At 73.0% G+C, this 55232-nt stretch carries 60 protein-coding genes and 4 tRNA genes (2 of these 64 only partly in view); 44 read left to right on the forward strand and 20 right to left on the reverse strand.

Translation table 11 applies throughout. The annotated features are described in order from the left end of the window. A protein-coding gene (locus E5225_RS04150) for an RDD family protein (RefSeq protein ID WP_136225314.1) crosses the window boundary here: on the forward strand, positions 1-600 show its final stretch. The gene continues 1020 nt to the left of window position 1, outside the view; only the last 600 of its 1620 coding nucleotides appear in the window; the start codon falls outside the window, past its left edge; the stop codon is at positions 598-600. Positions 601-632: 32 nt separating this feature from the next. Here the strand turns inward: E5225_RS04150 and rarD are convergent, their stop codons facing one another. Then, on the reverse strand, positions 633-1670 hold the full coding sequence (gene rarD / locus E5225_RS04155; protein WP_135975047.1) for an EamA family transporter RarD: 1038 nt from the start codon (positions 1668-1670) through the stop codon (positions 633-635). Positions 1671-1904: 234 nt separating this feature from the next. On the opposite strand from rarD, the gene E5225_RS04160 reads away from it, so the two are divergent. Continuing rightward, the gene (locus E5225_RS04160) at positions 1905-3290 is read left to right on the forward strand and encodes an FAD-dependent oxidoreductase (RefSeq protein WP_135975045.1); all 1386 of its coding nucleotides are present in this window, start codon (positions 1905-1907) and stop codon (positions 3288-3290) included. A 96-nt stretch (positions 3291-3386) separates the two neighbouring features. Here the strand turns inward: E5225_RS04160 and E5225_RS04165 are convergent, their stop codons facing one another. From E5225_RS04165 to E5225_RS04175, 3 genes are read right to left on the reverse strand one after another with little or no spacing between them, the layout of a single operon-like run. Next, positions 3387-4139 (reverse strand): amino acid ABC transporter ATP-binding protein, encoded by a 753-nt coding sequence (locus E5225_RS04165; protein ID WP_135975043.1) that lies wholly within the window; start codon positions 4137-4139, stop codon positions 3387-3389. Further along, the gene (locus tag E5225_RS04170) at positions 4136-5032 is read right to left on the reverse strand and encodes an amino acid ABC transporter permease (RefSeq protein WP_208012618.1); all 897 of its coding nucleotides are present in this window, start codon (positions 5030-5032) and stop codon (positions 4136-4138) included. Before E5225_RS04170 ends, E5225_RS04165 begins: the two co-directional genes overlap by 4 nt. Next, a complete protein-coding gene (locus E5225_RS04175; RefSeq protein WP_135975041.1) occupies positions 5029-5871 on the reverse strand; it encodes an ABC transporter substrate-binding protein in 843 nt (280 codons plus the stop codon). Before E5225_RS04175 ends, E5225_RS04170 begins: the two co-directional genes overlap by 4 nt. A 148-nt stretch (positions 5872-6019) precedes the next feature. On the opposite strand from E5225_RS04175, the gene htpX reads away from it, so the two are divergent. After that, positions 6020-6901, forward strand: a complete 882-nt coding sequence (htpX, locus tag E5225_RS04180; RefSeq protein WP_135975039.1) for a zinc metalloprotease HtpX — start codon at positions 6020-6022, stop codon at positions 6899-6901. Positions 6902-6985: 84 nt separating this feature from the next. Here the strand turns inward: htpX and E5225_RS04185 are convergent, their stop codons facing one another. After that, positions 6986-7483 carry a YajQ family cyclic di-GMP-binding protein gene (locus tag E5225_RS04185; protein WP_135975037.1) on the reverse strand — a complete coding sequence of 166 codons (498 nt, stop codon included), beginning with the start codon at positions 7481-7483 and terminating at the stop codon, positions 6986-6988. 200 nt (positions 7484-7683) lie between these two features. Between E5225_RS04185 and E5225_RS04190 the strand changes: the two genes are divergently transcribed. Beyond that, positions 7684-7765 (forward strand) — tRNA-Tyr (locus E5225_RS04190). 51 nt (positions 7766-7816) lie between these two features. Here the strand turns inward: E5225_RS04190 and E5225_RS04195 are convergent. Beyond that, positions 7817-8278 (reverse strand): hypothetical protein, encoded by a 462-nt coding sequence (locus E5225_RS04195; protein ID WP_135975035.1) that lies wholly within the window; start codon positions 8276-8278, stop codon positions 7817-7819. A 148-nt stretch (positions 8279-8426) separates the two neighbouring features. Between E5225_RS04195 and E5225_RS04200 the strand changes: the two genes are divergently transcribed. From E5225_RS04200 to E5225_RS04220, 5 genes are all read left to right on the forward strand, one after another. Continuing rightward, positions 8427-8499: transfer RNA gene (locus E5225_RS04200), tRNA-Thr, on the forward strand. A 55-nt stretch (positions 8500-8554) separates the two neighbouring features. Next, positions 8555-8631 (forward strand) — tRNA-Met (locus E5225_RS04205). A 94-nt stretch (positions 8632-8725) separates the two neighbouring features. Further along, positions 8726-8896 carry a 50S ribosomal protein L33 gene (gene rpmG / locus E5225_RS04210; RefSeq protein WP_135975033.1) on the forward strand — a complete coding sequence of 57 codons (171 nt, stop codon included), beginning with the start codon at positions 8726-8728 and terminating at the stop codon, positions 8894-8896. Positions 8897-8929: 33 nt separating this feature from the next. Beyond that, on the forward strand, positions 8930-9385 hold the full coding sequence (locus tag E5225_RS04215) for an FAS1-like dehydratase domain-containing protein (RefSeq protein ID WP_135975031.1): 456 nt from the start codon (positions 8930-8932) through the stop codon (positions 9383-9385). Beyond that, entirely contained in the window at positions 9382-9810 is a 429-nt protein-coding gene (locus E5225_RS04220; protein WP_135975029.1) for a MaoC/PaaZ C-terminal domain-containing protein, read from the forward strand. Before E5225_RS04215 ends, E5225_RS04220 begins: the two co-directional genes overlap by 4 nt. 21 nt (positions 9811-9831) lie before the next feature. Here E5225_RS04220 and E5225_RS04225 read toward each other — a convergent pair whose 3' ends face one another. Further along, complete coding sequence (locus tag E5225_RS04225) at positions 9832-10893, reverse strand: LacI family DNA-binding transcriptional regulator (RefSeq protein WP_243738382.1); 1062 nt, start codon at positions 10891-10893, stop codon at positions 9832-9834. Positions 10894-11104: 211 nt separating this feature from the next. On the opposite strand from E5225_RS04225, the gene E5225_RS04230 reads away from it, so the two are divergent. Together E5225_RS04230 and E5225_RS04235 are read left to right on the forward strand one after the other, a co-directional pair. Next, positions 11105-12409 (forward strand): MFS transporter, encoded by a 1305-nt coding sequence (locus tag E5225_RS04230; RefSeq protein WP_136225316.1) that lies wholly within the window; start codon positions 11105-11107, stop codon positions 12407-12409. Positions 12410-12413: 4 nt separating this feature from the next. Then, positions 12414-13559, forward strand: coding sequence for a UDP-N-acetylmuramate dehydrogenase (locus E5225_RS04235; RefSeq protein ID WP_135974556.1), 1146 nt, complete (start codon positions 12414-12416; stop codon positions 13557-13559). A gap of 84 nt (positions 13560-13643) precedes the next feature. Here E5225_RS04235 and E5225_RS04240 read toward each other — a convergent pair whose 3' ends face one another. The 8 genes from E5225_RS04240 to E5225_RS04275 all read right to left on the reverse strand — a co-directional run bounded on the left by E5225_RS04240 (position 13644) and on the right by E5225_RS04275 (position 22378). Next, the gene (locus E5225_RS04240; protein ID WP_135974558.1) at positions 13644-14747 is read right to left on the reverse strand and encodes an adenosine deaminase; all 1104 of its coding nucleotides are present in this window, start codon (positions 14745-14747) and stop codon (positions 13644-13646) included. A gap of 34 nt (positions 14748-14781) precedes the next feature. Beyond that, positions 14782-15453 carry a response regulator transcription factor gene (locus E5225_RS04245; RefSeq protein WP_135974560.1) on the reverse strand — a complete coding sequence of 224 codons (672 nt, stop codon included), beginning with the start codon at positions 15451-15453 and terminating at the stop codon, positions 14782-14784. Then, entirely contained in the window at positions 15450-17012 is a 1563-nt protein-coding gene (locus tag E5225_RS04250) for a sensor histidine kinase (RefSeq protein WP_135974562.1), read from the reverse strand. The genes E5225_RS04245 and E5225_RS04250 overlap by 4 nt, the downstream gene beginning before the upstream one ends. A gap of 102 nt (positions 17013-17114) precedes the next feature. Beyond that, entirely contained in the window at positions 17115-17747 is a 633-nt protein-coding gene (locus E5225_RS04255; RefSeq protein WP_135974564.1) for a response regulator, read from the reverse strand. Continuing rightward, positions 17744-19075, reverse strand: a complete 1332-nt coding sequence (locus E5225_RS04260) for a sensor histidine kinase (RefSeq protein ID WP_135974566.1) — start codon at positions 19073-19075, stop codon at positions 17744-17746. The genes E5225_RS04255 and E5225_RS04260 overlap by 4 nt, the downstream gene beginning before the upstream one ends. A 90-nt stretch (positions 19076-19165) precedes the next feature. Next, positions 19166-20038: an ABC transporter permease gene (locus E5225_RS04265; protein ID WP_135974568.1), complete on the reverse strand. Its 873-nt coding sequence runs from the start codon at positions 20036-20038 to the stop codon at positions 19166-19168. Further along, a complete protein-coding gene (locus E5225_RS04270) occupies positions 20035-20961 on the reverse strand; it encodes an ABC transporter ATP-binding protein (protein ID WP_135974570.1) in 927 nt (308 codons plus the stop codon). Before E5225_RS04270 ends, E5225_RS04265 begins: the two co-directional genes overlap by 4 nt. Positions 20962-21142: 181 nt before the next feature. Then, entirely contained in the window at positions 21143-22378 is a 1236-nt protein-coding gene (locus E5225_RS04275) for a pyridoxal phosphate-dependent aminotransferase (RefSeq protein ID WP_166436021.1), read from the reverse strand. A 195-nt stretch (positions 22379-22573) separates the two neighbouring features. Here E5225_RS04275 and E5225_RS04280 point away from each other — a divergent pair. From E5225_RS04280 to rplA, 5 genes are all read left to right on the forward strand, one after another. Further along, positions 22574-22646, forward strand: a tRNA-Trp gene (locus tag E5225_RS04280). Positions 22647-22825: 179 nt separating this feature from the next. Continuing rightward, entirely contained in the window at positions 22826-23104 is a 279-nt protein-coding gene (secE, locus tag E5225_RS04285; RefSeq protein WP_166436022.1) for a preprotein translocase subunit SecE, read from the forward strand. Between the two features lie 97 nt (positions 23105-23201). After that, positions 23202-24104 carry a transcription termination/antitermination protein NusG gene (gene nusG, locus E5225_RS04290; protein ID WP_135974573.1) on the forward strand — a complete coding sequence of 301 codons (903 nt, stop codon included), beginning with the start codon at positions 23202-23204 and terminating at the stop codon, positions 24102-24104. 83 nt (positions 24105-24187) lie between these two features. Next, positions 24188-24619, forward strand: coding sequence for a 50S ribosomal protein L11 (gene rplK / locus E5225_RS04295; RefSeq protein ID WP_135974575.1), 432 nt, complete (start codon positions 24188-24190; stop codon positions 24617-24619). A gap of 115 nt (positions 24620-24734) precedes the next feature. Further along, on the forward strand, positions 24735-25454 hold the full coding sequence (rplA, locus tag E5225_RS04300) for a 50S ribosomal protein L1 (RefSeq protein ID WP_135974577.1): 720 nt from the start codon (positions 24735-24737) through the stop codon (positions 25452-25454). An 89-nt stretch (positions 25455-25543) separates the two neighbouring features. Here the strand turns inward: rplA and E5225_RS04305 are convergent, their stop codons facing one another. The 3 genes from E5225_RS04305 to E5225_RS04315 all read right to left on the reverse strand — a co-directional run bounded on the left by E5225_RS04305 (position 25544) and on the right by E5225_RS04315 (position 28220). Next, positions 25544-26065, reverse strand: a complete 522-nt coding sequence (locus tag E5225_RS04305) for a hypothetical protein (protein WP_135974579.1) — start codon at positions 26063-26065, stop codon at positions 25544-25546. Further along, entirely contained in the window at positions 26046-26687 is a 642-nt protein-coding gene (locus E5225_RS04310; protein ID WP_135974580.1) for an RNA polymerase sigma factor, read from the reverse strand. Before E5225_RS04310 ends, E5225_RS04305 begins: the two co-directional genes overlap by 20 nt. A 72-nt stretch (positions 26688-26759) precedes the next feature. After that, the gene (locus tag E5225_RS04315; protein ID WP_135974582.1) at positions 26760-28220 is read right to left on the reverse strand and encodes a S8 family peptidase; all 1461 of its coding nucleotides are present in this window, start codon (positions 28218-28220) and stop codon (positions 26760-26762) included. Positions 28221-28417: 197 nt separating this feature from the next. On the opposite strand from E5225_RS04315, the gene E5225_RS04320 reads away from it, so the two are divergent. From E5225_RS04320 to rplL, 3 genes are all read left to right on the forward strand, one after another. Further along, the gene (locus E5225_RS04320; protein ID WP_136225318.1) at positions 28418-31129 is read left to right on the forward strand and encodes a CHAT domain-containing protein; all 2712 of its coding nucleotides are present in this window, start codon (positions 28418-28420) and stop codon (positions 31127-31129) included. A 273-nt stretch (positions 31130-31402) separates the two neighbouring features. After that, a complete protein-coding gene (gene rplJ / locus E5225_RS04325; RefSeq protein WP_135973055.1) occupies positions 31403-31936 on the forward strand; it encodes a 50S ribosomal protein L10 in 534 nt (177 codons plus the stop codon). A gap of 93 nt (positions 31937-32029) precedes the next feature. After that, entirely contained in the window at positions 32030-32422 is a 393-nt protein-coding gene (gene rplL, locus E5225_RS04330; RefSeq protein ID WP_135973054.1) for a 50S ribosomal protein L7/L12, read from the forward strand. A gap of 129 nt (positions 32423-32551) precedes the next feature. On the opposite strand, the gene E5225_RS04335 is transcribed toward rplL, so the two are convergent. Both E5225_RS04335 and E5225_RS04340 read right to left on the reverse strand, forming a co-directional pair. Continuing rightward, positions 32552-33175 carry a hypothetical protein gene (locus E5225_RS04335; protein WP_135973053.1) on the reverse strand — a complete coding sequence of 208 codons (624 nt, stop codon included), beginning with the start codon at positions 33173-33175 and terminating at the stop codon, positions 32552-32554. Beyond that, positions 33172-33579 carry a DUF4383 domain-containing protein gene (locus E5225_RS04340; protein ID WP_135973052.1) on the reverse strand — a complete coding sequence of 136 codons (408 nt, stop codon included), beginning with the start codon at positions 33577-33579 and terminating at the stop codon, positions 33172-33174. The genes E5225_RS04335 and E5225_RS04340 overlap by 4 nt, the downstream gene beginning before the upstream one ends. 497 nt (positions 33580-34076) lie before the next feature. Between E5225_RS04340 and rpoB the strand changes: the two genes are divergently transcribed. The 25 genes from rpoB to rpsE all read left to right on the forward strand — a co-directional run. Beyond that, positions 34077-37583 (forward strand): DNA-directed RNA polymerase subunit beta, encoded by a 3507-nt coding sequence (gene rpoB / locus E5225_RS04345; protein WP_135973051.1) that lies wholly within the window; start codon positions 34077-34079, stop codon positions 37581-37583. A 127-nt stretch (positions 37584-37710) separates the two neighbouring features. Further along, positions 37711-41580, forward strand: a complete 3870-nt coding sequence (locus tag E5225_RS04350) for a DNA-directed RNA polymerase subunit beta' (protein WP_135973050.1) — start codon at positions 37711-37713, stop codon at positions 41578-41580. 409 nt (positions 41581-41989) lie between these two features. Beyond that, on the forward strand, positions 41990-42358 hold the full coding sequence (gene rpsL / locus E5225_RS04355; RefSeq protein WP_013117883.1) for a 30S ribosomal protein S12: 369 nt from the start codon (positions 41990-41992) through the stop codon (positions 42356-42358). A gap of 5 nt (positions 42359-42363) precedes the next feature. Beyond that, positions 42364-42834 (forward strand): 30S ribosomal protein S7, encoded by a 471-nt coding sequence (gene rpsG / locus E5225_RS04360; RefSeq protein WP_135973049.1) that lies wholly within the window; start codon positions 42364-42366, stop codon positions 42832-42834. A gap of 92 nt (positions 42835-42926) precedes the next feature. Then, positions 42927-45029, forward strand: a complete 2103-nt coding sequence (gene fusA / locus E5225_RS04365) for an elongation factor G (RefSeq protein WP_135973048.1) — start codon at positions 42927-42929, stop codon at positions 45027-45029. A 122-nt stretch (positions 45030-45151) separates the two neighbouring features. After that, positions 45152-46345 (forward strand): elongation factor Tu, encoded by a 1194-nt coding sequence (gene tuf, locus E5225_RS04370; protein ID WP_135973047.1) that lies wholly within the window; start codon positions 45152-45154, stop codon positions 46343-46345. 390 nt (positions 46346-46735) lie between these two features. Beyond that, positions 46736-47044, forward strand: a complete 309-nt coding sequence (rpsJ, locus tag E5225_RS04375) for a 30S ribosomal protein S10 (RefSeq protein ID WP_129336914.1) — start codon at positions 46736-46738, stop codon at positions 47042-47044. Between the two features lie 23 nt (positions 47045-47067). Then, positions 47068-47727: a 50S ribosomal protein L3 gene (gene rplC / locus E5225_RS04380; RefSeq protein WP_135973046.1), complete on the forward strand. Its 660-nt coding sequence runs from the start codon at positions 47068-47070 to the stop codon at positions 47725-47727. 5 nt (positions 47728-47732) lie between these two features. Continuing rightward, positions 47733-48425, forward strand: a complete 693-nt coding sequence (rplD, locus tag E5225_RS04385) for a 50S ribosomal protein L4 (RefSeq protein WP_135973045.1) — start codon at positions 47733-47735, stop codon at positions 48423-48425. After that, entirely contained in the window at positions 48422-48724 is a 303-nt protein-coding gene (rplW, locus tag E5225_RS04390) for a 50S ribosomal protein L23 (protein ID WP_135973044.1), read from the forward strand. The genes rplD and rplW overlap by 4 nt, the downstream gene beginning before the upstream one ends. Positions 48725-48747: 23 nt before the next feature. Continuing rightward, positions 48748-49584, forward strand: coding sequence for a 50S ribosomal protein L2 (gene rplB, locus E5225_RS04395; protein WP_135973043.1), 837 nt, complete (start codon positions 48748-48750; stop codon positions 49582-49584). A 12-nt stretch (positions 49585-49596) separates the two neighbouring features. Next, positions 49597-49878, forward strand: a complete 282-nt coding sequence (gene rpsS, locus E5225_RS04400; protein ID WP_135973042.1) for a 30S ribosomal protein S19 — start codon at positions 49597-49599, stop codon at positions 49876-49878. Positions 49879-49931: 53 nt separating this feature from the next. Continuing rightward, positions 49932-50309, forward strand: a complete 378-nt coding sequence (rplV, locus tag E5225_RS04405; RefSeq protein ID WP_135973041.1) for a 50S ribosomal protein L22 — start codon at positions 49932-49934, stop codon at positions 50307-50309. Next, complete coding sequence (rpsC, locus tag E5225_RS04410) at positions 50309-51148, forward strand: 30S ribosomal protein S3 (RefSeq protein WP_135973040.1); 840 nt, start codon at positions 50309-50311, stop codon at positions 51146-51148. Before rplV ends, rpsC begins: the two co-directional genes overlap by 1 nt. A gap of 3 nt (positions 51149-51151) precedes the next feature. Next, a complete protein-coding gene (gene rplP, locus E5225_RS04415) occupies positions 51152-51568 on the forward strand; it encodes a 50S ribosomal protein L16 (RefSeq protein WP_135973039.1) in 417 nt (138 codons plus the stop codon). Then, on the forward strand, positions 51568-51804 hold the full coding sequence (gene rpmC / locus E5225_RS04420; protein ID WP_135973038.1) for a 50S ribosomal protein L29: 237 nt from the start codon (positions 51568-51570) through the stop codon (positions 51802-51804). The genes rplP and rpmC overlap by 1 nt, the downstream gene beginning before the upstream one ends. 7 nt (positions 51805-51811) lie before the next feature. Next, positions 51812-52099, forward strand: coding sequence for a 30S ribosomal protein S17 (gene rpsQ / locus E5225_RS04425; RefSeq protein WP_135973037.1), 288 nt, complete (start codon positions 51812-51814; stop codon positions 52097-52099). Positions 52100-52278: 179 nt separating this feature from the next. Continuing rightward, positions 52279-52647 (forward strand): 50S ribosomal protein L14, encoded by a 369-nt coding sequence (rplN, locus tag E5225_RS04430; protein ID WP_013770175.1) that lies wholly within the window; start codon positions 52279-52281, stop codon positions 52645-52647. Positions 52648-52649: 2 nt separating this feature from the next. Beyond that, positions 52650-52991: a 50S ribosomal protein L24 gene (gene rplX / locus E5225_RS04435; protein ID WP_135973036.1), complete on the forward strand. Its 342-nt coding sequence runs from the start codon at positions 52650-52652 to the stop codon at positions 52989-52991. Beyond that, complete coding sequence (gene rplE, locus E5225_RS04440; protein WP_135973035.1) at positions 52991-53563, forward strand: 50S ribosomal protein L5; 573 nt, start codon at positions 52991-52993, stop codon at positions 53561-53563. The genes rplX and rplE overlap by 1 nt, the downstream gene beginning before the upstream one ends. A 1-nt stretch (position 53564) precedes the next feature. Next, complete coding sequence (locus tag E5225_RS04445; RefSeq protein WP_135973034.1) at positions 53565-53750, forward strand: type Z 30S ribosomal protein S14; 186 nt, start codon at positions 53565-53567, stop codon at positions 53748-53750. 76 nt (positions 53751-53826) lie between these two features. Next, positions 53827-54225: a 30S ribosomal protein S8 gene (gene rpsH, locus E5225_RS04450; protein WP_135973033.1), complete on the forward strand. Its 399-nt coding sequence runs from the start codon at positions 53827-53829 to the stop codon at positions 54223-54225. Between the two features lie 24 nt (positions 54226-54249). After that, entirely contained in the window at positions 54250-54789 is a 540-nt protein-coding gene (rplF, locus tag E5225_RS04455) for a 50S ribosomal protein L6 (protein ID WP_135973032.1), read from the forward strand. A 3-nt stretch (positions 54790-54792) separates the two neighbouring features. Then, on the forward strand, positions 54793-55164 hold the full coding sequence (gene rplR / locus E5225_RS04460) for a 50S ribosomal protein L18 (protein WP_135973031.1): 372 nt from the start codon (positions 54793-54795) through the stop codon (positions 55162-55164). 34 nt (positions 55165-55198) lie between these two features. Beyond that, positions 55199-55232 carry the 5' portion of a 30S ribosomal protein S5 gene (gene rpsE, locus E5225_RS04465; RefSeq protein ID WP_135973030.1) on the forward strand. It continues 608 nt past the right edge of the window, so the window shows 34 of its 642 coding nt (coding positions 1-34); the start codon lies at positions 55199-55201; the stop codon falls past the right edge of the window.

Raw genomic sequence — 55232 nt, forward strand, 5'->3', positions numbered from 1 at the left:
GGGGCGGACACCCGCCCTGCCCCGGAGGACCCCCTCCCCGCCGAGCGCCCCGCCGTGCGGCGCGCCGACCTGCGGGGCGACGCCGGGCCGGTGCCACCGGTCGCCGCGCCGTCGTCCCCGGACGGGCTCGACGGCACCGACCCGGGTGCGGGGCGCTGGGCACCGCCGGCCGGGTCGGCGCTGCACGACGAGCTGGTCGAGCTGGAGCACACGCGCGTGCGCCACCCCGCCCAGCTGCGCCGCCGCGCCGTGACCCTCGCGCTGCAGTTCGACACCGGGCCCCGCGTGCGCGTCGTCGGCCGCGGCCTGGCCGGACGCGGCCCGCGTGCCGAGGACGGCGCGGACATCCTGCACGTCGTCGCCGTGGACGACCCGTCCCGCTCGGTCTCGCGCGTGCACCTCGAGTTCGGTCCGCTGCCCGCGACGGCACCCGACGAGGCCGTCCGGCTGTGGGTGCTCGACCGGGGGTCGACGAACGGCACGGTCGTCGTCGCGCCCGACGGCGAGGCCCGCGTGCTGCCACCGGGCACGCGCGGGGTCGTCGGCGCGGGGTGGACGCTGCGCCTGGGGGAGCGGGTCGTCCGCGTCGAGGACGACTGAGGCCCGGACGACTGAGGCCCGCGCGGCCGCACTCAGCGCGCGGGTGCGGCGCCGGGGTCGCTCACGTCTCCCGCCGCGAGGGCTCCGGCGTGCCCCGCGTCGAGCGCGGCCGGCTCGGCCGGGCCGCCGGGCGACGGCGCGGTGCGGCGGGTCCTGGCACGCGCGGCGAGGCGGGTCGCGCGGGCGTTGCGGAGCCCGTCGGCCGTGAGCACGAGCAGCGCGACCCACACCAGACCGAAGCCCCACCACCGTGCGGGCGGCATCTCCTCGCCGGCGACGAGCACGCCGATCGCGAGCTGCAGCACGGGGGCGAGGTACTGCAGCATGCCGACGACGGACAGCGGCAGGCGGCGTGCGGCGGAGTTGAACAGCAGCAGCGGTATCGCGGTCAGCACGCCGGACGCCGCGAGCCCCGCGGCGTGCCACGGGCCGTGCGCGCCCCACGTGCCCGTCCCGGTGGCCTGCAGCCAGGCGAGGTAGCCGACGGCGAGGGGCACGAGCACGGCCGTCTCGGCGGCGAGGCCCGGCAGGGCGGGGACGCGCGCGCCGACCGTGCTCTTGATGAGCCCGTACACCCCGAAGCTCGCGGCGAGCGTGAGGGCGATCCACGGCAGCCGTCCCAGGCCGGCGGTGATGACGACGACGGCCGCCGCCCCGAGGCCGAGCGCCACCCACTGCACGGCGCGCAGGCGCTCGCCGAGCACGAGCACCGCCAGCCCGACGGTCACGAGGGGGTTGATGAAGTACCCGAGGGCGGCGTCGACGACGTGCCCCGTCGTGACGCCGTGCACGAACACCAGCCAGTTCACGGCGAGCAGCACGGCGGCGAGCGTGAGGCGGGCGAGGAGGCGGCCGTCGCGCAGCACCGTCAGGAAGGTGCCCCACGTGCGCGTCGCGAGCAGCAGCAGGACGCAGAACAGCAGGGACCACACGACGCGGTGGGCGATGATCTCGACCGGGCCGGCCGGTGCCAGCAGCGGGAAGAACAGCGGCAGGCCGCCCCACATGACGTAGGCGGCGACACCGGCCGCGAGGCCGGCCCGGCGGTCGGGGGCGGGGTCCTCGGGCACAGGTCACTGTAGGCGCGGCTGCGCTGGCCTGCACGAACATCCGCCGTCCACATCGTGGTCTGTCCGTATCGTGGAGTGGACATGAGGGTGACCTCACCCGAGCGACTAGCATCGGACGAGCAGCGTCCTCGCCTGCGCCGCTCGCACGCCGCGGACGGGCACACCGCCCGCACCGCGGCCCCGTCGCGGCGGCCGGCAGGCGAGGGCTCCCCGACCGGAAGGCAGCAGCGACCCGTGAGCACCCCGACCCTGCGCGTCGCCATCGTCGGCGCCGGACCGGCCGGCATCTACGCGGCCGACATCCTGTCGAAGACCGACCTCGACGTCAGCATCGACCTGTTCGAGCGCCTGCCCGCGCCGTTCGGCCTGGTCCGCTACGGCGTCGCGCCGGACCACCCGCGGATCAAGCAGATCATCGTCGCGCTGCACAAGGTGCTCGAGCGCGGCGACATCCGGCTCATCGCGAACGTCGACTACGGCACGGACCTCAAGCTCGACGACCTGCGCCACTTCTACGACGCGGTCATCTTCTCCACCGGCTCGATCCGCGACGCCGCCCTCGCGATCCCCGGCATCGACCTCGAGGGCTCCTACGGCGCGGCGGACTTCGTCTCCTGGTACGACGGGCACCCCGACGTGCCGCGCACGTGGCCGCTCGAGGCGCAGCAGGTCGCCGTGCTGGGCGCCGGCAACGTCGCGCTCGACGTCGCCCGGATCCTCGCCAAGCACGCCGACGACCTGCTGCCCACCGAGGTGCCCGACAACGTCTACGACGTCCTCAAGGCGAACCCCGTCACGGACGTGCACGTCTTCGCCCGCCGCGGTCCCGCGCAGGCCAAGTTCTCGCCGCTCGAGCTGCGCGAGCTGGGCCACGTGCCCGACGTCGACGTCGTCGTCTACCCGGAGGACTTCGACTTCGACGAGGGCTCCGAGGCGGCGATCCGCTCGAGCAACCAGACCAAGCAGGTCGTCAAGACCCTCACGGACTGGACCCTGAAGGAGCCCGAGGACCTCACGGCCTCGCGCCGCATCCACCTGCACTTCCTGCACAAGCCGGTCGAGGTGCTGGGCGAGGACGGCCGGGTCGTCGCGCTGCGCACCGAGCGCACGCGGCTGCGGGGTGACGGCAACGTCGTCGGCACCGGCGAGACGTACGAGTGGCCCGTCCAGGCGGTCTACCGCGCGGTGGGCTACTTCGGCTCCCCGCTCGTCGACATCCCGTTCGACGACGTCGCGGGCGTCATCCCCAACCGCGAGGGCCGCGTGGTCGACGTGGACGGCGAGCCGCTGCCGGGCATCTACGCGACGGGCTGGATCAAGCGCGGTCCCGTCGGCCTCATCGGCCACACCAAGTCGGACGCCTCTGAGACGGTCCGCCACCTCGGCGAGGACGTCGCGGCCGCCGGCGCGGCGTTCTACACCGCCGCCGAGCGGGACCCGCAGGCCGTCCTCGAGTTCCTCACCGCCCGCGGGGCCGAGCCGATCGACTGGTCGGGCTGGGAGCTGCTCGACGCCTACGAGCGCTCGCTCGGCGAGCCGCACGGGCGCCAGCGCGTCAAGGTCGTCCCCCGCGAGCACATGGTCGCGGTCGCGCGCGGCCGCGGGCTGACCACCGACTGACCCCGACCCGACGAGGGCCCCGCACGCGCGACGTGCGGGGCCCTCGTCGTACCGGCGGCAGTGCGGCGTGCCCGGTGGTGCCGGCCGCCGGTCGCGTCAGCTCGTGAAGCGCTGCAGGAAGTCACGCGTGCGCGGGCGCTGCGGGTCGCCGAGCACCTGCGCCGCCGGGCCGTGCTCGTGCACCCGGCCCGCGTGCAGGAAGACGACCTCGTCGGCGACGTCCCGCGCGAACGCCATCTCGTGCGTGGCGAGCAGCATCGTCAGCCCCGACCCCTTGAGCTCGCCCAGGAGGTCGAGCACCTCGCCGACGAGCTCGGGGTCGAGCGCGCTCGTGACCTCGTCGAGCAGCAGGACGGCGGGCCGGGACACCAGCGCCCGGGCGATCGCGACGCGCTGCTGCTGCCCCCCGGACAGCTCGTCGGGGAACGACCGGGCCTTGCCGGCGAGGCCGACCCGCTCGAGCACGGCCATCGCCTGCTCGTCCGCGTCGCGCCGGCCGACCCCGTGCACGAGCCGCGGCGCGAGCGTCACGTTGTCGAGCACGCGCAGGTGCGGGAACAGGTTGTAGGCCTGGAACACCATGCCCATGCGCGCGCGGACCGCGTTGGCGTCCAGGCGCGGGTCGGTGATGTCCGTGCCCTCGAGCTCGATGACGCCGTCGTCGACGTCCTCCAGCAGGTCGACGCAGCGCAGCAGCGTCGACTTGCCCGACCCGGACGCCCCGATGAGGACGACGACCCGGTGCGCGTGCACGTCGAGCGAGAGGTCGTCGAGCACGACGTGCTCGCCGAACGCCTTGCGCAGGTGGCGCACGGACAGCAGCGGCGCGCCTGCGTCGTGCGCCGTCACCGCAGCGCCCCCGCGCCGGCGAGGCCGCCCTGGGCGCCGAGCCAGCCCGAGCGCCGGGCGAGCGCGTCGGTCAGGCGCGTCAGGGGGATCGTGAGCGCGACGAACAGCACGCCCGCGAGCACGTAGGGCGTGAAGTTCGCGTACGTCGCCGTCGAGATCTGCGCGGCGCGCACGGCGTCGACCGCGCCGAGGATCGAGATCAGGCCGGAGTCCTTGCTCAGCGACACGAGGTCGTTGAGCAGCGGCGGCACGACGCGGCGCACGGCCTGCGGCAGGACGACGTGGCGCATCGCCTGCCCGCGGCTCAGCCCGAGCGAACGTGCGGCGGCGACCTGCGACGGGTGCACGGACTCGATGCCCGCGCGGAACACCTCGGCGACGTACGCGGAGTACGTGAGCACGAGGGCGAGGCCGCCGAGCACGACGGCCGACGTCGGCACGCCCTGCAGCCGCAGGCCGGGCAGCCCGAACCCGACGAGCAGCAGCACGAGGATGAGCGGCAGGCCGCGGAAGACGTCGACGTACGCGGTGGCGAGCAGGCGCAGCGGCGCGAAGGCCGGGCCCTGCAGCGTGCGCGCGAGCGCGAGCAGGAGCGCCACCACGACGATCACGACGGCGCACACCGCCATGACCCGCACGTTGAGCCACAGCCCCTCGAGCACGGCGGGCAGCGCGCGGCGCGCGACGTCGGCGTCGAAGAACGACGCGCGCACGCGCGGCCAGCCGGGTGTGGCGCGCACCGCCAGCACGGCGACGACCGCGAGGCCGATCGTCGACGCGAACGCGACGGCGGTGGACCGCCGCGCCCGTGCGCGCCGGTACGCCTCGCGCTCGCGCTGCCGCGCCGACGCGGTCCAGACGGGCGCGGAGGCGTCCGGCGTGGTCGCGGTCACCCGAGGACGGGTGCGCCGGCGGCGTCGGTCAGCCAGCGCGCCTCGAGCTGCGCGAGGGTGCCGCCCGCCCGGAGCGCCTCGACGGCGTCGGTGACCGCGTCGGTCAGCGGGCTGCCCTTGTCGAGCACGAACCCGAAGGCGTCCCCGCCGGCGCTGTCGGGGAGCTGGCCGACCAGCACGCCGCCGTCGAGCTCCGCCGCGGTCATGTACAGCGCCGTGGGCAGGTCGACGACGATCGCGTCGACGAGCCCGGCGACCAGCGCCTGCTTGACCTGGTCGTTGTCGTTGTAGACGGCGATGTCGGCCGTCGGCGCGATGCTCTCCTGCGCGGCGGTGAGGCTCGTCGTGCCGACCATCGCACCGAGGCGCACGCCCTGCAGCTCCGCGAGCGTCGTGGCGGTGGCGGCCGGTGTCCCCTCGAGCGCGACGACCGTCTGCGACGTCTCGTAGTACGGCGCGGAGAAGTCGAGGCTGGCGCGTCGCTCGTCGCTGATCGACACCTGGTTGACCGCCACGTCGAACGCCTTGGCGCCCGGCGCGATGATCTGCTCGAACGTCGCGTCGACCCACACGACCTCGTCCGCGGCGTAGCCCAGCTCCTCGGCGACGGCGTACGCGACGGCGGCCTCGAACCCCTCGCCGCTCTCCGGCTCGCCGACGACCCACGGCTCGTACGCCGGCCTCGACGTGGCGACCGTGAGGACGCCCTCGGTGACCGTCGCGGGCGCGCCGTCGCCGGCGGGGCCCGTGGCGGCGTCGGACCCCTCGTCGACGGGCGCGCACGCCGCGAGCGCCAGGGCGGCGACGGCGGCCAGGGCGGTGAGTCGGGCGGTGCGCATGGGGTCTCCTCGGGCAGCGGGGCGGTGCGCACAGGATAGTGAGACGCGGCGGGCTGCCCGGCGCCACGGCCGGGGAACGAGACCGCCGGGCGGCGCGTTCACCCGGGAGAGGCACGCGGCCGCCCGACGCGGGCGGGGGAGGACGGACATGGGGCACCAGCACTTCAACGGCCTGAAGACGGCGGCGCTGTTCGGCGCGATGTGGGCCGTCCTGCTCGGCATCGGCTACCTGCTCGGTGGCGGACGGCCGGGCTGGCTCCTGCTCTTCGCGGGCATCGGGCTGGTGACGACCGCGTACAGCTACTGGAACTCGGACAAGATCGCGATCCGGGCCATGCGTGCACGGCCGGTCAGCGAGATCGAGCAGCCGGGGATGTACCGGATCGTGCGCGAGCTGTCGACGGCCGCGCGCCAGCCGATGCCGCGCCTGTACATCTCCCCGACGATGGCCCCGAACGCGTTCGCGACGGGCCGCAACCCGCAGAACGCCGCCGTGTGCTGCACCGAGGGCATCCTGCAGATGCTCGACGAGCGCGAGCTGCGCGGGGTCCTCGGGCACGAGCTGATGCACGTCTACAACCGCGACATCCTCACGTCGTCGGTGGCCGCGGCGATCGCGGGCGTCATCACCTCGCTCGCCCAGTTCGCGCTGTACTTCGGCGGCGGCGGCCGCCGCGAGGGCGGCAACCCGCTGGCGGGGCTCCTGCTCGCGCTGCTGGCCCCGGTCGCCGCGAGCCTCATCCAGCTCGCGATCAGCCGCACGCGGGAGTACGACGCCGACGAGGACGGCGCGGCCCTCACCGGGGACCCCCTCGCGCTCGCGTCGGCGCTGCGCAAGCTCGACGCGGGCACGCACGCCCGCCCGTTGCCGCAGGAGCGCGAGCTCGTCGACGTCTCGCACCTGATGATCGCGAACCCGTTCCGCGGCGGCGGCCTGGGCCGGATGTTCGCGACGCACCCGCCGATGGCCGAGCGCATCGCACGGCTCGAGGCCCTCGCCGGCAACCAGGGCGGGCTCACGCGCTACTGACGCGGCCCACCCGGCGGTCCGCGACGCCACGAGGGCGCCCCACGACGTGGTCGCGGGGCGCCCTCGTGCCGTCGGACCCGTGCCTCAGCGGTAGTTGGTGAACTGCAGGGCCGCGTCGACGTCGGCGCCCTTCAGGAGCGCGATCGCGGCCTGCAGGTCGTCGCGGCTCTTGGCCGAGACGCGCAGCTCGTCGCCCTGGATCTGCGTCTTGACGCCCTTCGGCCCCTCGTCGCGGACGAGCTTCGCGAGCTGCTTGGCGACCTCGGTGCTGAGGCCCTCCTTGATGCTCGCGGCCAGGCGGTACTCCTTGCCCGAGGGCTTCGGCTCGCCGTCGCCCGTGTCGAGCGACTTCAGCGAGATGCCCCGCTTGATGAGCTTGGACTGCAGGACGTCCAGCACCGCCAGGACGCGCTCCGAGGAGTTCGCGACCATGAGGATGCTCTCGCCGCTCCACGCGACGGACGCCCCCACGCCCTTGAAGTCGTACCGCTGGGCGATCTCCTTCGCGGCCTGGTTCAGGGCGTTGTCGACCTCCTGCCGGTCGACCTTGCTGACGACGTCGAACGAGGACTCGCTCGCCATGGTGCTCCCTCCCGGCGCCCGCGGGTGGGGGCGCCTCGTGCGGACCGTGCGCGGGGGCCGCCGGCGCCCGTCGCCGCCGCGTGCGGCCCGGACGTGGCGCGAGCGTCCTCGCGGAGTTGCTATCCTTCCATCCGCACGCCGCTCACGCGGACGGCGGACGGGCCCCGGCCCGGACGCCCGAGCACGGGTGGCGTCCCCTTGGCGGGTTACCCGAGTGGCCAAAGGGGGCTGACTGTAAATCAGCTGGCAACGCCTACGGGGGTTCGAATCCCTCACCCGCCACGGACGAAGGGCCTCCTCGCAGTGCGAGGAGGCCCTTCGCCGTCCCGGGCGTCAGGCGCAGGTGTACGCGCCGGTGGTCAGGGAGACGGTGGCGCCCTCGTAGCGGGTGTCGAAGACCCCGGCGTCCTCCTCGGACGCGAACGCGAGGCCGACGGCGACCGGTGCCTCGATGCCCGTGAGCCCGGCGATCTTCTCGCCGGCGCCCTCCTGGCACGCCGGGTCCCAGACCTCGGCGTCGTAGCCCAGCTCCGCGAGGCGGGCGACCTCCTCCTCCAGGGCGCCCTCGCCGCCGGCGTCCGCGACCCCCGTCCAGACCACCCAGAGATCGCCCTCGGCCTCGGCGGGCTCGACCGCCTCGGGCCACTCCGCGGTCGACGGGTCGACGCCGTCGTCGCCCGAGCACGCGCTCAGGCCGACGGCGAGGGCGCCGGCGGCGAGGAGCGCGGCGGCGCGACGGGACGCACCGGCGGACGTGCGGCGGGCGCGACGGGGGAGGGCAGGCATGGGGCGCATGCGGCGGATCGTGGCACGCGGCCCGCGCGCCGAGGCACGGGGGGAAACGTTTAGGTGGCGGGTGCGCGGAGCGGCCCGCCCGTGCCCGGCGGGGGCTGCGGGGCCGATTTCACCGGCACCCCCGGGCCCGTGTACTCTGGTCCGCGCTGCCCCGATAGCTCAGTCGGCAGAGCGTCTCCATGGTAAGGAGAAGGTCAAGGGTTCGATTCCCTTTCGGGGCTCTGTGGTGTGTCAGGGGCCGGTCACCCTCGGGTGGCCGGCCCGGACAGCCGCTGCGGCGGGATAGCTCAGGTGGTTAGAGCACACGGCTCATAATCGTGGTGTCGCGGGTTCGAATCCCGCTCCCGCTACCACGTCCGGCGAAGACCCTTAGCAGCAGCGCGTGTCGGCCGGCGCGCGCCAGGAGAAGAGCGCAGCCCCCCTCGGGGCGCGAGAGGTGACACAGACATGGCCAGCAAGAGCTCGGACGTCCGCCCGAAGATCACCCTTGCCTGCACGGAGTGCAAGGAGCGGAACTACATCACCAAGAAGAACCGTCGGAACAACCCCGACCGGCTCGAGATGAAGAAGTTCTGCCCGCGGGACAACAAGCACACGGTGCACCGCGAGACCCGCTGACGCGGGCACGCGCACTACCGAGCGACCGCTGACGTGCCGGTCGACACCACATTCGCCGGGCGGGTCTACCCGCCCGGCGACGTGTATGTGGTCTCCCGCGAGAAGATCCGCGAGTTCGCGGAGGCGACGGGTGCCACGCACCCCGCGCACGTCGACCCCGTCGCGGCGCGCGCCCTCGGGTACCCCGACGTCGTCGCGCCTCCGACGTTCGCGGTCGTGATCGCGCAGCGCACCGAGGCGCAGTACGTCGACGACCCCGGCGCGGGCATCGACTTCAGCCGCGTCGTGCACGCCGACGAGCGGTTCACGCACCACCGGCCGCTGCACGCGGGGGACCGCGTGGTCCCGACGCTGCACGTCGACGCCGTGACGGTGCGCGGCGGGCTCGCCATGGTGACCACGCGCTGCGAGCTCGCGGACGAGTCCGGGGCCCCGCTCGCGTCGGTCGTCTCCACGCTCGCCGTCCGGCCCGAGGAGGGGGACGCGTGAGCCCCCGCCCTGCGCTCGCGGACCTGGCGGTCGGCCAGGAGCTCGCGCGTCGCACGGTCGTGGTCGACCGCGCCCGCCTCGTGCGGTACGCCGGTGCGAGCGGCGACGCGAACCCCATCCACTGGAACGACCGCGTCGCGAGGTCCGTCGGGCTGCCGGGCGTCATCGCGCACGGCATGTGGACCATGGGCGCGGCCGCCGCGGTCGTCGCCGACTGGGCCGGGGACCCCGGTGCGGTGGTCGACTACCGGACCCGGTTCACGCGCCCCGTGCCCGTGCCGGACCCCGGCCACGCCGAGGTCGAGGTCGTCGCCACCGTGGGGGCGCTCGACGCGGACGCCGGGACGGTGCGCGTCGACCTCGCCGTGGCGGTCGAGGGTGCGCGCGTCCTGGGCAAGGCGCAGGCGGTCGTCCGCCTCTCCTGACGCGGTCGACCCGCGGCCCGGTCAGACGGGGACGGGGCCTGTGGTCGTGCCCTCGCGCAGCGCGACCGGCAGGACGCGCTCCTCGGCGTCGCGGCCCGCGAGCAGGTCCGCCACCGCGTCGCCGATGGCCGCGCCCTTGTCGGCGAGCGGCTGCGCGACGGACGTCAGCACGTCGGGGGCGAGCCACGGCAGGTCGAGACCGTCGAACCCGGCCACCGAGACGTCCTGCGGGACGCGCAGGCCGAGCTCGCGCGCGGCCAGCACCACGCCCGAGGCCAGCAGGTCGGACTGGCAGATGATGGCCGTGGGCCGGTCGGCCGCCTGCAGCAGCGCGCGCCCGGCGGCCGCGCCGTGCTCGACGAGCGACGCGGGGGTCTCCCACACCACGGTCGGCTCGACGCCCGCGTCGGTGACGCCGGCGAGGCGGCGGCGGGTGATCTCCCACGCGATGCCGGACAGTCGACCGGGGCCGGCGGGCCCCTCGACGCGGTCGCGGTCGAAGGGCAGCGTGACGGTCGCGATCCGGCGGTGCCCGAGGCCGACGACGTGCCGGGTGAGCTCGGCCATGCCCCCGCGGTCGTCGATGCCGACGACCGCGACGTCCGGCTGGGGGGTGCCCTCGACGAGCACCACGGGGATGCCGCGGTTGCGCAGCGTCTCGAGCACCGGGTCGTCGGTGGTGCCGCCCCACATCTGCACGGCGACGTCCATCGCCGCCGTGCTGAGCAGCGGGTCGACGGGCGGCTGCGTCGTGTCGTGCGGCCCGGGCACGAGGAGCACGCCGAGGCCGAGGGGCCCGAGGCGGGCGGTGAGGCCGTCGAGGACCTGCACCGTCACCGGGTCCCGGAACGCGCGCCGCAGCACGTCGCCCATGACGACGCCGACGATGCCGGAGCGGCCGCGGCGCAGCTGGCGGCCGAGCGGGTTCGGGCCGGCGTAGGCGAGGGTGCGGGCCGCCTCCAGCACGCGCTCGCGCGTGCGGTCGGCGATCGGGCCGGAGCCCGAGAACGCCAGGGAGGCGGTCGACACCGAGACCCCCGCGGCGGCGGCGACGTCGGCGAGGGTGGTGCGCTGGGCGGACAGTGTCGGCACCTTTCGTGGGCCGGCCACGTACCGGCGCAGGTCGCGAGGGTGTCGTCGGGCCGCGGCGCGGCGCCGTTTGACGACGCGAGCAGCGTACCCGCAGACTTGACGAAACCCCCTCGAATCGATCCGAGCTCGCGGCGTGCGCATCGGGTCGATTCGCGCCGCCGCACCGTCAGTCGGCCCCGAGCACCGGACGAGGAGGAGCCCGATGAGCGCGTCGCGCGACGTGACGAGCACCGGTGAGCACGCCGCCCCGCGCGAGGTCCGCGCCGCGTCGGCGGCCGTCTTCACCGTCTTCCTCCTGGCGGGGTGGAACTTCGCCAGCTGGGCGTCGCGGCTGCCGGCGGTCCGCGACGCGCTCGACCTCACGCCCGACCGGATGGGTCTGCTGCTCCTCGTCGGGTCCTTCGGGTCGCTGCTCGCGCTCCCGCTGTCCGGGCTGGTCGTCGAGCGGCTGGGGGCGCGTCGCACCGTGCTCGGCTTCGGCGTGCTCAACGCCGTCGGGTACGCGCTCGCGTGCGTCGGCGTGGCCACCGGCCAGGTCGTCGTCGTGGGGGTCGGCCTCGTCCTCGCCGGTGTCGGCACGGGGGTGTGGGACGCGTCGATGAACCTCGAGGGCGCGCTCGTCGAGCAGCGCCTGGGCCGGACGGTCATGCCGCGGTACCACGCCGGCTTCTCGTTCGGCACGATGGCGGCGGCCGGCGCCGCGGCCGTCCTCGCCGGGCTGGACGTACCCGTCGAGGTGCACCTGCCGGTCGCCGTGGCGCTGTCGAGCGTGGTGCTGGCCCTGGCCGTGCGCTCGTTCCTCGCCGACGCGGGCGCGCCGCCGGCCGCGGACGGGGCCCCGGCCGGGTCCACCGCCGGGGCGGACCCCGCGACCGCCGCCCCCGCGCCCCGCGGGACGCGCGCGGCCCTCGGCGCGTGGCTCGAGCCGCGCACGCTCCTCGTCGGCCTCGTCGTGCTCGCGGCGGCGCTCACCGAGGGGGCCGCGAACGACTGGGTGAGCCTCGCCGTCGTCGACGGCTTCGACACCGGCCACGCCGTCGGCGCGCTGGGCTTCGGGCTGTTCGTCACCGCCATGACCGCGATGCGCCTGCTCGGCACGCGGCTGCTCGACCGGTACGGCCGGGTCGCGGTGTTGCGCCTGTGCGCGGGGCTCGCGTTCGTCGGGCTGCTGGTGTTCGGGCTCGCGGGCAGCCTGTGGGTCGCGCTGCTGGGCGTCGTCGCGTGGGGTGCGGGCGCGGCCCTCGGCTTCCCGGTCGGGATGAGCGCGGCGTCGGACGACCCGCGCCGTGCGGCCCAGCGCGTCGCCGTCGTCTCGACGATCGGCTACTCGGCCTTCCTCGCCGGGCCGCCGCTGCTCGGCCTGCTCGCCGAGCGCGTCGGCTACCGGCCCGCGCTGCTCGCGATCCTCGTGCCGGTGGTGCTGGGGCTGCTCGTCACCAGCGCCGCCCGCCCGCTGGCGGAGCCCGGCGGCTCGGGGGCGCGCGGCGCACCGCGCGACGTAGCCTGACGGGGTGGAGCTCGACACCTGCGCCCTGCCCGGTCCCGCACCGGAGCCGGCCGACGCCCCCGTCCCGACGCACGACGGCGCCCCCGCGCTCGCGGACCTGACGACCCTGCGCGTCGGCGGGCCCGCGCGGCGGTACGTCGAGACGCGGACGGAGCAGGAGCTGATCGGCGTCGTCCGTGACGCGGACGACGCGGGCGAGCCGCTCCTCGTGCTCGGCGGCGGCTCCAACGTGCTCGTCGACGACGCCGGCTTCCCGGGGGTCGTCGTCCGCGACGTCCGCGGCGGCGTGGAGGTGCCGGACGCGTCGGCGTGCGCGGGCGTCACCCTGACGGTCCCCGCCGGGACGGTCTGGGACGACGTGGTCGCGTACGCCGTCGAGCACGAGCTCGTCGGCCTCGAGGCGCTGTCCGGCATCCCCGGGTCCACCGGCGCCACGCCGGTGCAGAACGTGGGCGCCTACGGCCAGGAGGTCGCGCAGACGATCTCGCAGGTCCGCGTCTGGGACCGCGGGCGTGCCCGGGTGCGCACCCTGCCGTGGGTGACGCTCGCGTTCGGGTACCGCACGTCGCTGCTGAAGCGGTCGATGCGCGCCTCGGCGGACGACCCGGCGGCGCCCTGGGGCCCCACGCCCCGGTACGTCGTGCTGGACGTGACGTTCCAGCTGCGGCCGGGTTCGCTCTCGGCCGCGATCGCGTACCCCGAGCTCGCGCGCACGCTGGGCGTCGCCGTGGGGGAGCGGGCGCCGCTGGCCGACGTCCGCGCGGCGGTGCTCGCGCTGCGCTCGCGCAAGGGCATGGTGCTCGACGCCGGCGACCACGACACGTGGAGCGCCGGCTCGTTCTTCACCAACCCGGTGCTGCCTGCCGCGGACGCCCAGGCGCTGCCCGCCGACGCCCCCCGCTGGCCGCTGGACGACGGCACGGTCAAGACCAGCGCCGCCTGGCTGATCGAGCACGCCGGCTACGGCCGCGGGTACGGCGCCCCGGGCCCGGCCGCGCTCTCCTCGAAGCACGCGCTGGCGCTGACGAACCGCGGTGACGCGCGCGCGGGCGACCTCGTCGCCCTGGCGCGGGAGCTGCGCGACGGCGTGCGGGACCGGTTCGGCGTCGTGCTCGAGCCCGAGCCGGTGCTGGTCGGCACCGCGCTCTGACCCCCGCCCCGGACCGCCGCCCGCCCGACCCTGGGGCCACGGTGCGGACGGCACGTCGGCCCGCGCGACCGGGGCCGCTGGCCGCTACCCGGTCGCGGCCGACCTGCTCGCGCCACGGCCGGCCGCAGCGATCGTGCCCGACGTGCTCCGGGACTCATCGTCGCCGGCCGCGTCGTCGGCGAGCCACGCGTCCACCCCGGCCAGCAGCCGGGCGCGCGTGGCCGCCGACGCCCGGCTCGCGCGGATCGACGCCCGCGCCAGGTCGGCCAGCTCGGCATCGGTGAACCCGTGCATCTCGCGGGCGACGCGGTACTGGTCGACCAGACGCGAGCGGAACAGCAACGGGTCGTCGGCGCCGAGCGCCACGGTGGCCCCGGCGTCGACGAGCGTGCGCAGCGGCACGTCCCGCGCCGTCGGGTACACGCCGAGCGAGACGTTGGACGCCGGGCACACCTCGAGCGCCACGCCCTCCTCGACGACCCGCGCGAGCACGCGCGGGTCCTCGCCGCTGCGCACGCCGTGGCCGAGCCGGTCGGGGTGCAGGTGGTCCAGGACGCTCTCGACGTGCGCGGGCCCCAGCAGCTCGCCACCGTGCGGGACGCTGGCCAGACCCGCCCGGCGGGCGATCGCGAACGCCTGCGCGAACTCGGCGGTGTCGCCGCGGCGCTCGTCGTTCGACAGGCCGAACCCGACGACCTCGCCCGGTCCGTCGCCCGCGTGCCTGGCGGCGAGCCGGGCCAGCACGCGCGCGTCGAGCGGGTGCCGCATGCGCGACGCGGCGACCACGACGCCGATCTCGACGCCCGTCGCGGCCGCCGCGCGGCGCGCCTCGTCGAGGACGATCTCGAGCGCCGGCGTGAGACCGCCGACGAAGGGCGCGTAGGACGTGGGGTCGACCTGGATCTCGAGGCGGCCGGACCCCTCGGCGGCGTCGTCCGCGGCGGCCTCGGCGACCACCCGGCGCATGTCGTCCTCGCCGCGCACGCACGCGCGCGCCGCGTCGTAGAGCCGCTGGAACCGGAACCACCCGCGCTCGTCGGCGGGGAGCACGAGGGGGTCGGCGTCGAGCAGCACCTGCGGGAGCCGGGTGCGGTGGCGCTCCGCCAGCTCGGCGAGCGTGGCCACGCGCAGGGACCCGGTGAAGTGCAGGTGCAGGTGCGCCTTGGGCAGCCGGGTGAGGTCGCGCATCACCTCCAGTGTGCCAGCCGTCGGCGCTCGTGCGTCACACGGAGGCGTCGACGAGGCGGTAACCGACGCCGCGGATCGTGTCGAAGTGCTCGGCGCCGATCTTGCGCCGCAGGTAGCGGACGTACACGTCGACGACGTTCGAGCCGGGGTCGAAGTCGTAGCCCCACACCTCGGAGAGCAGCCGCTCCCGGGTCAGCACGTCGCCGGGGTTGCGCATGAACGTCTCGGCGAGCGCGAACTCGCGCGCCGACAGGTCGACCTCGCTCTCGTCGACCCGCATGCGGCGGGTGCGCAGGTCGAGCTGCAGGCGCCCGTGCACGAGCACGTTGCCGCGCGCGCCGGACGTGGGCGAGCGCAGCCGCAGCCGCACGCGGGCCAGCAGCTCCTCGAACCGGAACGGCTTGGCCATGTAGTCGTCCGCGCCCTGCTCCAGGCCCGCCACGGTGTCGGTCACCGACGAGCGCGCCGTCAGCACGACGACGGGCAGCGCGTAGCCCTCGGCGCGCAGCAGGCGCAGCACCTCGAAGCCGTCCATGTCGCCCAGGCCGAGGTCGAGCACGAGCAGGTCGACGCCCCCGCGCTCGACGCGTTCGAGCGCCTGCTCGCCCGTGGCGACGGTCGTCGCCTCGAAGCCGTGGGCGCGCAGTCCCTTGGCGACGAAGGCGGCGATCCGCTCCTCGTCCTCGGCGATGAGGATGTGGGTCATCGGTGCTGCTCCACGAGCTCGAGGGACACGTCGGACGCGCCGGCGACGAGGCCGACGGCGGGCAGGTCGAGGACGAAGACGACCCCGGGGCCGGCTCCGGGCGGGGGGTGCTCGAGGAACACCCGACCGCCGTGCGCCGCGGCGATGGCGGCGACGATCGGCAGACCCAGGCCGGCGCCGTGCTGGACGCGGTCGGCCCTGCCCCGGTGGAAGCGCTCGAAGATGCGCGCCTCCTGCTCCGGCGGCACGCCCGGGCCCTCGTCGCGCACCCACAGCAGGAGCCGCCCGCCGGCGACCTCGCTGCCGAGCCGGACCGTGGACCCGGGGGCCGAGAAGCGCACCGCGTTGGCGAGGAGCTGCAGCCACGCCTGCGTGATGCGCTGCGCGTCGACCCGGGCCGTGACGTCCGCCCGGGAGACCACGACGAACCGGCGCTCGCCGAGCGCGCGGGCCTTCTCCAGGACGTCGTCGGTGAGGCGGCCGACGTCGACGGGGGCGGGGCGGACGAAGTCCGGCCGGTCGGCGATCGCGAGGGTCACGAGGTCGTCCACCAGGCGCTGCATCCGGTCCAGCTCGTCGAGCGCCAGGGCCTGCGTGGCGCGCACGTCGGCGGCGTCGGACGGGTCGAGCAGCTCGAGGTGCCCCCGCACGATCGTGAGCGGCGTGCGCAGCTCGTGCCCGACGTCGTCGAGCAGCTCGCGCTGCGACCCGAACGCGCGCTCGAGCCGGTCGAGCATCGCGTTCACCGAGCCGGCGAGGTCGGCCAGGTCGTCCTTGCCGAGGACGGCGATGCGCTCCGACAGGTCGGACTCGGTGACCCGGCGCACCGTGTCGCGCAGCATCCGGACGGGTCGCAGCATGCGCCCGACCACGAACCACGCCACGACCGAGACCGCGGCGAGCGCGAACAGCCCGACGGCCGAGTAGGTGAGGAAGATGCGCCGCACCCCGGCGGTCGCGGCCGAGCGGTCGAACGCGACGACGACCAGTCCCTCCGCGGCGGGCTGCGCGTCGACGCGCACCGGCACGGCCACCAGCCGGTACTCGGTGGTGCCGGTCGTCACCGTGCGCGGCCGGGGCGCGCCCGAGTCCGTGCCGTCGTCGCTGCCGACGTCGGCGAGCCACGCCATGAGCTCGCGGTCGGTGTCGAGCCGGATCGCGCCGGTCTCGTCGGCCGGGCGCCACTTCATCTCCCCGCCCAGGAAGGCGACGACGCCCTCGTGCTCGCCCGGGATCCGGCTCTCCACGGCCTTGCGCAGCAGCACGTCGAGCGACGTCCAGGGGACCCTCGCCTCGGGCTCCGTGGGCGCCGAGGGGTCCGCCTGCCCCTCGGCCTCGAGGACGCGCACGGCGGCCACCGCACGGGTGAGGGACTCGTCGATGCGGGCGTCCACGTCCCGCAGCTGCAGGGCCAGGCCCGTCGCCCCGGCCACCGTCAGGGCGGTCGCCGTGAGGGCCACGACCGCGGCCATGAGCCGCACCCGCACGGTGGCGCCGCCCGGCGACCGCGTCTCGGCGGGGTCGGCCGCACCGTGGCCGTCACCCGCCGCGCTCGACATGGCGCCCAGTATGGTCGGGTGTCCGACAGAGGGCGAAGGTCGTCCGCATTTGTCGCCCGTCTGCGCCGCGGGTCCCGCGTCGCCCCGCGCCGCCGACCGGTCTCAGGCGCCCGGCAGGATGCCCCGCTCGATCGCGACCGTGACCGCGCGCGTCCGGTCGTCGACGCCGAGCTTGGCGAACGCCCGCAGCAGGTGCGTCTTGACGGTCGCCTCGGTGATGAACAGGTCGCGGCCGATCGCCGCGTTCGACAGGCCGCGCGCCACCCCGGCGAGCACCTCGCGCTCGCGGGGGGTCAGGCGCTCGCCCGTGTCGCCGCGCACCTGCTGCACGAGCCGGCGCGCGACCGACGGCGACAGCGCCGACTCGCCGCGCGCGGCCGCGCGGACCCCGGCGACGAGCTGCTCGCGCGGCGTGTCCTTGAGCAGGTACCCCGTCGCACCCGCCTCGACCGCCCGCAGGATGTCGGTGTCCGTCTCGTACGTGGTCAGGACCAGCACGTGGACCCCGGGGAGCGTGGCGACGATGCGCGCGGTCGCGTCGGCGCCGTCCGTGCCCGGCATGCGCAGGTCCATCAGGACGAGGTCGGGGCGCAGCGACGTCGCCAGGGCGACCGCCTCCTCGCCGTCGGCCGCCTCGCCGACCACCTCGACGTCCGGCTCGAGAGCGAGCAGGCCGGTCAGGCCGGACCGGACGACGGGGTGGTCGTCGGCGACGAGGACACGGACGGTGCTCACGGGTGCTCCTGCGGGTCGTGCACGGCCGGTGCGTCGGGGGTCGACGGGTCGGGAGGTGGGGCGTCGAGGTCGTCGTCCGGCGGCACCGGCACGCGCAGGAGCACGCGGGTGCCACCACCGGGGGCCCCCGACACGTCGAGCGTGCCTCCTGCGGCGTCGACGCGGGCGCGCATGCCGCGCAGCCCTGCGCCCTCGGGCGCGCCGGTCGTCCCGCGGCCGTCGTCGGCCACCTCGAGGACGACGTCCCCGCCGGTGCGTGCCAGCCGCAGCGTCACCGTCGACGCCTGCGCGTGCTTGCGCACGTTCGCCAGCGACTCCTGCGCCGCGCGCAGCAGCACGACCTCCTGCTCGCGGCCGACCGCGCCGCCGGTGGTGTCCTCGACGAGCACACGGACGCCGGTCTCGTCCCGGAACCGGTGCGCCAGCCGCACGAGGGCCGCGCTGAGCCCGCCGTCGTCGAGGCCGGGCGGGGCGAACGCGGCCACGAGCGCGCGCGCCTCGGCGAGGTTGTCGCGCGCGACGTCCTCGATGTGACCGAGGCGGGTCCGCGCCTGCGCGACCCGGTCGCGCTCCAGCTCGGCCGACGCCGCCTGCGCGAGCATCACGACGGACGTGAACCCCTGGGCGAGGGTGTCGTGGATCTCGCCGGCGAGGCGGGCGCGCTCGGCGAGCACGCCCGCGGCGTGGTGGGACGCCCCGAGCTCGTCCTGCGCCGCCCGGAGCTCCTCGAGCAGGTGGGCCCGCTCCTCGCTCTGCTCGGCCACCTGCGTGATCCACAGGCCGAGCACGATCGCGAACAGGAGCGCGACGCCGAACTCGCCCGCGATGACGGCGACGCCGTCCGCGTCGGCCCCGACGCGCCACGCGGCCGCCACGGTGATGCCCACCGTGACGGCGGAGCTCCAGGCGATGCCGGCGACCCGGCGACGCGAGAAGAACCAGATGTGCGAGAACACGACGAACAGCAGTGCGGTGCCGAGGCCGCCCAGGGCGACCTGAGCCACCGCGACAGCCGTGAGCACGACGAGGTAGGCGTCGGTGAGCCGGGGGGCGCCGCGCAGCGCACCCTGCCGCCCGAGCAGCACGTAGGCGGCCGCGAGGAGGACGACCAGCAGGAGCGCCACCGTCTGCCGCGCCGGGGGCATGGAGTCCACGAGGACGGCGACCGTGTACACCCCGAGCATCGCGACGAACACCGCGTCCCACGTGCGCAGCGTCCGGACCCAGAACCCGTGCCGCTCGAGCTCGCGGCCGTGCGGTCCCGGAGCCGTCCCGGCCGTGCCGGGGACCGCGTCCGGCGCAGGGGCCGCCGGCGACTGCTCGCTCATGCCCGGACCCTCTCACGCACCGGCCGGCCGCCGGGTGCACCGGCGGCCGGTCGTGTCGGGGCGCGCGGCCCCGTCCTCGTGGTGCCCATGTCAGCCGTCGTCGCGACGGCGCCAGCGGAACGTGCGCACCCCGACCACGAGGCCCGCGACGAGCCAGGCGGCGAGCACCGCCGCCGTGAGCCCGTGCTGCCACGAGCCCGACGGCTCGAGCGCCGCGGCCTCGTCGGGGAGGAACACCGACCGCATGCCCTGGGCGAGCCACTTGAGGGGGAACACGCCTGCCACCTGCTGCATCCACGTCGGGAGCTGGTCGAACCGGAAGAAGACGCCGGAGATGAACTGCAGGACCAGCACCACCGGCGTCACGACGGCGCTCACGCTGCGCCCCGAGCGCGGCAGCGCCGAGAACGCGACGCCGCAGACCGCACCTGCCGCCGTGCCCAGCAGCGCCACCCACAGGAAGGTCCACCACCGGCCGGCGTCGTCGGGCATCGGGACGTCGAACACGAGGGCCGCCACGACGAGCAGCACGGCCGTCTGCAGCGCCGACGTGATGAGGACCTGACCGGTCTTGCCGAGGAAGTACGCCGCCGCGGGCAGGGGCGTCGCCCGGAGCCGCTTGAGCGTGCCGTCGTCGCGCTCCACGGCGACGGCGGTCGCGAGGGCCTGGAAGCTCGAGAGCATGACGCCGGTCGCCACCATGCCGGGCAGGAAGTACTGCGGGAACATCACGCCCGACCCGGCCAGCACCTCCTCGTCACTGCCGAAGACCGTCGCGAAGATCGCGAGCATGACGACCGGGTAGAGGAAGACGAAGACCACGGCGTCGCGCTCGCGGGCGAAGCCGCGCACCTCGTACGCGGTGCGCGCGGCGCCGAGGCGGACGAGCCCCGGCAGGCGGGCGGGGACGGACGCGGGCCGACGGTCGGCGCCGCGATCCCGGATCGGGGCGGTGGTGCTCATCGGGTCACCTCCAGCAGGTGGGTGGGGACGCCCGCGGGGGCGCCGGTGGGGGCGGTGGCGGCCGCATCGGCCCGTGCGCCGCCGATGAGGTCGAGGTAGACGTCCTCGAGGGTGGGGCGCAGGACCTGCAGCCCCGGGACCTCGCCGAGCTGTGCGGCGAGCCGCCCGACCACGGCCGTCGGTGCGTCCGTGACCTCCTCGTGCACCGTGCCGTCGGCCGTCCAGCGCACGCGGGCCTGGCGCGCGGCGCGTCCGCCGAGCCCGGCCGGCGTCCCCTCCGCCACGACGCGCCCGCTCGCGACCACCACGACGCGGTCCGCGAGCCGCTCGGCCTCGTCCAGGTAGTGGGTCGTCAGCAGGATGGTCGTGCCCTCGTCCCGAAGCCGCTCGACCAGGCCCCAGAACTCCAGCCGCGCCTCGGGGTCGAACCCGGTGGTCGGCTCGTCGAGGAACAGCAGCTGCGGGTCGCCGACCACGCCCAGCGCCACGTCGAGCCGGCGGCGCTGCCCGCCGGAGAGCTGCCGCGCACGCGCGCCCGCCTTCGCACCCAGACCCACGGCGTCGATCACCCCGTCGGGGTCGCGCGGCGCCGGGTAGAACGTCGCGAAGTGGTGCACGAGCTCGCGCACGGTCGCCTCGGCCAGGTCGTCGGTCGACTGCAGCACCACGCCGAGGCGCGAGCGCCACGCGCGGCCCGCGCTCGCGGGGTCCTCACCGAGGACGCGCACGTGCCCGGCGTCCGCGCGGCGGAACCCCTCGAGGATCTCCACGGTGGTGGTCTTGCCGGCGCCGTTGGGCCCCAGCACGGCCACGATCTCGCCGTGCTCGACCCGCAGGTCGAGCCCGTCGACGGCGCGCTTGTCGCCGTACCTCTTCTGCAGCCCTCGGACCTCTACGGCCGGGCCGTCCGTCGTCGTCGTCATGCGTCCAGCCTGCGGCGACGGGCACCGCGGCCGCGACGACCGCCCGGCTGGCCCCGCCGTCCACCGACCGGTGGACGGGCGCGTCAGTCCGGCGCGGGGTGCCGGACGGGCGGGACGACGGGGACGACGACGGGGCGCCGACCGCTGCGGTCGACGCCCCGTCCGGAGGGTGTGGCTGCTGTCAGCGGGCCTCGCCGAGCAGGGCCTGGATCCGGCCCACGCCCTCGACCAGGTCGTCGTCGCCGAGCGCGTACGACAGCCGCAGGTAGCCGCTCGGCCCGAACGCCTCGCCGGGGACCACCGCCACCTCGGCCTCGTCGAGGATCAGCTCCGCGAGCTCGGCGGACGTCCGCGGCGTGCGCCCGCGGATCGTGCGGCCCAGCACGCCCTCGACCGCGGGATAGGCGTAGAACGCACCCTGCGGGGCCGGGCACCGCACGCCGTCGATCTCGTTGAGCATCTCGACCATCGTCCGGCGCCGGCGGTCGAACGCCGCACGCATGTGCTCGACGGCCGACAGGTCGCCCGTGAGCGCCGCGACCGCCGCGCGCTGCGACACGTTCGCGACGTTCGAGGTCAGGTGCGACTGCAGGTTCGTGGCGGCCGTGATCACGTCGGCCGGCCCGATCATCCAGCCGACGCGCCAGCCGGTCATCGCGTACGTCTTCGCCACGCCGTTGAGGACGATCGTCGTGTCGGCGAGCTCCGGCACGACGCGCACGACCGGCGTGAAGACCGCGTCGTCGTACGTGAGGTGCTCGTAGATCTCGTCGGTGACGACCCAGATGCCGTGCGCGAGCGCCCAGCGGCCGATCGCGGCGGTCTGCTCGGGGGAGTAGACGGCGCCCGTGGGGTTGGACGGCGAGTTGAAGAGCAGGGCCTTCGTGCGCGGCGTGCGTGCGGCCTCGAGCTGCTCGACGGTCACGAGGTAGCCCTGGTCGACGCCCGCGAAGACCTCGACGGGCACCGCGCCGGCGAGGCGGATCGCCTCGGGGTACGTCGTCCAGTACGGCGCCGGCAGCAGGACCTCGTCGCCCGGGTCCAGCACGGCCGCGAACGCCTGGAACACCGCCTGCTTGCCGCCGTTCGTGACGAGCACGTCCGCCGGGCGGACCGCGTAGCCCGAGTCGCGCTCCGTCTTGGCGGCGATCGCCTCGCGCAGCACCGGCAGGCCGGCCGCGGGGGAGTAGCGGTGGTTGACCGGGTCCTGCGCCGCGGCGACCGCGGCCTCGACCACGTAGTCGGGCGTCGGGAAGTCGGGCTCGCCGGCGCCGAAGCCGATGACCGGGCGGCCGGCGGCCTTCAGGGCCTTGGCGCGCGCGTCGACCGCCAGCGTCGCGGACTCCGCGATGGCGGCGAGGCGCGCGGACACGCGCGCACGGGGGGACGTCGTCGTCGGTGTGCTCTGCTCGCTCACGCGGCCATCCTGGCAGAGGCGGGCGCGGGCGGCCGGTCCATTCCGCGGGAGGGGCCTGCGTCGGGCGGCGCGGCCGGCGTGGTTCGACCCAGCGCCGCCCGTCGCGTACAGTGAGGCCCCGGTGGTTGACGTCCGCCATGATGAGCCACGCCCACGCAAGGGCCGCGGCGCGTCGTGGCGAACAGCGGCCGCCGTAGGGCAGTGGCGCAATTGGTAGCGCAGCGGTCTCCAAAACCGCAGGTTGCAGGTTCGAGTCCTGTCTGCCCTGCGCACGCGGACCGGTCCGGGCCGTCGAGCTTCTCGAGGTCCGGTCCGGGTCGCGAGCAGGACCGCCGGACGGTCCGGCGCGTCGCGTCGGCCCGCTCGCGCGTCCACCGTCCCGGGTGCTGTGCACCCGGGCCGTCACGGGACACCGTCATCCGACGGTCACGAGACAAGGGGCCAGACGTGAGCGATACCGCTGCCGCTGCGGCGTCCGACGCCGAGGGTTCGGCCCCGCGCCGGGACGAGTCGCCGCGTCGCGAGGAGACCCGCCGCGGGCTGTTCGCCCGCATCGCGCTCTTCGTGCGCCAGGTCGTCGCCGAGCTGAAGAAGGTCGTCCGGCCCACGCGCCAGGAGCTCGTCACGTACACGACCGTCGTGCTCGTCTTCGTGGCGGTCGTGATGCTCTTCGTGACGCTCGTCGACCTCGGCGTCGGTCAGCTCGCGTTCCTCGTCTTCGGGTGAACCGGGCCGGCGGCGAGCCGGCCACTCCACCCTCTCGGCGCGGTCTCCCGCGCCCGGCCGCGTGCCGGACGAACCACCTCCAGAAAGCAGGTTGCACGTGTCGCAGGACTCGTACGAGCCCACCCCGGGCGCCGAGGCCGAGCTGGCCGACGCCCTGACGTCCGTCGAGGCCGTCGACGCCGGTCCGGGGCACGAGGTCGACGACGACGCGGCCGAGGACGCCACCGACGCCGCCACCGACGCTGCGGTCGAGGACGAGGCGACCGACGTCGCCGACGCCGACGAGGCGGACGACGACGCAGCAGCCGACCCCGCGGACGAGGCTCCCGACGCCGAGGGCGACGAGGACGCGGCCGCGACGGACGAGGACGCGCCCGAGGACGACGCGCCGGACCCCGACGAGGACCCCGTGGCCGCGTTCAAGGCCAAGCTCCGCACCCTGCCGGGCGACTGGTTCGTCATCCACTCGTACGCCGGTTACGAGAACCGCGTGAAGGCGAACCTCGAGTCGCGCACGCAGTCGCTCAACATGGAGGACTACATCCACCAGGTGGAGGTCCCCATGGAGGAGGTCGTGGAGATCAAGAACGCGCAGCGCAAGGTCGTCAAGCGCGTCCGGATCCCCGGCTACGTCCTCGTGCGGATGGACCTCACCGACGAGTCGTGGGGCGCGGTGCGGCACACGCCGGGCGTCACCGGGTTCGTCGGGCACACGCACCAGCCGGTGCCGCTGACGCTGGACGAGGTCTTCTCGATGCTCGCGCCGACGCTCGAGACCAAGGCCCCCACGCAGCAGGCCGCCAAGGCCGCCGCGAAGGCCGTCGAGGTCGACTTCACGGTCGGCGAGTCGGTGACCGTCACGGACGGCGGTCCCTTCGACACGCTGCCCGCGACGATCTCGGAGATCAACGTCGAGAGCCAGAAGCTCAAGGTCCTCGTCTCGCTCTTCGGCCGGGAGACCCCGGTCGAGCTGTCCTTCAGCCAGGTCTCGAAGATCTGACCTGCTGAGCAGCCCCGCGCTGCGGGGCACTGCAACCGGGTCATCGCCCACGGCGTCGGCCCACGACACGAACGGAAGGCACCATGCCCCCCAAGAAGAAGGTCACCGGCCTGATCAAGCTCCAGATCAAGGCCGGTGCCGCGACCCCCGCGCCGCCGATCGGTCCGGCGCTGGGTCAGCACGGCGTCAACATCATGGAGTTCTGCAAGGCGTACAACGCGGCCACCGAGGCGCAGCGCGGCAACGTCATCCCCGTCGAGATCACGGTGTACGAGGACCGCTCGTTCACCTTCATCACGAAGACGCCGCCGGCCGCCGAGCTCATCAAGAAGGCCGCGGGCGTCGCCAAGGGCTCCCCGACGCCGCACACGACCAAGGTCGCGTCGCTGACGAAGGACCAGGTCCGCGAGATCGCGAGCACCAAGCTCGAGGACCTCAACGCGAACGACCTCGCCGCCGCCGAGAAGATCATCGCCGGCACCGCCCGGTCCATGGGCATCACCGTCCAGGGCTGAGCACGACGACACCGAGCACTCGCCGCGGGGGCGGGCACCCGCCCGCTCCCGCACCCCCAGTGGCAGGGCCCTGTGCGGCCCGAGCGACCACGACTGCTAGAAGGAGAACAGGCAGATGGCTCAGCACAGCAAGGCGTACCGCTCCGCGCTCGAGAAGATCGAGCCCGGCCGCGTCTACGCCCCCCTCGAGGCCGTGCGCCTCGCCCAGGCGACGTCGACGACGTCGTACGACGCGACCGTCGAGGTCGCGTTCCGGCTCGGCGTCGACCCGCGCAAGGCGGACCAGATGGTCCGCGGCACGGTGAACCTCCCCCACGGCACGGGCAAGACCGCTCGCGTCATCGTCTTCGCCGTCGGCGAGCGGGCCGAGCAGGCGCGCGCCGCGGGCGCCGACGAGGTCGGTGGCGACGAGCTCATCGCCAAGGTCGCCGACGGCTGGACCGACTTCGACTCGGCCGTCGCGACGCCGGACCTCATGGGCAAGGTCGGCCGGCTCGGCAAGGTCCTCGGTCCGCGCGGCCTCATGCCGAACCCGAAGACCGGCACCGTGACGATGGACGTGGCCAAGGCCGTGTCCGACATCAAGGGCGGCAAGATCGAGTTCCGCGTCGACCGGCACGCGAACCTGCACTTCATCATCGGCAAGACGTCGTTCTCCGACGTCCAGCTGGTGGAGAACTACGGCGCGGCGCTCGAGGAGATCCTGCGTCTGAAGCCGTCCGCGTCGAAGGGTCGCTACATCGCGAAGGCGACCATGTCGACGACGAACGGCCCCGGCATCCTGCTCGACCAGAGCAAGACGCGGAACCTCACCAGCGAGGACGAGGCGGCCTGACGCCCCTCGCACCGACACGACGGCCCGGCACCCTCGAGGTGCCGGGCCGTCGCGCGTCCGGGCTCACCCGGCGGGCGTGCGGCGCCCGGTCACCACGAGAGCCACTCCGTCACGCAGGTCCCGACGCCGGTCGTGCACACCAGGCACACGGGTCCCTGCGGACGCGTGTCGATGCGGAAGTAGCCCACCTCGTCGGTGTCGACGTCCGCCACGTCGCCGTCGGGCCGACGCAGCGTGACGTGGCCGGCCCCGGCCGGGATGAGCTGCCCCTCGACGGAGCGGTCACCGACCTCGAGCTCCACCCCCACGCCGTCGCCCTGGAAGACGAGGGTGCGGGGCGGCTGCCCCGACCGGTCCCGCACGGCGGCGAGCCGGTCCTCGGTGCTGGAGTCGTGCACGAGCGTCAGGAGGAGCAGCTCGGTGTCGAGCTCCTCGCGCAGCGCGAGCAGGCCGCGGTGCACCGCGAAGGCGGTGTCGGCGGCCGCCGTCACGCGTCCCACGAGCGGCTGCTCGCCGAGCGCGGCGGCGAGGTCACGGGCCAACGCCTCGTCGTCCGGCCACGGGTCCCGCCGTGCGGCGCGGCCCCCCGTGTCATCCGAGTGCCAGGACATCGCGGCCTCCTTCGCCGAGTGCGGTTCCGCCGGGGGCCGCGAGGAAGTGCGTCAGGGCGGCCGTCCGGCGCAGGCGCGCGAGGCCTCGCTGCCGGGTCGGGCCGATGGAGCCGATCGGGATGCCGAGGCGCGCGGAGACCTCCTGGTAGCTCGGCGCCGGGTCGGTGGAGAGCAGGAGGAGCAGGTCGCGCTGGTGCGCGGGCAGCTCGTCCAGGGCCGCACGCAGGGCGGCGTGCTGCTCGCTGCGCAGGAGCTCCTGGTCCAGCTCGGCGTCGTCCTGCACGTCGAGGCGGCCGGTCATCGGGTCGACGGGCACCGCCCTGCGGCTGAGGTTCAGCACGCGGATGCACTCGTGCCGGGTCGCGGTGGAGAGCCAGCCGGGCAGCGCGGCGGGTTCGCGCAGGTCGGCGAGGTGCTCCAGCAGGTTCAGCCAGACGGTCTGCGCGACGTCCTCCGCCTGCTGCGGCGTCAGCCGGAACTGCCGCACGCGCGCCATGACGAGACCGGTGTGCCGCCGCACGATCTCGGACCACGACTGCTCGTCGCCGGCCCCGGCACCGGCGACGAGCTCGGTCGTCGTGCGTTCGGCGTAGGGCTGCCCCGCCCACCCGGAGGTGCTCACCGCGTGCCTCCTTCGCCTCGGGGATGCGTCCCTGACGCCATCATCGCGCTCCGCGAGGCACGTGCCCAGCACCTACGCCCCCGGCAGGATCTGCAGGGCGTGGCCGTAGCCGGCGACGGGCTTGCCCGCGGCCAGGAGCGCGTGCACGGCCTCCGGACCGCCGACCCGCAGCTCCGTCATGGTGCGGGCGATCGCGCCCGAGACCTGTGGGGCGGCGAAGGACGTGCCGACCCAGCGGGCGAACGCGTCGTCCCCGAACTCCTGGGCGGACGCGGCGAAGTCGGGGTTCTGGCGGCCCGGCACGTAGGTGGACAGGACGTCCTCGCCGACGGCGGAGACGTCCACCCACGAGCCGTGGCTGGACCAGGTGGTGGGACGCAGCTCCCGGGTGAGGCCGCCGACCGCCAGGACGCGACCGAACGCGGCCGGCCACGTGGGCGTGTCGTCGCCGTAGTTGCCGGCGGAGGCGACGAGCACGCTCTGCCACCCGCGCTCGTCCTCGATCTCGCGGACGACCTCCAGCGCGGCGGCGAGCGGGAGCGAGGGCTCGTCGAACAGCGTCTGCGTGCCCAGGGACAGGTTGACGACGTGCGCGCCGTCGCGCACCGCCCGGATCAGCGCGCAGGCGACGTCGAGCTCCGAGCCGGCGCCGCCGGGACCGACCGCCTTGAGCACCCGGATCTCGGCCCCCGGCGCGACCTGCTGCACGATCCCGGCGACGAACGTCCCGTGCCCCGCGTAGACGTCGAGGTAGCCGTCGTGCGGCTCGGCGTCGAGGGGGTCCACGTTCGAGGCGCCCCCGTGCGCGCCCGCCACGTCGCCGGTGCGCACCACGTCGCGCAGCCAGCCGTCGCTGCGCCGCTCTGCCGCGACGCCCGTGTCGACCACCGCGACGACGACGCCGCGCCCGTGGGCCTCGCCGCCGCCGACGTACTCGTCGAACGTGGCGACCTGGGGCCCGAAGACGCCCGAGTTCGGCTTCATGATCGGCCGGCCACCGAGCGGGGTGACGTACGACATCGACACCGCGTGGCCGCGTGAGCGCAGCGCCGAGACGAGCCCGTGCAGGCGGCGGGCGCGGCGCGCGTCCGCCGCACGCAGCAGCACCAGCCGTCCCTCGAGCTCCGGGTGCTCCAGCGGGACGCGGACCAGGCCCGCCGCCCGTGCCTCGTCCTGCACGTCCTCCCACGTGGCCGGCGCCATCAGCAGCTCGCCCACCACCGGGAAGACGTCCGCGCCGTGCCGGTTGCGCACCACGTCGAGCTCCTGACCGCCGCGGTGCGCCCAGCCGTCCTGCAGCCGCGAGAGGACCGCCTCGCGGCGACGCACGACCGCCTCGTCCGCGGCCCCGGGGGACAGGTCGGGCGCGAGCCCGCGCAGGTACGCGTCGTCGTCCGGCTCCGCGGCGCGCGCCGCACCGGTGAGGGCGGCGGCGACGCCGCGGGCGCGCCCCGCCGGGCGCGGGACCATGCGGCCCCGGGAGTAGTCGTCGCCGAAGGGGCGGCCCGGGTGGGCGGCGGGGAAGCGTGTCACGGGAGGGCTCTCCTCAGGACGCAGGGAGGTGCGGTCGTCCGTCAGAGGGCCGCGGGGCCCGCCCTGATACACACGAGCCCGCCCTCGTGCTCGCGCTCCGCTGGTGCTCGCGCTCCGCTGGTCCTCGCGCTCCGCTGGTGCAGGCGCTGCCCGGTGCGCGGGCGCCCCCGGCGCGGGCCGCGCCCTAGGATCCGAGGGTGCAGGTGGGAACATCGACCGGCGGCGTCGCCGAGGGTGCGCGGGCCGATCGAGCGGCGCTGGTCGTCGACGCCCGCGCGCTCGAGGCAGCGCTCGACGCCGACGCCGCGGACCTCCCGGCACGCGTCGCGGACGTGGTCGAGCGCGCCCGGCGCGCGGACGAGCCCGAGGCGCTCGCGTGGGGGCTGCGGGCGTGGGCGGTGCTCCGCCGTCGGGACAACGACCCGGCGGGGGCGGTCCGGCTCCTGCGCGAGGCACGCACGGTCGCGCAGCGCGACGGCCGGCCCGTCCTCGAGGCCTGGGTGCTCGCGAGCCGCTCCGTCGCGGAGCTGGAGCGGGGACGCACGACCCGCGCGCGGGCGGACGCCGAGGCAGCGCTCGCCCTCGCGGAGCGCGCGGCGCCGGATGACCGCGACGGCGCGCGGGCCGTGCACGCCCGCGTGCAGCTGCAGCTCGCGGTCATGGAGCACAACGCGGGACGACTGGTGGACGCCGAGGCGCGGTACCGGGCGTTCCTGCGCGAGGTCCCCGCCGACAGCCCGGACGCGGTCCGCGGCGCGAACAACCTCGCCGTCCTGCTCGTGGCACGGGCCGACTTCGACGAGGCGCTCGTCTGGGCGGAGCGCGCGGTCGCCGCGGCAGCAGGGCTGGCTCCGTCGCTGCGCTCGTGGCCGCACCTGACGCGTGCGCTCGTCCACGTCCAGGCGGGGCGGCTCGCGGCCGGGCTGCGCGACCTCGAGCGCGCGGCGGCCGCGTCCGAGGCCGCGGGGCAGTCCTCGGCGGAGTACTACGTGGAGTACGCCGACGCCATGCGTGAGATGCGCCTGCTGCCCGAGGCGGTGGCCGCGGGCGAGCGTGCCCTGACGGAGCTCGCCGCCGCCGGTGCGGGCCTCGTCGCGGTCGACGCCGAGATCTCGCTCGCGGAGACGCTGCTCATGACCGGCGACGCGGAGCGTGCGGTCCTGCACGCGGAGGGCGCCCGGGCGCGCGCCCGGGCGCAGCGCCGGCCCGGCACGCACGACCGTGCCGTGGTCGTCGCCGCCGAGGCGCGCCTGCACACGGCCGCGGCGAGCGTGGCCGATCTCGCGGCCGCGCGCCGCGCGGCGCGGCGGCTGCACGCCTCGGGGGACGTGGCGGCCGCGGCCGGGGCCGCCCTCGTGTCGGGGCGCGTCGCGGCGGCGCTCGGGCTGGACCGGCAGGCCGTCGCGGCGCTGCGGAGCGCCGCCGACCTCGGCCGGCGGGGGTCCCTGCCGGTGCGCATCCGCGCCCGCCTGGCGGCCGCGCTCGTGGCCCGGAGCGCCGGGGCGGACGCGGCCGTCCTGGCCGAGTGCCGGGCGGGACTGCGCGACCTCGCGCGCCATCGTGCGGCGCTCCCGACCATGGAGCTGCGCGCCCTCGCGTCGGGGCACGGGGCGGAGCTGGGCGAGCTGGGGCTCGACGTCGTGGTCCGGCAGGGATCGGCCGCACGCGTGCTCCGCTGGATGGAGCAGACGCGCGCCGCCGCGCTGCTCGCCCGGCTGCCCGTCGACGACCTGGATCCCACCCCGTCGCCGGACCGTGCCCGCCCGGTGACGCACGCCGCCGGCGGCCCCATCCCCGCCGGCGGCCCCGTCCCCGCCGGCGGGCCGGTCGCGCGGTCCGTGATCGTGGCGGACGAGCAGGGTGCGGCCGAGGCGCGGCGGTCGGCGTGGCTGCGGGAGGTGGGCCCCGCGGGCCCGGTGGCGCACCGGGTGCCGGGCATCGTCGACCTGCGCGCCGCCCTCGACGGCCGGGTGCTCGTCGAGTACGGGCGGCACGAGGGCCGGCTCGTCGCCGTCGTGGTCACGGCGCGCGGCGCCCGCGTGGTGGACGTGGGCCCGGCCGAGGCCGAGGTCGCGCAGCAGCTGCGGGCGCTGGTGTTCGCGCTGCGGCGACTGGTCGACCCGCGGGGGCCGGCGGCAGCCGCGGCGGCGCGCACGAGTGCCGACCTGCGGCTCGCCGTGCTGCGGCGCCTCCTCGTGGAGCCGCTGGCCGTCGACCCCGCGGACGAGCTGGTCGTCGTGCCGGTCGGGCTCCTGCACGGCGTGCCGTGGTCGGCGCTCCACGACGGGCCGGTCGGGCTGGCGCCCTCGGCCACGACGTGGGCGCGCAGCCGGGCGCGGACGGCGGACGGCAGCGGCGGCGTCGTCCTCGTCGCAGGCCCGGGCCTGCACGGGGCGCAGGAGGAGGTGGACGTGCTCCGGCGCCTGCACCCGGACGCCCTCGTGCTGGGAGCGGGGGAGAGCGTGGCGGACCGCGTCGTGCGTGCCGTGGCGACGGCCGACCTCGCGCACCTCGCCTGCCACGGGTCGCTGCGTGCGGACAACCCGATGTTCTCCGCGGTCGTCCTGGCGGACGGTCCCGTCACGGTGCAGGAGCTGCACCGTGCGGGCGTCGCGCCGCGCCGGCTCGTCCTCGCGTCCTGCCACTCGGGCGCCGACGTCGCGTACGCGGGCGACGAGGTGCTGGGGCTGGTCTCGGCGGTGCTGGCCCGGGGGACCGCGGGCGTCGTCGCGAGCATCGCGGCCGTCCCCGACGTCGAGGTCGTCGACCTCATGCGCGCGTTGCACGAGCGTCTTGCGGTCGGGGAGACGATGGCCCGGGCGCTGCACGGGGCGCGCGCCACCGTGGACCGCGACACGCCGGCCGGGTTCGTGAACTGGTGCACGTTCGGGGCGCACGGCGCGGCGTGACCGGTGGCCGGTGCGGCGTCGCTGCGATTTGGTCCACCTGACCGCGTGGCGTACGCTGGCCCCGCCCAAGACCGTCGGTCGTCGGTCCGCTCGTCGGACCGGCCGAAGCTCCGCGACAGCGGGGGCCTGCGCAGGCGAGACTCACCGGACACCTGTCCGTCCACGTGCTTCGTGCCGTGCGGCGGAGCCTGTCCTGCCGAGCCCCGCGCCTGCGCGGGGCTCTTCTGTTTGTCGGGGTGGCATGCCGGCGGCACCCTGATCGGAAGGAATGCCATGGCGAGGCCGGACAAGGCAGCCGCCGTCGCGGAGCTCACGGAGCGTTTCCGTGACTCCAACGCGGCCGTGCTGACCGAGTACCGCGGGCTCACCGTCGCGCAGCTCAAGACGCTGCGCAAGGCGCTCGGCGGGAACGCTCAGTACGCCGTGGTGAAGAACACGCTGACCGCGATCGCGGCCAAGGAAGCCGGCCTCGAGGGCCTCGACGACGGGCTCGCGGGCCCGTCGGCGATCGCCTTCGTCACCGGCGACCCGGTCGAGGCGGCCAAGGGTCTGCGTGACTTCGCCCGTGCGAACCCTGCGCTGGTCATCAAGGGGGGCGTGCTCGACGGGCGCCCGCTGACCGCGGAGGACATCACCAAGCTCGCGGACCTCGAGTCCCGCGAGGTGCTGCTGGCGAAGGCTGCCGGCGCGATGAAGGCCAAGCTCTACCAGGCCGCGTACCTGTTCACGGCTCCTGCCTCGCAGGCCGTGCGCACCGTCGAGGCCCTGCGCGCGAAGCGCGAGGAGTCGTCCGACGCCGCTGCCTGAGCCCGACGCTCAGCCTGCAGCTCTCGTAGCAACACACCAGAACCCCCGCCGCCGACCACCGGTCGACGGGTCAGAACGGAAGGAACCGCCACCATGGCGAAGCTCACCACCGACGAGCTCATCGACGCGTTCAAGGAGCTCACCCTCCTCGAGCTCTCCGAGTTCGTGAAGGCCTTCGAGGACGTCTTCGACGTCACCGCCGCCGCGCCGGCCGCCGTCGCGGTCGCCGCCCCCGCCGGCGGTGGCGCCGCCGACGCCCCGGCCGAGGAGGAGAAGGACTCCTTCGACGTCATCCTCGAGGCCGCCGGTGACAAGAAGATCCAGGTCATCAAGGAGGTGCGTGCCCTCACGAGCCTCGGCCTGAAGGAGGCCAAGGACCTCGTCGACGGCGCGCCGAAGGCGGTCATCGAGGGCGCGAACAAGGAGACGGCCGACAAGGCCAAGGCTGCCCTCGAGGGCGCCGGCGCCACGGTCACGCTCAAGTGATCCGGCCCGGCCGGGCCGCCTGACGCACGTCACGCCCGACCGGACCAGCCACGCACGACGAGGCCCGCACCCCCCTCGGGGAGTGCGGGCCTCGTCGCGCCCGCCTCGGTGCAGGCCCGGGGTCCGCACTCAGCCGTGGTGCCCGCCGCCGACGAGCCCGTGCAGCCCGTGCGGGACGGCGTGCGCGCCGGCCTCCGTCGCCGCGAGCCCGTTCACGGTGGCCGCCGACGCGAGCAGCGCGCCGGCGGCGAGGAGACCCAGCCTCGCCCACACGCCCGACCTCGCACCGGTCCGCGCGCCGAGGCGACCCGCGACCGCGAGCAGCACCCCGCCGACCACGCCCAGCCCGGCCGCGGTGAGCTCGGCCGTGCCGGCCTGCGCGGTCGCGAGGCCCACGAGCAGCGCCGCGGCACCCGACGCCGCCACGAGCGGGCCGCCGACCCGCAGGTGCCGTCCGTCCCCGCGCAGCGCGAGCACGGCGGCCACCAGGGCGGCGGCGCCCAGCGGGAGCAGCAGGAGTGCCGCGGGCACGTGGTGGTCGAGGTGACCGGCGCCGAGACCCACGAGCACGAGCCCGGTCCCGAGCGCCGCGTACCCGCCCCAGGTGCGTGCGGTGAAGACGCCCGTCGCCTCCTGCGGCCAGGGGTCGTGCGCGTCGGCCGCACCGCCCGCCGCGTCCGCGGGTGCGGACGCGGCGGGACGGCGGCGGGACGCGGTGCGCCGGGGGAGCGGACTCGCCCCGGCGGTGCTCACGCGGTGCGCGTGCGGTCGGTGGCCGCCCGGTCCGCGCCGAGGCCGACGCCGAGCAGGATGATCGCGGTGCCGAAGTGCAGCACGTTGTCGGCGCCGTTCAGAGCCAGGATGTTGGCCTCGGTGTCGATGATGAACAGGCCGAGGATGCCGACCAGCAGGTAGACGACACCGACCGTGATGTTCATCCGGCGGGCCGCCGCGACCGTGCGCGACGAGGCCAGCAGCGCGATCCCGATGACGAGGTGCACGATGTTGTGGAGCGGGTTCACCTCGAACCCGAGGAGCGGCTCGCCCTCCTGGCTCGCGAACGGCAGGCCGCCCGTGACGAGGAACCCGGCGAGGCCGATGAGCGTGTACACGACGCCGAAGATCGTGGCGACGAGGCGGTTCGGGGACTGCGACATGGTGACCTCTCTCCGGGGCGCCTGCCCCTGACGTCCGGTTGCGACCTGCCGGCACGGGGTCCGTGCCGGTGATTCGTCCTGCTTTCGGAGCGTATGGGCGTGCCGATCGGCCTGCACGGCGGGGCGGGAGCCGCCGGCGCCGGCTGCCGGTCGGCTTTCCGCATCGCGTGGCGTGTGCCACCATGTCCACCGCGACGACGGTGTCGCGGACCGACGGATCGCACTCCGCACCAGCACGAGCGCGGTGGGTGACGTCGGACGAGGACCTCGGGTCGACCGGGCGGCGACGGAGCCGCGCGCGTTCCGGTTCCCGGGGGTTTACTTGGCACGCCCGGGTGGGTATGCTATCGCTTTGCGCTGGCCTGTGCCGCGACCCCGTATAACCCGAGCCCCCTCCCGTCGTTCGTGCGCGACGCAAGGTGGGCTCGCTCGGCCGGGGGGTCGCGACCAGCCGGGCTACGCGCAGCGTGCACTCCATCCGCAGGGAAGGACCCCCCTTGGCTGCCTCGCGCACCCCTTCTGCTCCGTCCGCCGACGCGATCGCCAACCGCACCGCGTCGCGCCGCATCTCCTTCGCCAAGATCTCCGAGCCGCTCGAGGTCCCCGACCTGCTGGGTCTGCAGACCGAGAGCTTCGACTGGCTCCTGGGCAACGAGCGCTGGCAGGCCCGTGTGGCAGCCGCCCTCGAGGCGGGGCGCACCGACGTGCCGGAGACCGCCGGCCTGGAGGAGATCTTCGAGGAGATCTCCCCGATCGAGGACTTCGGCGGGACGATGTCCCTCTCCTTCCGCGAGCACCGGTTCGAGCCGCCGAAGTACACGGCCGAGGAGTGCAAGGAGAAGGACTTCACGTACGCCGCGCCGCTGTTCGTCACGGCCGAGTTCGTCAACTACACGACCGGTGAGATCAAGTCGCAGACGGTGTTCATGGGTGACTTCCCGCTCATGACCGAGCGCGGCACCTTCATCATCAACGGCACCGAGCGCGTGGTCGTCTCGCAGCTGGTCCGGTCGCCGGGCGTCTACTTCGAGCGCGTCGCCGACAAGACGTCGGACAAGGACGTGCTCACCGCGAAGATGATCCCGAGCCGCGGCGCGTGGCTCGAGTTCGAGATCGACAAGCGCGACAACGTCGGCGTGCGCGTCGACCGCAAGCGCAAGCAGAACGCCACGGTGCTGCTCAAGGCGCTGGGCATGACCGAGGGCGAGATCCGCGAGGAGTTCGCCGACTACCCGGCCGTGCTCGACACGCTGGACAAGGACCACGTCCAGACGCAGGACGAGGCGCTGCTCGACCTCTACCGCAAGATCCGCCCGGGCGAGCCGCCGACCGTCGAGGCCGGCCGCGCCCTGCTCGAGAACTTCTACTTCAACCCCAAGCGCTACGACCTCGCCAAGGTCGGCCGCTACAAGCTGAACAAGAAGCTCGGCCAGGACGCGCCCCTCAGCGACTCGGTGCTGTCGCTGTCGGACGTCGTCGCGACGATCAAGTACCTCGCGGCGCTGCACATCGACCGCCCGTCGCTGCCCGGCACGCGCGGCGGCGAGGCGATCGAGCTGCGCGTCGAGCCGGACGACATCGACCACTTCGGCAACCGCCGCATCCGTGCGGTCGGCGAGCTCATCCAGAACCAGGTCCGCACGGGCCTGTCCCGGATGGAGCGGGTCGTGCGCGAGCGGATGACGACGCAGGACGTCGAGGCGATCACGCCGCAGACCCTCATCAACATCCGCCCCGTCGTGGCCTCCATCAAGGAGTTCTTCGGGACGAGCCAGCTGTCGCAGTTCATGGACCAGAACAACCCGCTCGCGGGCCTGACGCACAAGCGGCGTCTGTCCGCCCTGGGCCCGGGTGGTCTGTCCCGCGACCGCGCCGGCATGGAGGTCCGTGACGTCCACCCGTCGCACTACGGCCGCATGTGCCCGATCGAGACGCCCGAGGGCCCGAACATCGGCCTCATCGGGTCGCTCGCGACGTACGGGCGCATCAACCCGTTCGGCTTCGTCGAGACCCCGTACCGCAAGGTCGTCGAGGGTCGCGTGACGGACGAGGTCGCGTACCTGACGGCCGACGACGAGGACCGCTACGTCATCGCGCAGGCCAACGCGCCGCTCCAGGCCGACGGCCACTTCGCCGAGGACCGCGTCCTGGTCCGGACCAAGGGCGGCGAGGTGGAGTTCATCCCCGCCGACGCCGTGGACTACATGGACGTCTCGCCGCGCCAGATGGTGTCGGTCGCGACCGCCCTCATCCCGTTCCTCGAGCACGACGACGCGAACCGTGCCCTCATGGGCGCGAACATGCAGCGCCAGGCCGTGCCGCTGGTCCGCTCCGAGGCGCCGCTCGTCGGCACCGGCATGGAGCGTCGTGCGGCCGTCGACGCGGGCGACGTCATCGTCGCGTCGAAGCCGGGCGTGGTCACCGAGGTGTCGGCCGACCTGATCACGATCGCCAACGACGACGCGACCACGTCGACGTACCGGGTGGCGAAGTTCCGCCGCTCGAACCAGGGCACGAGCTACAACCAGCGCGTGCTGGTCGACGAGGGCGCACGCGTCGAGGTCGGCTCCGTGCTGGCCGACGGCCCGGCGACGGACGAGGGCGAGCTCGCGCTCGGCCGCAACCTGCTCGTGGCGTTCATGTCGTGGGAGGGCCACAACTACGAGGACGCGATCATCCTGTCGCAGCGCCTCGTGCAGGACGACGTCCTGTCCTCGATCCACATCGAGGAGCACGAGGTCGACGCGCGCGACACGAAGCTGGGCCCCGAGGAGATCACGCGGGACATCCCGAACGTCTCCGAGGAGGTCCTGGCCGACCTCGACGAGCGCGGCATCATCCGCATCGGCGCCGAGGTCGCGGCGGGCGACATCCTCGTCGGCAAGGTCACGCCCAAGGGCGAGACCGAGCTGACGCCGGAGGAGCGCCTGCTCCGCGCGATCTTCGGCGAGAAGGCGCGCGAGGTCCGCGACACGTCGCTCAAGGTGCCGCACGGCGAGTCCGGCACGGTCATCGAGGTGCGCACGTTCAGCCGGGACGACGGCGACGAGCTGCCCGCCGGCGTGAACGAGCTGGTCCGCGTGTACATCGCCCAGCGCCGCAAGATCACGGACGGCGACAAGCTCGCCGGCCGGCACGGCAACAAGGGCGTCATCTCGAAGATCCTGCCCGTCGAGGACATGCCGTTCCTCGAGGACGGCACCGCCGTCGACGTGGTGCTGAACCCGCTCGGTGTGCCCGGCCGCATGAACGTCGGCCAGGTCCTCGAGACGCACCTCGGCTGGGTGGCGAAGCAGGGCTGGGACATCGAGCTGGCCGAGGGCAAGGCGCAGTGGACCGCGGGCGTGCCCGAGGTCGCGCACCGCTCGCAGCCGGGCAACCCGGTCGCGACGCCGGTCTTCGACGGCGTTCCGGAGGAGACCCTCACGGGTCTGCTCTCGGCCACGCTGCCCAACCGTGACGGCGAGCGCATGGTCGCCGGCGACGGCAAGGCGCGGCTGTTCGACGGCCGCTCCGGCGAGCCGTTCCCGGAGCCGGTGGCCGTCGGCTACATGTACATCCTCAAGCTCCACCACCTCGTGGACGACAAGATCCACGCCCGGTCGACCGGCCCGTACTCGATGATCACGCAGCAGCCGCTCGGTGGTAAGGCCCAGTTCGGCGGCCAGCGGTTCGGCGAGATGGAGGTGTGGGCCCTCGAGGCGTACGGCGCCGCCTACACGCTGCAGGAGCTGCTCACCATCAAGTCGGACGACGTCCCGGGCCGCGTGAAGGTCTACGAGGCGATCGTCAAGGGCGAGAACATCCCGGACTCCGGCATCCCGGAGTCGTTCAAGGTCCTGCTCAAGGAGATGCAGTCGCTCTGCCTGAACGTCGAGGTGCTGTCCTCGGACGGCGTCTCCATCGACATGAAGGAGAACGACGACGAGGTCTACCGCGCCGCGGAGGAGCTCGGCATCGACCTGTCGCGGCGACCGAACGCCAGCAGCGTCGAGGAGATCTGAGGTCGAGCCCTCGCCCGGTACGCGCCGCACCCCACGGGTGCGGTGCGGTCCGGGCGGGGCGCCGACACCCCTGTTGCAGATGTACCGGTGAGCCGAACGGCCCCGGAACGCGTAGGAAGTAGGAACCTTGCTCGACGTCAACGTCTTCGACGAGCTGCGCATCGGCCTGGCCTCGGCCGACGACATCCGTGCCTGGTCGCACGGCGAGGTGAAGAAGCCCGAGACCATCAACTACCGGACGCTGAAGCCGGAGAAGGATGGCCTGTTCTGCGAGAAGATCTTCGGTCCCACCCGGGACTGGGAGTGCTACTGCGGCAAGTACAAGCGCGTCCGCTTCAAGGGCATCATCTGCGAGCGCTGCGGCGTCGAGGTGACGCGCTCGAAGGTCCGCCGTGAGCGCATGGGCCACATCGAGCTGGCCGCACCGGTCACGCACATCTGGTTCTTCAAGGGTGTGCCCAGCCGGCTCGGCTACCTGCTCGACCTGGCGCCGAAGGACCTGGAGAAGGTCATCTACTTCGCGGCCTACATGATCACGTGGGTCGACGTGGACGGCCGTGCCGAGGACCTCCCGAACCTCCAGAACGAGATCGACCTGGAGAAGAAGGAGATCGCGGACCGCCGCGACAACGACATCAACACCCGCGCCGCGAAGCTCGAGGCCGACCTGGCCGAGCTCGAGGCCGAGGGTGCGAAGGCCGACGCCCGCCGCAAGGTGCGCGACTCCGCCGAGCGCGAGATGGCGCAGCTGCGCAAGCGTGCCGACGCGGAGCTCGACCGCCTCGAGCAGGTGTGGGACCGGTTCAAGAACCTCAAGGTCGCGGACCTCGAGGGCGACGAGATGCTGTACCGCCAGCTGCAGGACCGGTACGGCAACTACTTCGAGGGCTCGATGGGCGCGTCGGCGATCCAGAAGCGCCTCGAGGCGTTCGACCTGGACGCCGAGGCGACGTCGCTGCGCGAGACCATCCGCTCGGGCAAGGGGCAGCGCAAGACGCGCGCGCTCAAGCGCCTGAAGGTCGTCAACGCGTTCCTCACGACGACGAACTCGCCGACCGGCATGGTCCTCGACGCGGTCCCGGTCATCCCGCCGGACCTGCGCCCGATGGTCCAGCTCGACGGTGGTCGCTTCGCGACGTCCGACCTGAACGACCTGTACCGCCGCGTCATCAACCGGAACAACCGCCTCAAGCGGCTCCTGGACCTGGGCGCGCCGGAGATCATCGTCAACAACGAGAAGCGGATGCTCCAGGAGGCCGTGGACTCGCTGTTCGACAACGGCCGCCGCGGCCGCCCGGTGACGGGCCCCGGCAACCGTCCGCTCAAGTCGATCTCCGACATGCTCAAGGGCAAGCAGGGCCGGTTCCGCCAGAACCTGCTCGGCAAGCGCGTCGACTACTCGGGCCGTTCGGTCATCGTCGTCGGCCCGCAGCTCAAGCTGCACCAGTGCGGTCTGCCCAAGCAGATGGCGCTCGAGCTGTTCAAGCCGTTCGTGATGAAGCGCCTGGTGGACCTGAACCACGCGCAGAACATCAAGTCGGCCAAGCGCATGGTCGAGCGCGCGCGCCCGGTCGTGTGGGACGTGCTCGAGGAGGTCATCACCGAGCACCCGGTGCTGCTGAACCGTGCGCCCACGCTGCACCGTCTGGGCATCCAGGCGTTCGAGCCGCAGCTGGTCGAGGGCAAGGCGATCCACCTGCACCCGCTCGTCTGCGCCGCGTTCAACGCGGACTTCGACGGCGACCAGATGGCCGTGCACCTGCCCCTGAGCGCGGAGGCGCAGGCCGAGGCCCGCATCCTCATGCTCTCGAGCAACAACATCCTCAAGCCGTCGGACGGCCGTCCGGTGACCATGCCCTCGCAGGACATGATCATCGGCCTGTACCACCTGACGAGCGACAAGGACGACGCGCTCGGCGCCGGCCGGGCGTTCAGCTCGGTGGCCGAGGCGATCATGGCGTTCGACCAGGGCAGCCTGGACCTCAACGCCGTGGTGAAGATCCGCTTCGACGACCTGGTGCTCGGCGAGGACCAGGCGCCCGAGGGCTGGGAGCCGGGGCAGACGCTGCTGTTCGAGACGACGCTCGGCCGTGCGCTCTTCAACGAGCTGCTGCCGGTCGACTACCCGTACGAGAACGGCGTCGTCGACAAGAAGCGCCTGTCGGTCATCGTCAACGACCTGGCCGAGCGGTACCCGAAGGTCGAGGTCGCCGCGTCGCTCGACGCCCTGAAGGAGGCCGGCTTCCGCTGGGCCACCCGCTCGGGCGTCACGATCGCCATCTCGGACGTCGCCACGCCGGCGGCCAAGAAGGAGATCCTCGAGGAGCACGAGGCGAAGGCCGCGCGCGTCCAGGGCCAGTACGAGAAGGGCCTCATCACCGACGACGAGCGTCGTCAGGAGCTCATCGAGATCTGGACCAACGCCACCGACAAGGTCGCCAAGGCGATGCAGGCCAACTTCCCGGCCCGCAACACCGTCTACCGCATGGTCGGCTCGGGCGCGCGAGGCAACTGGATGCAGGTCCGCCAGATCGCGGGCATGCGTGGCCTCGTCGCCAACCCGAAGGGCGAGATCATCCCGCGCCCGATCAAGGCGAACTACCGCGAGGGCCTGTCCGTCCTCGAGTACTTCATCGCGACGCACGGCGCCCGCAAGGGCCTGGCGGACACCGCTCTGCGGACCGCCGACTCGGGCTACCTCACGCGTCGTCTGGTGGACGTCTCGCAGGACGTCATCGTCCGCGAGGAGGACTGCGGGACCGAGCGCGGCCTGACCATGCCGATCGGCGTGGCGACCGCGGACGGCACGCTGCGCCGCCACGACAAGGTCGAGACGTCCGTGTACTCGCGGACGCTCGCGACCGACATCGAGGTGGAGGGCGAGGTCGTCGGCCACGCCGGTGACGACGTCGGCGACGTGCTGCTCGACCGGCTCCTCGAGACGGGGGTCACCGAGCTCAAGATCCGCTCGGTGCTCACCTGCGAGTCCCGCGTCGGCACCTGCGCCAAGTGCTACGGCCGTTCGCTCGCGACCGGCAAGCTCGTCGACATCGGCGAGGCCGTCGGCATCATCGCGGCCCAGTCGATCGGTGAGCCCGGCACCCAGCTGACGATGCGTACGTTCCACACCGGTGGTGTGGCCTCGGCGGACGACATCACGCAGGGTCTGCCGCGTGTCCAGGAGCTCTTCGAGGCCCGCACCCCCAAGGGTGAGGCGCCGATCGCGGAGTTCTCGGGCCGCGTGGCGATCGAGGAGGGTGACCGCTCGCGGCGCATCGTCCTCACGCCGGACGACGGCTCGGAGGAGATCGCCTACCCGATCACCAAGCGCTCGCGCCTGGTCGTGCAGGACGGCGACCACGTCGCCGTCGGCACCCAGCTCGTCCAGGGTGCGGTGGACCCGAAGAAGGTCCTGCGCATCCTCGGCCCGCGCGCCACGCAGAAGCACCTGGTGGACGAGGTCCAGGAGGTCTACCGCTCGCAGGGCGTGGACATCCACGACAAGCACATCGAGGTCATCGTGCGGCAGATGCTGCGCCGCGTGACGGTGCTCGACTCCGGGGAGACGGGCCTGCTGCCCGGCGAGCTGGCCGAGCGCGGTCGCTTCGAGGACTTCAACCGCAAGGCGGTCTCCGAGGGCGGTCAGCCGGCCTCCGGGCGTCCGGAGCTCATGGGCATCACGAAGGCGTCGCTCGCGACCGACTCGTGGCTCTCCGCCGCCTCCTTCCAGGAGACGACGAAGGTGCTCACCGAGGCCGCGATGTCGAGCCGTTCCGACCCGCTGCTGGGTCTGAAGGAGAACGTCATCCTCGGCAAGCTCATCCCGGCGGGTACCGGCCTGGCCCGGTACCGCAACGTCGAGGTGGAGGCGACCGAGGAGGCGAAGGCCGAGCTGTACCCGGCCTTCGGCTACGACGAGATCGACTTCCCCGCCCTGGGCCTCGGCTCGGGCGAGGCGATCCCGCTCGAGGACATCGACTTCGGCGACTACCGCTGACGTCGCTCCTCACCAGCACGTCCCCCGGGGGGCTCGTCGGCCGCGGCCGACGGGCCCCCCGGGCCGTCCCGGGCAGCCGCACGTGGCCAGGGTCTCTTTGACGCTCCACGATGCGCCGGGTAACGTAGGAGACCGTGCCCGCGCCGTCGGGCCCTTGTGCGTGCACTCGACACAGCGTCCCCGGGACGTGGTCGCAGTAGCACCGGGTGGTTCCCCTCCCGTTCGGACCGGCCTCTCGAGGCCGGGCACCGCGCGGGGGAGCGGGGCGACACGCCCGGGCGCGGGGGTCGGAGCGGGACGTCAGACCCACCGGGGTAGTCGCGCGACGGGCGACGATCCGGGACAAGCCGGCCGTCCAGGGTGACGGGTGCCGGTCAGACCAGAGAACACCGAACAGTTCGGAGACGTAGTGCCTACGATCCAGCAGCTGGTCCGCAAGGGCCGGCAGGCGAAGACGAACAAGTCGAAGACGCCTGCCCTCAAGGGCTCCCCCCAGCGTCGCGGTGTCTGCACCCGCGTGTACACGACCACCCCCAAGAAGCCGAACTCCGCGCTGCGCAAGGTCGCGCGCGTCCGGCTGTCGTCGGGCATCGAGGTCACGGCCTACATCCCGGGCGTCGGCCACAACCTGCAGGAGCACTCGATCGTGCTCGTGCGCGGTGGTCGCGTGAAGGACCTGCCGGGTGTCCGCTACAAGATCGTCCGTGGCGCGCTCGACACGCAGGGCGTGAAGAACCGCAAGCAGGCGCGCAGCCGCTACGGCGCGAAGAAGGGCTGAGTCAGATGCCTCGTAAGGGTCCCGCTCCGAAGCGGCCGCTGATCGTCGACCCCGTCTACGGGTCGCCGGTCGTCACGCAGCTCATCAACAAGGTCCTCCTCGACGGCAAGAAGACCGTCGCCGAGGCCATCGTCTACGGCGCCCTCGAGGGCGTCCGTGACAAGACGCAGTCCGACCCGGTCGTCGTGCTCAAGCGCGCGCTGGACAACGTGCGTCCGTCGATCGAGGTCAAGTCGCGCCGCGTCGGTGGCGCCACCTACCAGGTGCCGATCGAGGTCCGCCCCGTGCGCGCGACCACGCTCGCCCTGCGCTGGCTCACGGACTTCTCCCGCGCCCGTCGCGAGAAGACGATGACCGAGCGCCTCATGAACGAGATCCTCGACGCGTCCAACGGCCTCGGTGCCGCGGTCAAGCGCCGTGAGGACATGCACAAGATGGCCGAGTCCAACCGGGCCTTCGCGCACTACCGCTGGTGACCTCGCGGCGCGACGCCGCGAGCCGCCCGACCAGGGTGCTCGCGGCGTCGCGGCCGGCACCGATCAACAGCCAACCGACAAGGGGCTATCACGTGGCACTCGACGTGCTGACCGACCTCACGAAGGTCCGCAACATCGGCATCATGGCCCACATCGATGCCGGCAAGACCACCACCACCGAGCGGATCCTGTTCTACACCGGGGTCAACTACAAGATCGGTGAGACGCACGACGGCGCGTCGACGATGGACTGGATGGAGCAGGAGCAGGAGCGCGGCATCACGATCACGTCCGCCGCGACGACCTGCTACTGGAAGAACAACCAGATCAACATCATCGACACGCCCGGGCACGTCGACTTCACCGTCGAGGTCGAGCGCTCGCTGCGCGTCCTCGACGGCGCCGTCGCCGTGTTCGACGGCAAGGAGGGCGTGGAGCCCCAGTCGGAGACGGTGTGGCGCCAGGCGGACAAGTACGACGTCCCCCGCATCTGCTTCGTCAACAAGATGGACAAGCTCGGCGCGGACTTCTACTTCACGGTCGACACGATCGTGAACCGCCTCAAGGCCAAGCCGCTGGTCATCCAGCTGCCGATCGGCTCCGAGAACGACTTCATCGGCGTCGTCGACCTGGTCGAGATGCGTGCCCTCGTGTGGCGCGGCGAGACCGCGCTGGGCGAGAAGTACGAGGTCGAGGACATCCCCGCCGACCTGCAGGAGCGCGCCGAGCAGTACCGCAGCGAGCTCATCGAGGCCGTCGCCGAGACGTCCGAGGAGCTGCTCGAGAAGTACCTGGGCGGCGAGGAGCTGACGGTCGCCGAGATCAAGACCGGCATCCGCAAGCTCACGGTCAACTCGGAGGCGTACCCCGTCCTGTGCGGGTCCGCGTTCAAGAACAAGGGCGTGCAGCCCATGCTCGACGCGGTCATCGACTACCTCCCGACGCCGCTCGACGTCCCCGCCGTGCAGGGGCACGACGCGAAGGACGACACGATCGTCGTCGAGCGCCACCCCGACGCGAGCGAGCCGTTCTCGGCCCTGGCGTTCAAGGTCGCCTCGCACCCCTTCTTCGGCAAGCTCACCTACGTCCGGGTGTACTCCGGCAAGGTCGAGCAGGGCGCTGCGGTGCTCAACTCCACGAAGGGCAAGAAGGAGCGCATCGGCAAGCTCTTCCAGATGCACTCCAACAAGGAGAACCCGGTCGCCGAGGCGCAGGCCGGACACATCTACGCCTTCATCGGCCTCAAGGACGTCACCACCGGTGACACCCTGTGCGACCCGAGCGCGCCCGTCGTGCTGGAGTCGATGACCTTCCCCGAGCCCGTCATCGACGTGGCGATCGAGCCGAAGACGAAGGGTGACCAGGAGAAGCTCTCCACGGCCATCCAGAAGCTCGCCGAGGAGGACCCGACCTTCCGCGTCCGCCTGGACGAGGAGACCGGCCAGACCGTCATCGGCGGCATGGGCGAGCTCCACCTCGACATCCTCGTGGACCGCATGCGGCGCGAGTTCAAGGTCGAGGCGAACGTCGGCAAGCCGCAGGTCGCGTACCGCGAGACGATCCGCCGCACGGTGGAGAAGATCGACTACGTCCACAAGAAGCAGACCGGTGGCTCCGGCCAGTACGCCAAGGTGCAGATGACCTTCGCGCCGCTGGACCCGGCCGAGGGCGAGCTGTACGAGTTCGAGAACAAGGTCACCGGTGGCCGGATCCCGCGCGAGTACATCCCGTCGGTCGACGCCGGCATCCAGAGCGCGATGCAGCTCGGCGTCCTCGCGGGCTTCCCGCTCGTGGGCGTCAAGGCGACGCTGCTCGACGGCGCGGCGCACGACGTCGACTCCTCGGAGATGGCGTTCAAGATCGCCGGCTCGATGATCCTCAAGGAGGCCGTGCGCAAGGCCGACCCGGCCCTCCTCGAGCCGATCATGGCCGTCGAGGTGCGCACGCCCGAGGACTACATGGGCGACGTCATCGGCGACCTGAACTCGCGTCGCGGCATGATCCAGTCCATGGAGGACGCGACGGGCGTGAAGGTCATCCGCGCCCAGGTGCCGCTCTCCGAGATGTTCGGCTACGTCGGCGACCTGCGGTCGAAGACCCAGGGCCGTGCCGTGTACTCGATGCAGTTCGACAGCTACGCCGAGGTTCCTCGGAACGTGGCTGAGGAGATCATCAAGAAGACCCGGGGCGAGTAGTCCCACAGGTCGACCCGCAGTACCCCCAGCAACACATCCGACCCGTAGGACCGCACGCCGAGCAGGTACCGTCAGGTGGCTGCCGTCGGGCAATCTCTACCAAGTCCTGAGGAGGACACCCAGTGGGCAAGGCGAAGTTCGAGCGGACCAAGCCGCACGTCAACATCGGGACCATCGGTCACGTCGACCACGGCAAGACGACGCTGACGGCCGCGATCTCGAAGGTGCTGCACGACAAGTACCCCGACCTGAACCCCTTCACGCCGTTCGACGAGATCGACAAGGCGCCCGAGGAGAAGCAGCGCGGTATCACGATCAACATCGCGCACGTCGAGTACCAGACCGAGAAGCGCCACTACGCGCACGTCGACGCGCCTGGTCACGCCGACTACATCAAGAACATGATCACGGGTGCGGCGCAGATGGACGGCGCCATCCTGGTGGTCGCCGCCACCGACGGCCCGATGGCCCAGACGCGTGAGCACGTCCTGCTCGCCCGTCAGGTCGGCGTGCCCTACCTGCTCGTGGCGCTCAACAAGGCCGACATGGTCGACGACGAGGAGATCCTCGAGCTCGTCGAGATGGAGGTCCGCGAGCTGCTGTCGTCGCAGGGCTTCGACGGCGACGAGGCCCCGGTCGTGCGCGTCTCGGGCCTCAAGGCGCTCGAGGGCGACCCGACGTGGGTCAAGTCCGTCGAGGACCTGCTCGACGCGGTCGACGAGAACGTCCCGGACCCGGTCCGCGAGATCGACAAGCCGTTCCTCATGCCCATCGAGGACGTCTTCACGATCACGGGCCGCGGCACCGTCGTGACGGGTCGCGTCGAGCGCGGCCAGCTCAAGGTGAACGAGGAGGTGGAGATCGTCGGCATCAAGGAGAAGGCGATCAAGACCACCGTCACCGGCGTCGAGATGTTCCGCAAGCTCCTCGACTACGCCGAGGCCGGCGAGAACGTCGGTCTGCTCCTGCGCGGCACGAAGCGCGAGGAGGTCGAGCGCGGCCAGGTCGTCGTCAAGCCGGGTTCGATCACGCCGCACACCGAGTTCGAGGGCCAGGTCTACATCCTGGCCAAGGACGAGGGCGGCCGTCACAACCCGTTCTACGGCAACTACCGTCCGCAGTTCTACTTCCGGACGACGGACGTCACCGGTGTCATCACGCTGCCCGAGGGCACCGAGATGGTCATGCCCGGCGACAACACCGAGATCCACGTGAACCTCATCCAGCCCATCGCGATGGAGGAGGGCCTCGGCTTCGCCATCCGCGAGGGTGGCCGCACCGTCGGCTCGGGCCGGGTCACGAAGATCCTCAAGTGATCACCGCCCCTCGGGGCTGATCGCGACGCAGGGCCCGGGAGCTTCGGCTCCCGGGCCCTGCTGTTCTCATGGGGACGGCTGCCCTACCCGGGGCCCCTGAGCGGCGGCACGGGGCCGCGGGGGAGGTGTCCGTCACGGCGGTTGGCTATCCGGGCGGACATCTGGCAGACTGTCGGGGTTGCCCGCTAAGGGCGTGCGTTCGCGCGCGCCTTGGCCAGGGCGACCAGACGTGGCGGACGCGTGGGCCCCGGGGCGACCCGGAGGCAGGCGTTCGCAGCCACGACCCCGTCCCGGGAACGGAACACAGCGCGAAGGCGCGTCGCGAAGAGCGACACGCCCGAGTGCGGGGGTCGGACGGACCGGTATCGAGAGAGAGAAGTAGACGACGCCATGGCGGGACAGAAGATCCGCATCCGGCTCAAGTCCTACGACCACGAGGTCATCGACAGCTCGGCGCGCAAGATCGTCGACACGGTGACTCGCGCTGGTGCGTCGGTCGTGGGCCCGGTGCCGCTCCCGACGGAGAAGAACGTCTTCGTCGTGATCCGGTCGCCTCACAAGTACAAGGACAGCCGCGAGCACTTCGAGATGCGCACGCACAAGCGGCTCATCGACATCATCGATCCCACGCCGAAGGCCGTCGACTCGCTCATGCGTCTCGACCTGCCTGCGGACGTGAACATCGAGATCAAGCTCTGACGCTGGGAAGGGACTGATCTTTCATGGCTACCCAGCAGAACGCGCGCCCCGTCACCGCGGTGCTCGGCACGAAGCTCGGCATGACCCAGGTCTGGGACGAGGCAGGACGCCTCGTGCCGGTCACGGTCGTCGCCGTCGGGCCGAACGTCGTGACGCAGGTGCGCTCCGCTGAGACCGACGGCTACGCCGCGGTGCAGCTGGCCTCCGGCCAGATCGACCCGCGCAAGGTCACCAAGCCGCTCAAGGGCCACTTCGAGAAGGCGGGGGTCACCCCTCGTCGGCACGTGGTCGAGGTGCGGACGCCGAACGCGGCCGAGTTCACGCTCGGCCAGGAGATCACCGCCGGCGTGTTCGAGGCCGGCCAGGTCGTCGACGTCGTCGGCACCACCAAGGGCAAGGGCACGGCCGGTGTGATGAAGCGTCACGGCTTCTCCGGCGTCGGCGCCTCCCACGGTGCGCACCGCAACCACCGCAAGCCCGGCTCGATCGGTGGCGCCTCCACGCCGTCGCGCGTCTTCAAGGGCATGCGCATGGCCGGTCGGATGGGCGTCGACCGCCAGACCACACAGAACCTGACCGTGCACGCGGTCGACGCCGAGAAGGGTCTGCTGCTCGTCAAGGGCGCGGTCCCGGGCCCCAAGGGTGGCGTCGTCCTCGTGCGTTCCGCTGCGAAGGGTGCGTGACCTCGATGAGCGACACGCTGACCGTCGACGTCCTCGACGAGAAGGGCACCAAGGCCGGCACGGCCGACCTGCCCGGTGACGTCTTCGACGCCCCGACGAACGTCCCGCTGATCCACCAGGTCGTCGTCGCCCAGCTCGCCGCCGCGCGGCAGGGCACCCACGACACCAAGAGCCGCGGCGAGGTCCGCGGTGGTGGCAGGAAGCCGTACAAGCAGAAGGGGACCGGCCGCGCCCGTCAGGGCTCGACCCGCGCCCCGCAGTTCGCCGGCGGTGGCGTCGTCCACGGCCCGACGCCCCGCGACTACTCGCAGCGGACCCCGAAGAAGATGAAGGCCGCGGCGCTCCGCGGTGCTCTCTCGGACCGCGCGCGTGCCGGTCGCGTCCACGTCGTGACGGGCTTCGCGCCCGGCCAGGTGCCGTCGACCAAGGCCGCTCTCGCGGTGCTCGACAACCTGTCCGGCCGCAAGAACGTCCTCGTGGTCGTCGAGCGCCAGGACGAGATCACCTGGAAGTCGCTGCGCAACGTCGAGCGGGTCCACCTGCTCGTCGCCGACCAGCTCAACACCTACGACGTCCTCATCTCGGACGACGTGGTCTTCACGCAGGGCGCGCTCGACGCGTTCCTCGCAGGCCCCGCCAAGGGTGCGAAGGCCGTGGCGACCGAGTCCGAGGCGGCCGCCCAGGAGGAGACGAAGTGACCGCCGTCGGCAAGGACCCGCGCGACATCCTGATCGCGCCGGTCGTCTCGGAGAAGAGCTACGGCCTGCTCGACGAGGGCAAGTACACGTTCCTCGTGGACCCGCGGGCCAACAAGACCGAGATCAAGATCGCCGTCGAGCACGTCTTCGGCGTCAAGGTCGACTCGGTCAACACCGCGAACCGCCAGGGCAAGTCGCGCCGGACCCGGTTCGGCATCGGCCGCCGCAAGGCCACGAAGCGTGCGATCGTCACCCTCCGCGAGGGCTCGATCGACATCTTCGGTGGACCGGTCGGCTGAGGCCCGGAAGGATCTGAGGACTCATGGGAATCCGTAAGTACAAGCCGACGACGCCGGGCCGTCGTGGCTCGTCGGTCGCCGACTTCGTCGAGATCACGCGCTCCACGCCGGAGAAGTCGCTGGTCCGCCCGCTGCACAAGACCGGTGGCCGCAACGCCACGGGTCGCGTGACGACCCGCCACCAGGGTGGCGGTCACAAGCGTGCGTACCGCGTCATCGACTTCCGTCGTCACGACAAGGACGGCGTGCCGGCCAAGGTCGCGCACATCGAGTACGACCCCAACCGCACGGCGCGCATCGCGCTCCTGCACTACGCGGACGGCGAGAAGCGCTACATCATCGCGCCGAACAAGCTGTCGCAGGGCGACGTCGTCGAGGCCGGTCCCGGCGCCGACATCAAGCCCGGCAACAACCTGCCGCTGCGCAACATCCCCACGGGTACGGTCATCCACGCCATCGAGCTCCGCCCCGGTGGCGGCGCGAAGATCGCGCGTTCGGCCGGTGCCTCGGTGCAGCTCGTCGCGAAGGACGGCCCGTACGCGCAGCTGCGCATGCCGTCCGGCGAGATCCGCAACGTCGACCTGCGCTGCCGCGCCACGGTCGGCGAGGTCGGCAACGCCGAGCAGTCGAACATCAACTGGGGCAAGGCCGGCCGCATGCGGTGGAAGGGCAAGCGCCCGACCGTCCGTGGTGTGGCCATGAACCCGATCGACCACCCGCACGGTGGTGGTGAGGGCAAGACCTCCGGCGGCCGCCACCCGGTGAGCCCCTGGGGCCAGCCCGAGGGTCGTACCCGTCGTCCGAACAAGCCGAGCGACAAGCTCATCGTGCGCCGTCGGCGCACCGGCAAGAAGCGCTGATAGGAGCCCGAGATGCCTCGCAGCCTCAAGAAGGGCCCGTTCGTCGACGACCACCTGCAGAAGAAGGTCGACGCGCAGAACGAGTCCGGCACGAAGAACGTCATCAAGACGTGGTCGCGTCGCTCGATGATCACGCCCGACTTCCTCGGCCACACCTTCGCGGTCCACGACGGCCGCAAGCACACGCCCGTGTTCGTGACGGAGTCGATGGTCGGGCACAAGCTCGGCGAGTTCGCCCCCACGCGGACGTTCCGCGGCCACGAGAAGGACGACCGGAAGGGCCGTCGCCGCTGACCCCGGTCAGCCTGGTGACGCCCTGACGGCAGAGAACAGAGAGCAGGACAGCGATGGAAGCCAAGGCGAAGGCGCGGTTCGTCCGCGTCACGCCCCAGAAGGCCCGCCGCGTCGTGGACCTCATCCGTGGCAAGCAGGCGGCCGAGGCCGTGGCGGTGCTGAAGTTCGCGCCGCAGGCCGCGGCTGAGCCGGTCCTCAAGACGGTGCAGTCCGCGGTCGCGAACGCGGTCGAGGGGGCCAAGCGCAACAGCGAGCGGCTCGACGAGACGAACCTCTACATCTCCGAGGTCTTCGTCGACGAGGGTCCGACGCTCAAGCGGTTCCGGCCTCGCGCGCAGGGTCGCGCGGGCCGCATTCTCAAGCGCACGAGCCACATCACGGTCGTGGTGGCCGAGCGCGAGACGACGAGCACGAAGGGACGGGCCCGCTAGTGGGACAGAAGGTCAACCCGCTCGGGTACCGCCTGGGCATCACGACGGATCACCGCTCGCGCTGGTTCGCCGACTCGACGAAGCCGGGTCAGCGCTACCGCGACTACGTCCGCGAGGACGTCCAGATCCGCAAGCTCATGAGCACCGGCCTCGAGCGCGCCGGCATCGCCAAGGTGGAGATCGAGCGCACGCGTGACCGCGTGCGCGTCGACATCCACACCGCCCGCCCGGGCATCGTCATCGGGCGTCGCGGGGCCGAGGCCGACCGCATCCGGGGCGAGCTCGAGAAGCTCACGGGCAAGCAGGTCCAGCTGAACATCCTCGAGGTCAAGAACGCCGAGATCGAGGCTCAGCTGGTCGCCCAGGGCATCGCCGAGCAGCTCGCGAGCCGCGTGTCGTTCCGCCGGGCCATGCGCAAGGGCATCCAGTCCGCGCAGCGCGCCGGCGCCAAGGGCATCCGTGTGCAGGTCTCCGGCCGCCTCGGCGGTGCGGAGATGAGCCGCACGGAGTTCTACCGCGAGGGTCGTGTGCCGCTGCACACGCTCCGCGCCAACATCGACTACGGCTTCTTCGAGGCCCGCACGACCTTCGGCCGCATCGGCGTGAAGGTCTGGGTCTACAAGGGTGACGTCACCGAGCGCGAGTGGGCGCAGCAGCAGGCCACCCAGGCTCCGCGCCCGGCGCGCGGCGGCCCGCGTGGTGACCGCGGCGACCGCGGTGACCGTGGCCCTCGGGCCGGCGGTCGTCGTCCCGAGCGCCAGGACGCACCCGCCCCGGCCGCCGAGCAGTCGGCGCCCGCGGCGGAGCCCGCGCCCACCGAGTCCGGAACGGAGGCCTGAGCCGTGCTGATCCCGCGCCGGCTGAAGCACCGCAAGCAGCACCACCCCGGGCGCTCCGGCGCCGCCACGGGTGGCACGACGATCTCGTTCGGCGAGTACGGCATCCAGGCTCTGGAGCCGGCCTACGTCACGAACCGTCAGATCGAGGCTGCACGTATCGCCATGACCCGCCACATCAAGCGTGGTGGGAAGGTCTGGATCAACATCTACCCGGACCGTCCCCTCACGAAGAAGCCCGCCGAGACCCGCATGGGTTCCGGCAAGGGCTCGCCCGAGTGGTGGATCGCCAACGTCAAGCCCGGCCGAGTTCTGTTCGAGCTCGCCGGTGTCCCGGAGCCGCTGGCCCGCGAGGCCATGCGCCGCGCGATGCACAAGCTCCCGATGAAGACACGTTTCATCGTGCGCGAGGGGGGTAACTGATGGCCATCGGAACCAAGGACCTGGCTCCCAGCGAGCTGGACACCTTCGACGACGAGAAGCTGCTCGCCGAGCTGAAGAAGGCCAAGGAGGAGCTGTTCAACCTCCGCTTCCAGTCGGCGACGGGGCAGCTCGAGAGCCACGGCCGCCTCAAGGCGGTCCGCCGCGACATCGCGCGCATCTACACGATCCTGCGCGAGCGTGAGCTCGGCATCCGTACCGCCCCGAGCGCGGAGTGAGGTCCTCATGACGAAGCACGAGCACACCACCGCGACGACCGACCACCGGGCATACCGCAAGACCCGCCGTGGTTACGTCGTCAGCGACAAGATGGACAAGACGGTCGTCGTCGAGGTCGAGGACCGCGTCAAGCACCCGCTCTACGGCAAGGTCATCCGCCGCACGAGCAAGGTCAAGGCGCACGACGAGCAGAACAGCGCCGGCATCGGCGACCTGGTCGAGATCATGGAGACCCGGCCGCTGTCGGCGACGAAGCGCTGGCGCATCATCGAGGTCATCGAGAAGGCCAAGTAAGTCCCGTTCCCGGGCCCTCGGGCCCGGCACGCACCACAGTTGCCCGCGTCGCGGGCGCGCCCCCCGGGGCCGCCCGCGCCGTGTGCACCACGGCAACCATCCGTTCGGCCAGGCTCGGCGGCCGCCCGCTCGCGGGCGGTGCGGTGCGAGAACCCGCAGGACGAGGAGGAGAGAGCTAGATGATCCAGCAGGAGTCGCGACTGCGTGTCGCCGACAACACGGGTGCCAAGGAGATCCTCTGCATCCGTGTCCTCGGCGGCTCCGGCCGCCGCTACGCCGGTATCGGTGACGTCATCGTCGCCACCGTCAAGGACGCGATCCCGGGCGGCAACGTCAAGAAGGGCGACGTCGTCAAGGCGGTCGTCGTGCGCACCCGCAAGGAGCGCCGGCGCCCCGACGGCTCGTACATCAAGTTCGACGAGAACGCCGCGGTGATCCTCAAGAACGACGGCGAGCCGCGCGGTACCCGCATCTTCGGCCCCGTGGGCCGCGAGCTGCGCGACAAGAAGTTCATGAAGATCATCTCGCTGGCGCCGGAGGTGCTCTGACCATGGCGAAGATCAAGAAGGGCGACCTCGTCCTCGTCATCTCGGGCCGCGACAAGAACAAGACGGGTCGCGTCCTCGAGGTGCTCCCCGAGACGCAGCGTGTCGTCGTCGAGGGCGTCCAGCGCGTGCAGAAGCACACCAAGGCCGGCCAGTCGTCGCGCGGCACCCGTACGGGCGGCATCGAGACGGTCGAGGCCCCCATCCACATCAGCAACGTGATGCTGGTGGACCCGGAGACCAAGAAGGGCACCCGGGTCGGCTACCGCACCGAGCAGGTCGAGCGCGACGGACGCACGCGCACCGTGCGCGTCCGCGTCGCCAAGCGCTCCGGTAAGGACATCTGATGACCGAGACCACGATCGAGGCCCCGGCCCAGCCGCGCCTCAAGACGCGCTACAACGACGAGATCAAGACCGCCCTGTTCGAGCAGTTCTCGCACGAGAACATCAACCAGGTCGCGCGACTGGTCAAGGTCGTCGTCAACATGGGCGTCGGCGACGCCGCCAAGGACTCCAAGCTCATCGAGGGCGCGATCCGCGACCTGACCCAGATCACGGGCCAGAAGCCGCAGGTCACGAAGGCCCGCAAGTCCATCGCGCAGTTCAAGCTGCGCGAGGGCATGCCGATCGGCGCGCACGTCACGCTGCGCGGCGACCGTGCCTGGGAGTTCCTGGACCGCCTGCTGTCGATCGCGCTGCCGCGCATCCGTGACTTCCGCGGTCTGTCCCCGGCCCAGTTCGACGGGAACGGGAACTACACGTTCGGCCTCGTGGAGCAGTCCGTGTTCCACGAGATCGACCAGGACAAGATCGACCGGGTCCGCGGGATGGACATCACCATCGTCACGACCGCCACCACGGACGACGAGGGGCGCGCGTTCCTCAAGCTCCTCGGCTTCCCGTTCAAGGAGAACTGACATGGCGAAGACCGCCCTCATCCACAAGGCGGCCGCGAAGCCGAAGTTCGCGGTCCGTGCCTACACGCGCTGCCAGCGGTGCGGTCGCCCGCACTCGGTGTACCGCAAGTTCGGCCTGTGCCGGATCTGCGTGCGGGAGATGGCCCACCGCGGCGAGCTCCCCGGCGTGACCAAGAGCAGCTGGTAAGTACCACCGGACGTCGGTAGGTCCGCGCCCCCGCCTCGGGGGCGCGGATACCCCGGCGAGAAAGGGCTGACGCCCGATGACCATGACCGACCCGATCGCAGACTTCCTGACGCGTCTGCGCAACGCGAACTCGGCGCACCACGACACGGTGACGATCCCGTTCTCGAAGCTCAAGAGCCACATCGCCGAGATCCTGCAGGCCGAGGGCTACATCTCCGGCTGGACCGTCGAGGACGCGCGCGTGGGTAAGAACCTCACGATCACGCTGAAGTACGGCCCCAACCGTGAGCGTGCGCTCGCCGGCGTCAAGCGCGTGTCCAAGCCGGGCCTGCGCGTCTACGCCAAGTCGACCAACATGCCCAAGGTGCTCGGTGGCCTCGGCGTGGCGATCCTGTCCACGTCGTCCGGCCTCCTGACCGACAAGCAGGCCGCCAAGAAGGGCGTGGGTGGGGAAGTCCTCGCCTACGTCTGGTAAGCCCGAGACGAGAGGAGAACAGCCATGTCCCGAATCGGCAGGATCCCCGTCCCGGTGCCGTCCGGTGTCGACGTGACGATCGACGGCCAGCTCGTGACGGTGCAGGGTCCCAAGGGGACTCTCACGCACACCATCCCGGCCCCGCTCGCGGTGGACCGTGACGACGCCGGCGCCCTCGTGGTGACGCGTCCCGACGACGAGCGCCAGTCGCGCTCGCTGCACGGCCTGACCCGCACGCTGCTGGCCAACCTGGTCACCGGCGTGACGGAGGGCTACACCAAGAAGCTCGAGATCGTCGGCACCGGTTACCGCGTGACCGCGAAGGGCCAGACCCTCGAGTTCGCGCTCGGCTTCAGCCACCCGGTCACGGTCGACCCGCCGGCCGGCATCGACTTCGCCGTCGAGACCCCGACCAAGTTCTCGGTCCAGGGCATCGACAAGCAGCTGGTGGGCGAGGTCGCCGCGAACATCCGCAAGATCCGCAAGCCCGAGCCGTACAAGGGCAAGGGCGTGCGGTACGCGGGCGAGAACGTGCGCCGCAAGGTCGGAAAGGCTGGGAAGTAAGCCATGGCGATCAGCATCAAGGGCAAGGGCAAGACGATCGCCCGCCGCCGCCGCCACCTGCGGCTGCGCAAGAAGGTCGTCGGCAGCGCCGGGCGTCCGCGCCTGGTCGTGACGCGCTCCGCGCGCCACATCACGGCCCAGGTTGTCGACGACGGCATCGGTCAGACCGTGGCCTCGGCCTCGACGCTCGAGGCGGACCTGCGGGCCACCGACGGCGACAAGACCGCGAAGGCGCGCAAGGTCGGCGAGCTCGTCGCCGCACGTGCGAAGGCGGCCGGCGTCGAGTCGGTCGTGTTCGACCGTGGCGGCAACAAGTACCACGGCCGTGTCGCCGCGGTCGCCGACGGCGCCCGTGAGGGTGGTCTGGCCCTGTGACGACGAACTCCGCATCGAAGAAGAGGACTTTCTGATGGCTGCTCCTCAGCGCAGCAACACCGGTGCCG

This window comes from Cellulomonas shaoxiangyii (genome assembly GCF_004798685.1).
In the GTDB taxonomy this organism is placed as follows: domain Bacteria; phylum Actinomycetota; class Actinomycetes; order Actinomycetales; family Cellulomonadaceae; genus Cellulomonas; species Cellulomonas shaoxiangyii.

What these genes read in the sequence shown, in the direction of transcription:
- rpmC (WP_135973038.1), top strand. Translation starts at nt 51,568, where the DNA reads ATGGCCATCGGAACCAAGGACCTGGCTCCCAGCGAGCTGGACACCTTC.
- rpsH (WP_135973033.1), top strand. Translation starts at nt 53,827, where the DNA reads ATGACCATGACCGACCCGATCGCAGACTTCCTGACGCGTCTGCGCAAC.
- rplX (WP_135973036.1), top strand. Translation starts at nt 52,650, where the DNA reads ATGGCGAAGATCAAGAAGGGCGACCTCGTCCTCGTCATCTCGGGCCGC.
- E5225_RS04175 (WP_135975041.1), bottom strand. Translation starts at nt 5,871, where the DNA reads ATGCGCACCGCCCGACTCACCGCCCTGGCCGCCGTCGCCGCCCTGGCG.
- E5225_RS04240 (WP_135974558.1), bottom strand. Translation starts at nt 14,747, where the DNA reads ATGCGCGACCTCACCCGGCTGCCCAAGGCGCACCTGCACCTGCACTTC.
- rplL (WP_135973054.1), top strand. Translation starts at nt 32,030, where the DNA reads ATGGCGAAGCTCACCACCGACGAGCTCATCGACGCGTTCAAGGAGCTC.
- E5225_RS04185 (WP_135975037.1), bottom strand. Translation starts at nt 7,483, where the DNA reads ATGGCGAGCGAGTCCTCGTTCGACGTCGTCAGCAAGGTCGACCGGCAG.
- rpsJ (WP_129336914.1), top strand. Translation starts at nt 46,736, where the DNA reads ATGGCGGGACAGAAGATCCGCATCCGGCTCAAGTCCTACGACCACGAG.
- E5225_RS04230 (WP_136225316.1), top strand. Translation starts at nt 11,105, where the DNA reads ATGAGCGCGTCGCGCGACGTGACGAGCACCGGTGAGCACGCCGCCCCG.
- E5225_RS04270 (WP_135974570.1), bottom strand. Translation starts at nt 20,961, where the DNA reads ATGACGACGACGACGGACGGCCCGGCCGTAGAGGTCCGAGGGCTGCAG.
- rplK (WP_135974575.1), top strand. Translation starts at nt 24,188, where the DNA reads ATGCCCCCCAAGAAGAAGGTCACCGGCCTGATCAAGCTCCAGATCAAG.
- E5225_RS04340 (WP_135973052.1), bottom strand. Translation starts at nt 33,579, where the DNA reads ATGTCGCAGTCCCCGAACCGCCTCGTCGCCACGATCTTCGGCGTCGTG.
- htpX (WP_135975039.1), top strand. Translation starts at nt 6,020, where the DNA reads ATGGGGCACCAGCACTTCAACGGCCTGAAGACGGCGGCGCTGTTCGGC.
- rplE (WP_135973035.1), top strand. Translation starts at nt 52,991, where the DNA reads ATGACCGAGACCACGATCGAGGCCCCGGCCCAGCCGCGCCTCAAGACG.
- rplV (WP_135973041.1), top strand. Translation starts at nt 49,932, where the DNA reads ATGGAAGCCAAGGCGAAGGCGCGGTTCGTCCGCGTCACGCCCCAGAAG.
- E5225_RS04265 (WP_135974568.1), bottom strand. Translation starts at nt 20,038, where the DNA reads ATGAGCACCACCGCCCCGATCCGGGATCGCGGCGCCGACCGTCGGCCC.
- rplJ (WP_135973055.1), top strand. Translation starts at nt 31,403, where the DNA reads ATGGCGAGGCCGGACAAGGCAGCCGCCGTCGCGGAGCTCACGGAGCGT.
- rplR (WP_135973031.1), top strand. Translation starts at nt 54,793, where the DNA reads ATGGCGATCAGCATCAAGGGCAAGGGCAAGACGATCGCCCGCCGCCGC.
- E5225_RS04305 (WP_135974579.1), bottom strand. Translation starts at nt 26,065, where the DNA reads ATGTCCTGGCACTCGGATGACACGGGGGGCCGCGCCGCACGGCGGGAC.
- E5225_RS04260 (WP_135974566.1), bottom strand. Translation starts at nt 19,075, where the DNA reads ATGAGCGAGCAGTCGCCGGCGGCCCCTGCGCCGGACGCGGTCCCCGGC.
- rpsQ (WP_135973037.1), top strand. Translation starts at nt 51,812, where the DNA reads ATGACGAAGCACGAGCACACCACCGCGACGACCGACCACCGGGCATAC.
- E5225_RS04245 (WP_135974560.1), bottom strand. Translation starts at nt 15,453, where the DNA reads ATGACCCACATCCTCATCGCCGAGGACGAGGAGCGGATCGCCGCCTTC.
- rplD (WP_135973045.1), top strand. Translation starts at nt 47,733, where the DNA reads ATGAGCGACACGCTGACCGTCGACGTCCTCGACGAGAAGGGCACCAAG.
- E5225_RS04445 (WP_135973034.1), top strand. Translation starts at nt 53,565, where the DNA reads ATGGCGAAGACCGCCCTCATCCACAAGGCGGCCGCGAAGCCGAAGTTC.
- rplA (WP_135974577.1), top strand. Translation starts at nt 24,735, where the DNA reads ATGGCTCAGCACAGCAAGGCGTACCGCTCCGCGCTCGAGAAGATCGAG.
- rplB (WP_135973043.1), top strand. Translation starts at nt 48,748, where the DNA reads ATGGGAATCCGTAAGTACAAGCCGACGACGCCGGGCCGTCGTGGCTCG.
- rpsS (WP_135973042.1), top strand. Translation starts at nt 49,597, where the DNA reads ATGCCTCGCAGCCTCAAGAAGGGCCCGTTCGTCGACGACCACCTGCAG.
- rplN (WP_013770175.1), top strand. Translation starts at nt 52,279, where the DNA reads ATGATCCAGCAGGAGTCGCGACTGCGTGTCGCCGACAACACGGGTGCC.
- rpmG (WP_135975033.1), top strand. Translation starts at nt 8,726, where the DNA reads ATGGCCAGCAAGAGCTCGGACGTCCGCCCGAAGATCACCCTTGCCTGC.
- E5225_RS04250 (WP_135974562.1), bottom strand. Translation starts at nt 17,012, where the DNA reads ATGTCGAGCGCGGCGGGTGACGGCCACGGTGCGGCCGACCCCGCCGAG.
- E5225_RS04195 (WP_135975035.1), bottom strand. Translation starts at nt 8,278, where the DNA reads ATGCGCCCCATGCCTGCCCTCCCCCGTCGCGCCCGCCGCACGTCCGCC.
- rplF (WP_135973032.1), top strand. Translation starts at nt 54,250, where the DNA reads ATGTCCCGAATCGGCAGGATCCCCGTCCCGGTGCCGTCCGGTGTCGAC.
- rplC (WP_135973046.1), top strand. Translation starts at nt 47,068, where the DNA reads ATGGCTACCCAGCAGAACGCGCGCCCCGTCACCGCGGTGCTCGGCACG.
- rpsG (WP_135973049.1), top strand. Translation starts at nt 42,364, where the DNA reads ATGCCTCGTAAGGGTCCCGCTCCGAAGCGGCCGCTGATCGTCGACCCC.